At 63.0% G+C, this 56,606-nt stretch carries 53 protein-coding genes (2 of these 53 running past the window's edge); 25 read left to right on the top strand and 28 right to left on the bottom strand.

The window, feature by feature from the left end; genetic code table 11:
- From IC232_RS00585 to IC232_RS00560, 6 genes are all read left to right on the top strand, one after another.
- Positions 1–614: the 3' portion of an alginate lyase family protein gene (locus IC232_RS00585; RefSeq protein WP_190842853.1), read on the top strand. 226 nt of this gene lie to the left of the window's left edge; the window shows 614 of its 840 coding nt (coding positions 227–840); the start codon falls outside the window, past its left edge; the stop codon is at positions 612–614.
- Positions 614–3,544: an SEL1-like repeat protein gene (locus IC232_RS00580; RefSeq protein ID WP_190842851.1), complete on the top strand. Its 2,931-nt coding sequence runs from the start codon at positions 614–616 to the stop codon at positions 3,542–3,544. Before IC232_RS00585 ends, IC232_RS00580 begins: the two co-directional genes overlap by 1 nt.
- Positions 3,545–3,616: 72 nt before the next feature.
- Positions 3,617–6,469 (top strand): tetratricopeptide repeat protein, encoded by a 2,853-nt coding sequence (locus IC232_RS00575; protein WP_190842848.1) that lies wholly within the window; start codon positions 3,617–3,619, stop codon positions 6,467–6,469.
- Positions 6,470–6,685: 216 nt separating this feature from the next.
- Complete coding sequence (locus tag IC232_RS00570) at positions 6,686–7,867, top strand: tetratricopeptide repeat protein (protein WP_190842846.1); 1,182 nt, start codon at positions 6,686–6,688, stop codon at positions 7,865–7,867.
- A gap of 383 nt (positions 7,868–8,250) precedes the next feature.
- On the top strand, positions 8,251–9,018 hold the full coding sequence (locus IC232_RS00565; protein ID WP_190842844.1) for a LuxR C-terminal-related transcriptional regulator: 768 nt from the start codon (positions 8,251–8,253) through the stop codon (positions 9,016–9,018).
- A gap of 531 nt (positions 9,019–9,549) precedes the next feature.
- Entirely contained in the window at positions 9,550–10,374 is an 825-nt protein-coding gene (locus IC232_RS00560) for a response regulator transcription factor (protein WP_190842842.1), read from the top strand.
- 91 nt (positions 10,375–10,465) lie between these two features.
- Here IC232_RS00560 and IC232_RS00555 read toward each other — a convergent pair whose 3' ends face one another.
- From IC232_RS00555 to IC232_RS00530, 6 genes are all read right to left on the bottom strand, one after another.
- Positions 10,466–12,106, bottom strand: a complete 1,641-nt coding sequence (locus IC232_RS00555) for a GMC family oxidoreductase (RefSeq protein ID WP_190842839.1) — start codon at positions 12,104–12,106, stop codon at positions 10,466–10,468.
- A 69-nt stretch (positions 12,107–12,175) separates the two neighbouring features.
- A complete protein-coding gene (locus IC232_RS00550; protein ID WP_190842836.1) occupies positions 12,176–13,150 on the bottom strand; it encodes a branched-chain amino acid ABC transporter permease in 975 nt (324 codons plus the stop codon).
- 4 nt (positions 13,151–13,154) lie between these two features.
- Positions 13,155–14,042, bottom strand: a complete 888-nt coding sequence (locus tag IC232_RS00545; RefSeq protein WP_190842834.1) for a branched-chain amino acid ABC transporter permease — start codon at positions 14,040–14,042, stop codon at positions 13,155–13,157.
- A gap of 6 nt (positions 14,043–14,048) precedes the next feature.
- A complete protein-coding gene (locus IC232_RS00540) occupies positions 14,049–14,756 on the bottom strand; it encodes an ABC transporter ATP-binding protein (protein WP_190842832.1) in 708 nt (235 codons plus the stop codon).
- Entirely contained in the window at positions 14,749–15,507 is a 759-nt protein-coding gene (locus tag IC232_RS00535; RefSeq protein ID WP_190842830.1) for an ABC transporter ATP-binding protein, read from the bottom strand. The genes IC232_RS00540 and IC232_RS00535 overlap by 8 nt, the downstream gene beginning before the upstream one ends.
- A 129-nt stretch (positions 15,508–15,636) precedes the next feature.
- A complete protein-coding gene (locus tag IC232_RS00530) occupies positions 15,637–16,845 on the bottom strand; it encodes an ABC transporter substrate-binding protein (RefSeq protein WP_246811981.1) in 1,209 nt (402 codons plus the stop codon).
- Positions 16,846–17,151: 306 nt separating this feature from the next.
- On the opposite strand from IC232_RS00530, the gene IC232_RS00525 reads away from it, so the two are divergent.
- Positions 17,152–18,642, top strand: coding sequence for an NAD-dependent succinate-semialdehyde dehydrogenase (locus IC232_RS00525; RefSeq protein WP_190842828.1), 1,491 nt, complete (start codon positions 17,152–17,154; stop codon positions 18,640–18,642).
- A 44-nt stretch (positions 18,643–18,686) separates the two neighbouring features.
- Here IC232_RS00525 and IC232_RS00520 read toward each other — a convergent pair whose 3' ends face one another.
- Positions 18,687–19,487, bottom strand: a complete 801-nt coding sequence (locus IC232_RS00520) for an HAD-IIB family hydrolase (RefSeq protein WP_190842825.1) — start codon at positions 19,485–19,487, stop codon at positions 18,687–18,689.
- 190 nt (positions 19,488–19,677) lie between these two features.
- Here IC232_RS00520 and IC232_RS00515 point away from each other — a divergent pair, with 190 nt between their 5' ends.
- Entirely contained in the window at positions 19,678–20,931 is a 1,254-nt protein-coding gene (locus IC232_RS00515; protein WP_190842823.1) for a glycerate kinase, read from the top strand.
- Between the two features lie 15 nt (positions 20,932–20,946).
- Here IC232_RS00515 and IC232_RS00510 read toward each other — a convergent pair whose 3' ends face one another.
- On the bottom strand, positions 20,947–21,723 hold the full coding sequence (locus IC232_RS00510) for a sensor histidine kinase (RefSeq protein WP_190842821.1): 777 nt from the start codon (positions 21,721–21,723) through the stop codon (positions 20,947–20,949).
- Positions 21,724–22,075: 352 nt separating this feature from the next.
- Between IC232_RS00510 and IC232_RS00505 the strand changes: the two genes are divergently transcribed.
- Positions 22,076–22,252: a CsbD family protein gene (locus IC232_RS00505; RefSeq protein ID WP_190842819.1), complete on the top strand. Its 177-nt coding sequence runs from the start codon at positions 22,076–22,078 to the stop codon at positions 22,250–22,252.
- 45 nt (positions 22,253–22,297) lie between these two features.
- On the opposite strand, the gene IC232_RS00500 is transcribed toward IC232_RS00505, so the two are convergent.
- Genes IC232_RS00500 through IC232_RS00490 form a run of 3 tightly spaced genes read right to left on the bottom strand, consistent with a single transcriptional unit; the run spans position 22,298 to position 24,292 of the window.
- Positions 22,298–22,528 carry a sulfurtransferase TusA family protein gene (locus IC232_RS00500; protein ID WP_190842818.1) on the bottom strand — a complete coding sequence of 77 codons (231 nt, stop codon included), beginning with the start codon at positions 22,526–22,528 and terminating at the stop codon, positions 22,298–22,300.
- The gene (gene mobA, locus IC232_RS00495; RefSeq protein ID WP_312895085.1) at positions 22,515–23,168 is read right to left on the bottom strand and encodes a molybdenum cofactor guanylyltransferase MobA; all 654 of its coding nucleotides are present in this window, start codon (positions 23,166–23,168) and stop codon (positions 22,515–22,517) included. Before mobA ends, IC232_RS00500 begins: the two co-directional genes overlap by 14 nt.
- Entirely contained in the window at positions 23,165–24,292 is a 1,128-nt protein-coding gene (locus IC232_RS00490; RefSeq protein ID WP_190842817.1) for an Mrp/NBP35 family ATP-binding protein, read from the bottom strand. Before IC232_RS00490 ends, mobA begins: the two co-directional genes overlap by 4 nt.
- A gap of 218 nt (positions 24,293–24,510) precedes the next feature.
- On the opposite strand from IC232_RS00490, the gene IC232_RS00485 reads away from it, so the two are divergent.
- The 5 genes from IC232_RS00485 (at position 24,511) to IC232_RS00465 (ending at position 29,008) form a co-directional block, all read left to right on the top strand.
- A complete protein-coding gene (locus IC232_RS00485) occupies positions 24,511–25,014 on the top strand; it encodes a pyridoxamine 5'-phosphate oxidase family protein (RefSeq protein ID WP_190842815.1) in 504 nt (167 codons plus the stop codon).
- Positions 25,015–25,196: 182 nt separating this feature from the next.
- The gene (locus tag IC232_RS00480; protein WP_190842813.1) at positions 25,197–26,459 is read left to right on the top strand and encodes a PQQ-dependent sugar dehydrogenase; all 1,263 of its coding nucleotides are present in this window, start codon (positions 25,197–25,199) and stop codon (positions 26,457–26,459) included.
- Positions 26,460–26,511: 52 nt separating this feature from the next.
- Entirely contained in the window at positions 26,512–26,844 is a 333-nt protein-coding gene (locus IC232_RS00475; protein WP_190843414.1) for a c-type cytochrome, read from the top strand.
- A 95-nt stretch (positions 26,845–26,939) separates the two neighbouring features.
- Positions 26,940–28,232 (top strand): nicotinate phosphoribosyltransferase, encoded by a 1,293-nt coding sequence (pncB, locus tag IC232_RS00470; protein WP_190842811.1) that lies wholly within the window; start codon positions 26,940–26,942, stop codon positions 28,230–28,232.
- Positions 28,233–28,237: 5 nt separating this feature from the next.
- Positions 28,238–29,008 (top strand): LamB/YcsF family protein, encoded by a 771-nt coding sequence (locus tag IC232_RS00465; protein WP_190842808.1) that lies wholly within the window; start codon positions 28,238–28,240, stop codon positions 29,006–29,008.
- A 119-nt stretch (positions 29,009–29,127) separates the two neighbouring features.
- Here IC232_RS00465 and IC232_RS00460 read toward each other — a convergent pair whose 3' ends face one another.
- The gene (locus IC232_RS00460; protein ID WP_190842806.1) at positions 29,128–30,003 is read right to left on the bottom strand and encodes an alpha/beta fold hydrolase; all 876 of its coding nucleotides are present in this window, start codon (positions 30,001–30,003) and stop codon (positions 29,128–29,130) included.
- A gap of 112 nt (positions 30,004–30,115) precedes the next feature.
- Positions 30,116–30,658, bottom strand: a complete 543-nt coding sequence (locus tag IC232_RS00455; RefSeq protein ID WP_190842804.1) for a D-Ala-D-Ala carboxypeptidase family metallohydrolase — start codon at positions 30,656–30,658, stop codon at positions 30,116–30,118.
- Positions 30,659–30,995: 337 nt separating this feature from the next.
- Here IC232_RS00455 and IC232_RS00450 point away from each other — a divergent pair, with 337 nt between their 5' ends.
- The gene (locus tag IC232_RS00450) at positions 30,996–31,433 is read left to right on the top strand and encodes a DUF4112 domain-containing protein (protein WP_190842802.1); all 438 of its coding nucleotides are present in this window, start codon (positions 30,996–30,998) and stop codon (positions 31,431–31,433) included.
- Positions 31,434–31,820, top strand: coding sequence for a hypothetical protein (locus IC232_RS00445; protein WP_190842800.1), 387 nt, complete (start codon positions 31,434–31,436; stop codon positions 31,818–31,820).
- Between the two features lie 50 nt (positions 31,821–31,870).
- Here IC232_RS00445 and IC232_RS00440 read toward each other — a convergent pair whose 3' ends face one another.
- From IC232_RS00440 to mbfA, 9 genes are all read right to left on the bottom strand, one after another.
- Positions 31,871–32,680, bottom strand: a complete 810-nt coding sequence (locus IC232_RS00440; protein ID WP_190842797.1) for an ABC transporter ATP-binding protein — start codon at positions 32,678–32,680, stop codon at positions 31,871–31,873.
- A complete protein-coding gene (locus IC232_RS00435) occupies positions 32,673–33,398 on the bottom strand; it encodes an ABC transporter permease (protein ID WP_190842794.1) in 726 nt (241 codons plus the stop codon). Before IC232_RS00435 ends, IC232_RS00440 begins: the two co-directional genes overlap by 8 nt.
- Positions 33,398–34,120, bottom strand: a complete 723-nt coding sequence (locus IC232_RS00430; RefSeq protein ID WP_190842792.1) for an ABC transporter permease — start codon at positions 34,118–34,120, stop codon at positions 33,398–33,400. Before IC232_RS00430 ends, IC232_RS00435 begins: the two co-directional genes overlap by 1 nt.
- 139 nt (positions 34,121–34,259) lie before the next feature.
- A complete protein-coding gene (locus IC232_RS00425) occupies positions 34,260–35,105 on the bottom strand; it encodes a lysine/arginine/ornithine ABC transporter substrate-binding protein (RefSeq protein ID WP_190842789.1) in 846 nt (281 codons plus the stop codon).
- Positions 35,106–35,333: 228 nt separating this feature from the next.
- A complete protein-coding gene (locus tag IC232_RS00420) occupies positions 35,334–36,179 on the bottom strand; it encodes a lysine/arginine/ornithine ABC transporter substrate-binding protein (RefSeq protein ID WP_190842786.1) in 846 nt (281 codons plus the stop codon).
- A gap of 124 nt (positions 36,180–36,303) precedes the next feature.
- Entirely contained in the window at positions 36,304–37,002 is a 699-nt protein-coding gene (locus IC232_RS00415; protein ID WP_190842784.1) for a fumarylacetoacetate hydrolase family protein, read from the bottom strand.
- 161 nt (positions 37,003–37,163) lie between these two features.
- Positions 37,164–37,988 (bottom strand): DUF4142 domain-containing protein, encoded by an 825-nt coding sequence (locus IC232_RS00410; RefSeq protein ID WP_190842782.1) that lies wholly within the window; start codon positions 37,986–37,988, stop codon positions 37,164–37,166.
- A gap of 240 nt (positions 37,989–38,228) precedes the next feature.
- Positions 38,229–39,143: a metallophosphoesterase family protein gene (locus IC232_RS00405; protein ID WP_190843413.1), complete on the bottom strand. Its 915-nt coding sequence runs from the start codon at positions 39,141–39,143 to the stop codon at positions 38,229–38,231.
- Between the two features lie 54 nt (positions 39,144–39,197).
- The gene (gene mbfA, locus IC232_RS00400; RefSeq protein ID WP_190842779.1) at positions 39,198–40,169 is read right to left on the bottom strand and encodes an iron exporter MbfA; all 972 of its coding nucleotides are present in this window, start codon (positions 40,167–40,169) and stop codon (positions 39,198–39,200) included.
- A gap of 336 nt (positions 40,170–40,505) precedes the next feature.
- On the opposite strand from mbfA, the gene IC232_RS00395 reads away from it, so the two are divergent.
- Both IC232_RS00395 and IC232_RS00390 read left to right on the top strand, forming a co-directional pair.
- Positions 40,506–40,988 carry an NUDIX domain-containing protein gene (locus IC232_RS00395; protein ID WP_190842777.1) on the top strand — a complete coding sequence of 161 codons (483 nt, stop codon included), beginning with the start codon at positions 40,506–40,508 and terminating at the stop codon, positions 40,986–40,988.
- 150 nt (positions 40,989–41,138) lie between these two features.
- Positions 41,139–41,651: a GNAT family N-acetyltransferase gene (locus IC232_RS00390; RefSeq protein ID WP_190842774.1), complete on the top strand. Its 513-nt coding sequence runs from the start codon at positions 41,139–41,141 to the stop codon at positions 41,649–41,651.
- A 127-nt stretch (positions 41,652–41,778) separates the two neighbouring features.
- Here IC232_RS00390 and IC232_RS00385 read toward each other — a convergent pair whose 3' ends face one another.
- Genes IC232_RS00385 through IC232_RS00370 form a run of 4 tightly spaced genes read right to left on the bottom strand, consistent with a single transcriptional unit; the run spans position 41,779 to position 48,626 of the window.
- The gene (locus IC232_RS00385) at positions 41,779–43,851 is read right to left on the bottom strand and encodes a hypothetical protein (protein WP_190842772.1); all 2,073 of its coding nucleotides are present in this window, start codon (positions 43,849–43,851) and stop codon (positions 41,779–41,781) included.
- A 13-nt stretch (positions 43,852–43,864) separates the two neighbouring features.
- Entirely contained in the window at positions 43,865–46,669 is a 2,805-nt protein-coding gene (locus IC232_RS00380) for a DUF4159 domain-containing protein (protein WP_190842770.1), read from the bottom strand.
- Between the two features lie 3 nt (positions 46,670–46,672).
- The gene (locus IC232_RS00375) at positions 46,673–47,599 is read right to left on the bottom strand and encodes a DUF58 domain-containing protein (protein WP_190842767.1); all 927 of its coding nucleotides are present in this window, start codon (positions 47,597–47,599) and stop codon (positions 46,673–46,675) included.
- Between the two features lie 10 nt (positions 47,600–47,609).
- Complete coding sequence (locus tag IC232_RS00370; RefSeq protein ID WP_190842764.1) at positions 47,610–48,626, bottom strand: AAA family ATPase; 1,017 nt, start codon at positions 48,624–48,626, stop codon at positions 47,610–47,612.
- Between the two features lie 201 nt (positions 48,627–48,827).
- Here IC232_RS00370 and IC232_RS00365 point away from each other — a divergent pair, with 201 nt between their 5' ends.
- The 4 genes from IC232_RS00365 to IC232_RS00350 are packed head-to-tail and all read left to right on the top strand — an operon-like array spanning position 48,828 to position 51,563.
- On the top strand, positions 48,828–49,427 hold the full coding sequence (locus tag IC232_RS00365) for a DUF1285 domain-containing protein (protein ID WP_190842761.1): 600 nt from the start codon (positions 48,828–48,830) through the stop codon (positions 49,425–49,427).
- Positions 49,427–50,065, top strand: coding sequence for a CoA pyrophosphatase (locus IC232_RS00360; protein ID WP_190842758.1), 639 nt, complete (start codon positions 49,427–49,429; stop codon positions 50,063–50,065). The genes IC232_RS00365 and IC232_RS00360 overlap by 1 nt, the downstream gene beginning before the upstream one ends.
- Positions 50,062–50,319: a DUF6111 family protein gene (locus IC232_RS00355; protein WP_190842756.1), complete on the top strand. Its 258-nt coding sequence runs from the start codon at positions 50,062–50,064 to the stop codon at positions 50,317–50,319. The genes IC232_RS00360 and IC232_RS00355 overlap by 4 nt, the downstream gene beginning before the upstream one ends.
- On the top strand, positions 50,316–51,563 hold the full coding sequence (locus tag IC232_RS00350; protein ID WP_312895084.1) for a CCA tRNA nucleotidyltransferase: 1,248 nt from the start codon (positions 50,316–50,318) through the stop codon (positions 51,561–51,563). The genes IC232_RS00355 and IC232_RS00350 overlap by 4 nt, the downstream gene beginning before the upstream one ends.
- Positions 51,564–52,355: 792 nt before the next feature.
- On the opposite strand, the gene hemF is transcribed toward IC232_RS00350, so the two are convergent.
- Both hemF and IC232_RS00340 read right to left on the bottom strand, forming a co-directional pair.
- A complete protein-coding gene (gene hemF, locus IC232_RS00345) occupies positions 52,356–53,252 on the bottom strand; it encodes an oxygen-dependent coproporphyrinogen oxidase (RefSeq protein WP_190842754.1) in 897 nt (298 codons plus the stop codon).
- An 11-nt stretch (positions 53,253–53,263) separates the two neighbouring features.
- Positions 53,264–53,743, bottom strand: a complete 480-nt coding sequence (locus tag IC232_RS00340; RefSeq protein WP_190842751.1) for a tRNA (cytidine(34)-2'-O)-methyltransferase — start codon at positions 53,741–53,743, stop codon at positions 53,264–53,266.
- A gap of 271 nt (positions 53,744–54,014) precedes the next feature.
- On the opposite strand from IC232_RS00340, the gene petA reads away from it, so the two are divergent.
- The 3 genes in view from petA to IC232_RS00325 are tightly spaced (at most 25 nt apart) and all read left to right on the top strand, a layout consistent with a single transcriptional unit that may run on beyond the window.
- The gene (petA, locus tag IC232_RS00335) at positions 54,015–54,563 is read left to right on the top strand and encodes a ubiquinol-cytochrome c reductase iron-sulfur subunit (RefSeq protein WP_409564828.1); all 549 of its coding nucleotides are present in this window, start codon (positions 54,015–54,017) and stop codon (positions 54,561–54,563) included.
- A gap of 25 nt (positions 54,564–54,588) precedes the next feature.
- Positions 54,589–55,869 carry a cytochrome b gene (locus tag IC232_RS00330; RefSeq protein WP_190842746.1) on the top strand — a complete coding sequence of 427 codons (1,281 nt, stop codon included), beginning with the start codon at positions 54,589–54,591 and terminating at the stop codon, positions 55,867–55,869.
- Positions 55,870–55,892: 23 nt separating this feature from the next.
- On the top strand, positions 55,893–56,606 hold the 5' portion of the coding sequence (locus tag IC232_RS00325) for a cytochrome c1 (protein WP_190842744.1). Its footprint extends 171 nt past the window's final position; only the first 714 of its 885 coding nucleotides appear in the window; it begins with the start codon at positions 55,893–55,895; its stop codon lies beyond the right edge, outside the window.

Below are 56,606 nucleotides of genomic sequence, written 5' to 3'. Positions count from 1 at the left end.
CTCTGGTCCGCAAGGCCGATAGAGCCTTCGACGGCGCCGTCGATCGCAACAACCACCGTTATCTCGCAGACAGTCTGCTGATGACGTGGGGAGCTGTCATAAAAGATGAGGCTCTCTACGCAAAAGGGGACGAGCGCTATCGCGCGATCCTGGCAGAAGCGCGCACTGATGGAAGCCTCGCCTTGGAGACGAGGCGAGGGGCGAGGTCTCTCTGGTACATGCGCCAGTCTCTGGCGAGCCTCACCGTGATGGCAGAGGTGGCAGCCACGCACGGCACCAATCTCTACGACCTCCGGGTTGGAGAAGTGAATTTCGACCGGATCGCGTCCTACCTCCTGAATGGAATAGCGGAGCCCAACGTCGTCATGGCCTATGCGTCCGAGAACTACATTCCAGGCGGGGAGACGGACGCCCGCCGCCAGGATCTTGGTTTTATGACGAAGCGCAGCCATGGACGGCACTATATGGCTTGGATCGAGCCCCTGATCACACGGGATCGGGCAGGCCTCGCCACGAAAAGGCTGAAAGCATTGTTCGTGCGCAACATTCGTCAGGATCGACCGCTCATCGATGAATTCGTTGGTGGCAATGCCACATGCTTTTGGGGACGCTGATGGCTAAGATCAAACCACTCCTCGCCAGCACTGTCGCCATCTCCGTCATGCTGTTGTGCTCGGCAGTCCAGGCACAGGATACGGCGCCCACAGAACCTCAAGCCCGCTATCGTGCGGCAACGGCGAAGATGGCAGAGTTGAAGCAGCGGACCGATCCCAATTCCCTCCTTGAGCAAGGGCGACTGCTTCAGGACGGAGTTCCGGTCAGCGAAACCAATCCCCTCAAAGCCCGTCGCCTCGACGAGGCAGAGCGCCTTTACGACCAAGCGCTCGCAATGCCAGGAGCGCACTGGCCCTCTGCCGCCGTGCGGCGAGCCAAGCTGATCCTGTCGCGCGACAAAGATCAGCCTTCCATTCAGAAGGCGATGGAACTCTTGCGCCGGGCAGCAGCGCTGCAGAACCACGAAGCCGCCTTCCTTCTGGCCGGTTTGATGGAAGCGGGCGCCGGTGGAAGGCGGGATCTCGAAGCGGCAAAAAATCTGTACCAGATTGCTCTGCGGTCGGAGCATGGTCCATCGGGCCTTGCCCTGGCGCGGTTGGAGACGGATCCCGCAAAAGCAAACATATTTGCAACGCAGGGATTAAGGCTTCTCTTCCAGGAGGCCAGGCAGGGATCTGCTGAAGCAGCGAGAACACTGGCCGATCACTATCGGACAACGGGTGATGGGCCGGAGCGCCTGAGCGCCGCGATCGAGTGGTATCAGCGGGCTATCGAACTCGGTGATGCGGAAGCTGCCTTGCATTTGGGCCGTCTGCGCCTCGATCCGAAGTCGCCTCTGCGACAGCCGCAGGAAGCCCGGAATGCTTTTGTGAAGGCGGCTGAGCGTGGTTCCGTCGAGGCTGCCATGATCCTGGCGGAGGATCCTTACAATGGTGCCGCTCTCGGTGTGCAGAACAGTGTCGCGGAACTGTGGCTCAACCGTGCCATTGACACGAAAGCGCCTCGCGCGCTGGTCCTAGCGGCAGAAATCCGCAGCCAGTTTGGTGACGAAGGACGTGTAGCTGCCAAGGGCCTTCTGCATGAGGCGCTGCAGCGGGTGGATGACGATATAACGGCGCTCCTGGCTCTCGGGCGTCATGTTCGCGATGGCGTGCTGATCGAACGCGATGTTCCGCTTGCCCTGAAGCTCTTTGACAGAGCAGCGGCCGGCGACAACACGATGGCCTATTACGAGTTCGCCCGTACCGCGCTGAACCACCAGGATGCGCTAACAGGCGGAATGCTCCCGACGGCCATCGAACGCCTTAGAACGGCGGCGGAGCGCGGGCACGTCAAGGCAGCTGTCGTGATGGGAGACGCGCTGCTGCTCGGGCAGGGTGTTCCGGAATCGCAAGCCGCAGCCATGCAATGGTACCAGCGAGCGGCCGCAAGCGGATCACCTGTAGCTTACATCCGTCTCGGGGATGTCTATGCCGGGCGCTCTGCGGGGCTGGAGGCTCCACAGGCCCTGGACTGGTACCGCAAGGCGGCCGAAGCCAACAGTGCGATCGGGATGGTTCGCCTCGGCAAGATGTTCAATGAGGGCAGGGGAGTGCCCCAGGATCAGGCGCTTGCCGCAACATGGTTCAGCCGCGCGGCGGCTGCCGGCAGTGGCGCTGCCATGGTCGAGTTGAGCTCTCTCTATTCGCGCGCCGGCGGACCCGGACATTTTAATCTGGCTCGTGACTCGCTCGAGAAGGCCATCCGCGCCGGCGATGCTCGTGCGCCGATTGCCTTGGCAAAGCTTTATCTCGTTCGCGGGGAGCGCACGCTCGCCGAGATGACGCTCAAGAGATCCGCAGACAGCGGCAGCGCGGAAGCTGCACTGAACTTGGCGGAACTCTACCTGTCTGGTCAGGCGACTGCAGAACAGCAAGGCGCTGCGCGCAGGTGGCTCTCCGTTGCCGAGAAGGCCATGGCGAGGGATGACGATCAGGCCAGCAGGATTGCCTCGATGTATCTGCGGCTCCCGGATGCAGCATCCACTGAGCACGGTTCTTCCGCATTGGAAGCGTTGGTCAGGAAGAACAACTCGGAAGCCATGACGCTGATGGCAACCGCACTTCTACATGGAACGGGCATCCAGCGCGATCCGGCGCGAGCCGAAGCTTTGTTTCGCCGTGCCATTCAGCTTGGACATGATGGAGCGCGCTTCATTCTCGCTAAAGCATACCGGGACGGTGATGGGCTGCAGCGCGATCCCGCTCGGGCATTCGCACTCTACCGCGAGATCTACAGGGACGAACCAGGCGACACGAAAATCCAGATTGCCTTGGGCGATGCCTATGCCCGTGGTGACGGAGTTGCTCCGAACCGGCGTCTGGCGGCTGAATTCTACACTCAGGCAGCTCGTCAGGGAGATCCGGAGGGGCAGGTTCGCCTTGGGACTGCATATCTTTATGGCGCGGGAGTGGACCGCGACAGCCAGAAATCGGATCATTGGCTTTCCCGCGCGGGCGAAGCCGGCGTGATCGACGCGAAGGTTCAGCTCGGCAGCGCGAAACTGTCCGGCCTTGCGGCGACGGTCGATGCAGAAGGAGCTTTCGCTTCCTACCTTCGCGCTGCAGAGGCGGGCTCGCAAACCGCAATGATCGAAGTGGCGCGCGCTCTGATGAAGGGTTTCGGTACCCTCGCCGACCCGGCTTTGGCGAAGATGTGGCTGGAGCGGGCCGCGGCTCTTGGCTCGCCGGATGCGATGTTCGAACTCCATCGTCTGCATGATCTGGGGGCGAAGCCTAACGCTCGTGAGGCTGAGCGGTGGCTCAGGCAGGCTGCGCAGAGCGGCCATGCCGCTGCCATGTACCGTCTCGCAGTTCGCTATCAGCAAGGAGTGTCCGAGCAAGACAAGGCAATGGCTCGGGAGTGGCTCGAAAAGGCTGCAAAAGTTGGCCATTCGCAGGCTGCCAAAGCGCTTCAGAGGCTCACTGCGTCAGTGGCTGCGCCGGGATGAGAGGTTGACCACGTGGCAATCAGTGTGAGGCGGCGAGCCTCGGAGCAGGTTCAAGCAGAACGGAGCGTGGCAATGACGATCCTCATCCGCTCTCTCGGCATGAAAGTAGGAAACGTCATGGTGCAATCCTTAGCGACTCTCGCCGGCACGGCATTGACCGCGTTCATCGTCCTCGCCGGATCTGCCGAGGCTCAAGTCACGCCTCCTCAGTCGCTGGCACCCACGTCGGACTTCAGCAAGATCTGCACACCAGTTCCAAAGCCTTTTCTGACGCGCGATTGGAGTCAATGGGACAAGTCTCAGCCGGTTGTCGACCCTGAGGAAATGTATGATGCGGCGATTGCCTATGCTGAGGGAAGTGCCGCTCTCAAGCGCGAGCCCGTTGCCGCGAGGCGCCTGCTCGAAGACCTTTCGGACAGGGCATGGCCTGGACGAGGCCGGGCCCATTATCGACTTGGTAAGCTGCTTCTCGATCCGATTGCAGGGCCCGTCGATCCTGAGCGAGCCGCGATGCACCTTGCAACGGCCTCATCCATGCTGAACTTGGACGCGTCGGTTCTCCTGGCAGAGCTCCATGAGCAAGGCCGGATCAGCAGTGCCAGCTTGGCGGAGGCGGAGCGCCTCCTTCGTGCCGCGTCGACAGCCGGTCATGTTGACGGTCTGATCGGCTTGGCCCGACTTCAGCGCAGCGGACGTCTTGGCACGGTGCCTCAGGCTGGAACCAAGGATCTGATCAATCTTGCGCTGCAATCCCTTCACGGAGACCTGAGCAGAGGGCGATGCTCCGCGCTTTATCGCATCGGGTTGATCCTCAGCGACGAAAGCCTCGTTCCCGGCGGCATAGAGGAGGCGATCAAATGGTTTGAGGCTGGCGCGCGCCAGGGCGACACGAACGCCGATCTGGCCCTTGCCGAAATCTATCTGCAGGAGCGTGTCAAAGCCACTCCGGATCGTTTTATCCGCCACCTCGAACGGGCTGCGGAAGGCGGCAGGCCGCGTGCCATGACACTGCTCGGCGAACGCCTCATGCTCGGAGATAAAGCGCCCAAGGACGTCCCGAAGGGCATCACATGGCTGGAGCGAGCCGGCCTCAATGCGGATTCTGAAGCATACAAGCTTCTCTCTCGCCATTATCGCGGGGAGTTCGGGGCTGCTCCCGATTTGTCGAAGGCCGCGGACGCCCTCCTCAAGGCAAGTCGGCTGCCAAGCCACAGCACGAGCATTCTTGTCGGCCTCGCGCGGCTCTATGCCATCGGGGTGAATGGGCAACCCGACGTCAAGGCAGCGCTGACCTATTATCGACAAGCCGCGGACAGGGGCGATGTGGGAGCTCTGACCGACATGGCAAAACTCCTGTTGAGCCATCCCCAGGAAGGATCCCCGGAGGCCCCCTTGCGTCTGCTCAAGGAAGCCGCTGCCCGCAACCATCCTGAGGCCATGGGCGTTCTTGCGGAGCTTTATGCCTGCAGCGCGATTGTTGCGCCCGATGCCAATCAGGCAAGGGCTTGGTTGGACCGTGCAGCGGAGACGGGGCATGTCCGCAGCATTCTGACGGGCGCATCACGAAATGCATCCGATCAAGGATCAGCTCAGAAGAGCGCAGCGGCTCTCCTTCGCGCCGCAGAGCGTGACGACCGGGAAAGCATGGTTCTGCTCGCCCATGCTTTTCGGTCAGGTCTGGGTGTGAAGCAGGATGTTCAGGCAGCCGATCGGTGGCGGAGTGCTGCGCTTGCACCGGGAGAAGGACGATCCCGTGCCCTGCTCCTCCTGGCCCGCAGAATCCTGAGCGGTGAGGAAGGGAATCGGGATGACGCTGCAGCAAGAACGCTTCTCGAGCAAGCCGCGCAGGAAGGGGAGCCGGGCGCCCAATTCGAGCTCGGACGCCTTCTGATCGGGCAACGGGGAGACAAGGCAAATATGCTGCAGGGCCTGCAGCTTCTCCAGGCGTCCGCAGCCTCCGGAAATGCGGCAGCCATGCTGGCACTGTCCGAGGCCCCAAGTGATCTGCTGTCTTCGACTGGGAAGACTGCACAGGACTGGAAACGAGTGGCAGCGGACGCGGGCCATGTCCGCGCTGCCATTGCGCTTGCGTCAGGTGCGAAGGAGGCAACGGAGGCTGCACGCTGGCTTTCGCGCGCTGAGGCGCTTCCGGTCTGCGTAGCACGGGACATGGTCGAACTTGCCCAAGCCTATCATAAAGCGCCCGGAGCTCAGCATCTGGATCGTGCGCGGTACTGGATGGAAAAGGCCCTCGGCAATCTTCAGGCTGGCCCAAAAGACCCTGCCGCTTTGTTCGCGGTGGGGAGGGCGATGATCGATGGCGTTGGCGCAGTGGCCGATAAAGAGGCGGCCATCACCCACATCAAGCTTGCTGCCGATGCCGGACGGGCCGATGCCATGCGGTATCTGGGACGTGGTTATGCGTCGGGCCAGTTTGGTGAGCAGAACATGCAGATGGCTGTCGAATGGCTATCGAAGGCTCTGCGCAGCGGCGACGGCAGCGTAGCCTCCGATCTGTCCCGCCTTGCCGCTACCCCCGGCAGCGAGGGAGCTGCGGCGATCGCCGTCCTGAGGGAGAGCGCAGAAAGCGGCCTGGCGCCTGCCATGCGAGAATACGGCCGCAGCTTGCAACTTGGATTGGGGATGACACCACAACCGGATATCGGCGCCTCCTGGCTGCGGAAAGCCGCAGAGGCTGGCGATGTTGCTGCGATGAAGGAGCTTTCACGCGCCTATGCGTCCGGTTATGGCGTAGAGCTTTCAGCTGGCGCCAGCACTGAATGGCTGCAACGGGCCGCAAAGGCCGGCGATGCAGAGGCCATGCAAGGCTTGAGCCTCGCTATGACTCTTGGCTTCGGAACGGATGTTGATCCCATCGCAGCACAGGAATGGTTGAAGACGGCTGAAGGGGCAACCCGGAAGTAAACGAGCGGTTGGAACGTAGAGCGCATGTGGCCGTCTACCTTTGGCGGTTAGGAGAGACAAATGAAGAGAACAACCCAAATTGTACTCCTGAGCTCTCTTGTGATGAGCATTGCACCGGCCGCAATGGCAGCCTCCAATACGGTCACCAGAACACAGCCGCGATCATCTCAGGTTGCCGTTCCAGCCGCGCCTCCGACTCAGGCGCAGCTCCGAGCCATGTCCACCTTGCGTCTTCTCAAGCTCGGACAGAAGGCGTTGACCGTGGAGATGGACACGCAGGACTTTGTGACCGGCCTCGATGCCGTCAAGATTGCGTCCGCACGTGGAGACCGTGAGGCGACACGTCTCATGGCCAAGATCATGGCACGCAACCAGATCATTCTTGGAGCGGACGATCGTGCAAAGCTTGAACGGCGTTTCCGCTTCGAGGCCCTCCGCGGGGCGTCGAGTTCGGTTCTCGCCATCGCCAGCATGTATGACCGCGGCGACGGTGTTCCGGTCGATGTGAAGAAAGCGGCAGAATGGTATCTGTGGGCTGCACGGGTCGGGCACGAGCGTGCCATGGCTCATGCGGCCTATGCCTATGGTACCGGGCGCGGATTGGAACGCAACGAGGGCACTGCCCTGAAATGGCTCGACGGCGTGAACGAGGGGCGCCAGCGGAGCACCCTTCTTGAGATCGGATGGGCTCTCGTCTTGGGCACGGAAGGGCCAAAAGACATGCCGGCCGCTCTCCGGTTCTTCGAACGCGCAGCCCAGATCAAGGCCAGCGCGGTCTATCAGGTTGCTCTCGATCTCGAGAGGGGGACACGGGGTGTCCAGGACCGCGACGCTGCAGGGCACCTGATCCGGGTCGCCGCCGAACGCGGTGATAGCGGCGCGGCCACTCATCTGGCCAATGCACTCTCAGGCAGCAGCGATGTCGAGGATCAGCGGCGAGCGGTGCAGTGGTACGGCCTCGCCGCTCAGGACAAGGCCAATATCGCGGCGGGGCAAAGCCTCTCGCGCCTGCTGGCCCTGCGGCCGCCAGGAGGGCTTGTCTCTGACATTGTCGCAGCCCTCGAAAAGGCCAAGGCAGCAGGCAACACCGAAGCGCTTATTGGCCTCGCCCATGCTTACTCTGAAGGGATCGGAGTCGATGCCTCGCCAGAGAAGGCAGCCACCCTGCTGCAGGAAGCTTCAGACGCAGGACACCCAGAAGCCAAGTATAAGCTAGGGCTCATGTATAAGTCGGGTGTAGGCGTCACGGCCGATCTCAACAAGGCGGTTGAACTTATTACCAGCGCTCGGGACAGCGGCTATCCCCTCGCTGCCGTGGCGCTGAGCTCGATGAGGGACCCAGTCACGACAAACTCGGTCGGCGAGCCTGCTCAAGCAAGCGAAGCCGCCATACAGTGATATAGTGTCAAATCCGAACCCTGAATATCAACTCTCTAGGACATGTGGCGCAGCGCATATGCCGTGCTCATTTTCCCGTAGAGGACAGCCTTTTGCTTTCTTCGGCAAGGACAGTTGCTCGGTTCAAGCGAATGTTGACGTACTGATATAAACTTTGCGCCTCTTGTCATATAAGTAAATATTCCGACGTGGCGCACCTCCATATTACTTGATTAAGGAACGAGATTAGCATTGAGACTAGTTCAATTGAAGCTCTTGCGAACAATATTCGCATAATTTCAGCTTCTACCACCTAAGCATAGTTTTTTAACTCTTTATTAGGGATGTTCGGCAGCCCGCTAAATTGTACAATTGGAGGTAATCTCTGCGGAAAGGCGCATCGCATGTCGAACCTGTTGCCGGTCACTACTGTCTTGAGCTGCAAGAATTCGATGCTCCGCGAAGGCTTGAAGCACATCCTCTCAAGTACTCGCTTCAAGCTGCATTCCGAAGGGATGACTCGCGACGAGATCCTTCTGGATCAAGGTGCGCCAGGTTCGGCCTTCCTTGTCATTCTTGATGCCAATTCTTTTCCATCAAAGCTGGCGCATGGGATATCGTCCATCAAGGATCAATATCCTCAGGCGCGCGTCGTCATCCTCTCTGACAGCTTCCATCTCGATGACATGAAGTCAGCGTTCCAGTCAGGCGCGGATGGCTATTGCCTTGCGACGACAGGGTGTGAAGCTCTGATCAAATATCTCGATCTTGTTATGCTGGGTGAGGTGGTTTTTCCGTCAGCGGCCTTCCTCAGCGCGATCTCGGAAGCCCAGCGCGAGGTAGACACTCAGGAGCCGTTGGCAATCACGGTCATTCCTACTCACATGCCTTTGAACCCCGAGCTTCAGGACTCGCCCATACGGACGCTATCAAGCAGGGAGTCCGAAATCCTTCAGTGCCTCATGCAGGGGGCGCCAAACAAGGTGATTGCGCGAAAGCTCGATGTCGCAGAGGCGACAGTCAAAGTGCACATCAAAGCTATTCTTCGCAAGATACGGGTCGCCAATCGAACACAGGCTGCCATGTGGGCTGTTAATCATCTATCTGCCGGTCGGGACGAAGATTTCTCGCTCCCGCCTGGCGAAAGGCTGACCTTGCAGAGTTTGCGCTGAACCGCTCCCTGGGTGTAGCGGAGCACAAATGGCTTGCGCCAAGCGTCGTTGAACAAGGTCTCACTCGGAGAAGCATTCGAGCCTTCGGAGATGGTTACCTTATCCGAGTGGGTGATGCAGACTGAATGGGATCGCGGAACCGGCGATGCGTCGCAGGGCAGATCGTGCGCTTTCAAGCCGAAGGATCATCAAGAGACTTCGTCCCGCCTTACGTCGGGATGGCGAATTTTCCAGGATGTTCGCGCGGACTCTCGCTGGCCATGATGGGGTCCTGCCGCACTGACGGTTGCAAGCACCCTGCCTGTTGATCTAATATTTCATGCACTTCAGCTGCCCTCTCAAGTAGAGAACAAGCATGAACTTGGTTGTCTATCGAACAGAGTAACTTTATATCTCGTTTATACCTTTTGATTAACAATCTTTAAAATGTTTTGAATGGGTATTGATTGCCTCCCATAAGATTTTAAGCTAGATACCTTAAGGGAAATTTTACTTTTGTCTCGCCGAATCAAGACGAGAAAGGCATCTGCAATGCGGAACACCTACGATCTTGATAGTCTTCCTCATCCAGGTGCCTCATCGGCTAAGGATGTCGCTTATTCCAGATATATGGAATTGGCGCGCTCGGTTGAGCCTTCGTCGACAGATCATGCGACTGTCAGACCCATCAGGACATTTCTGGTCGAGCCAAATGCGCTTTTGAGGGAAGGCCTGAGGCGAATCCTATCGGAAACCGTCTATGCTCCATCACTTGCAGCTGGAAGCCTCGCAGAGGTCAGTTCCCAGTGCGGTCCCGACAGCGGTACTGTTGTTCTCATCGCGGATGCAAGCCGCGATCATGAGGAATTCTGCCGTCAGACGAAGCTGCTGAAAGAGCAGAAGCCTAACACGAAAGTGGTCATGCTGGTCGAGCAATACGATCTGAACCACGTGCTCACCGCGTTCCGTTCCGGTGCGGATGCTTACCTCAAGAAATCGATCTCCTACGAAGTTCTCGTCAAGTCGCTGGACCTTGTTCTCCTGGGAGAAGCCATCTTCCCTGGTGCAATCCTCGATCTGCTGCGCGATCAAGAAACCCGTATCGAACAGAGCAAGCAGGCATCGTCGGCACCGGAGGGACCACAAGAGCTAAGCCCTCCTGCGAAAGGCTTGTCCGTTCGCGAAACAGTCATTCTGCGCTGCTTGATGGACGGAGACTCGAACAAGATCATCGCGCGCAAGTTCGACATTACGGAAGCGACCGTGAAGGTTCACGTGAAAGCCATTCTGCGTAAGATCCAGGCCAAGAACCGAACTCAGGCGGCGATCTGGGCAGCAAGCCACTTGTCTGCGAGCCGGGGGGCCACCGTCAGCTGATTGGATCTTGTTTGCTCAGAAGTGCCGTTCAAGGGAGCCGTTGGCTCCCTTTCTTTTTGGGCCAAGCGGGATAAGGAGCTTCTCGGAGGGCTTACGCCGAGCGGAGAACCTCCACGCGGTTCTCCGCCTGATCCTCAAGGATCATCGCGGCTCCCTTATCAGCGATCATGAGCGTTGGTGAATTGGTGTTGCCGCTCGTGATTGTCGGCATGACCGATGCATCGATGACACGAAGGCTCTCGATACCACGGACCCTTAGGCGTGCGTCTGTCACGGCCATCGGATCACTGTCGATGCCCATCTTGGCGGTACCCACGGGGTGGAAAATTGTCGTGCCGATATCCCGTGCACCTTTCAGGAGTTCCTCGTCGGTCATGAGCGTTGCGCCCGGCTTGTACTCTTCCGGGCGGTATTTCTGGAGCGCCGGCATCGCAACGATCTGCCTCACGAGACGCAGGGCATCCACGGCCACCCGCTGGTCCTCTTCCGTCGAAAGATAGTTCGGGCGAATGGACGGAGCCTCGCCGGACTTGCCATCGCGGATCCTGACTGTCCCGCGGCTGGTGGGCCGCAGGTTGCATACGCTCGCGGTGAAGGCCGGGAAGGGGTGAGGATCTTCGCCGAACTTGTCGAGCGAGAGAGGCTGGATGTGGAACTGGAGGTTCGGAGTGGCGTAGTCCGGCGAAGAGCGCGTAAAAGCTCCGAGCTGTGAGGGCGCCATGGTGAGCGGCCCTTTGCGGAACAGCGCATACTCAAGTGCCATCTGGCCCTTCTTGAAGAGCGAGCGGTACTCCTCGTTGAGGGTTCGCACGCCGCTCACCTTGTAGATCGGCCGAAGCTGGAGATGATCCTGCAGGTTCTCGCCGACGCCCGGCAGGTGATGGACGACGTCGATCCCGCGTTCCTGCAGGAAGGCGCCGTTGCCGATCCCGGATAATTGCAGCAGCTGCGGCGACGCGATGGCGCCCGCAGACAGAATGACCTCCTTGCGAGCCATAACCCGCCGCAGGTTGCCGTGCTGCCGGATCTCCACGCCGATGGCGCGCTTCCCCTCAAAGAGGATGCGCGTGGCATGGGCGTGAGTTTCCACCTTCAGATTGGAGCGTGACAGGGCCGGCTTGAGGAAGCCGCGGGCGGCCGACCAGCGGCGCCCGTTCTTCTGGTTCACGTGGAAATACGAGATACCCTCGTTGCTGCCCGTATTGAAATCGCTCACCCGGGGAATGCTGGCCTCGACGGCAGCCTCGATGAAGGAATCCAGGATCTGCCACCGCATGCGAGGCTCTTCGACGCGCCATTCGCCCCCCGCGCCGTGGTGCTCGCCCGCGCCGAGATAATGGTCGACGTGCTGCCGGAAGATCGGTCGCACGTCATCCCAGCCCCAGCCTTCGAGGCCCATCTGGCGCCAGTTGTCGTAATCCTCGCGCTGGCCGCGCATATAGATCATGGCGTTGATGGCGGAGGATCCGCCCAGGACCTTACCGCGGGGATAGTTGAGGATGCGGCCGTTCAGGCCTGCCTCCGCCTCGGTCTTGAACATCCAGTCGGCGCGCGGGTTGCCGATGGCGAAAAGATAGCCGACTGGAATATGAAACCAGATCCAGTTGTCCTTGCCGCCAGCCTCAAGCAGGCAGACCGCGTTGCGCGAATCCTTGGACAGGCGGTTGGCGAGAACACAGCCGGCCGAACCGGCACCGACAATGACGTAATCGAATGTTTCGCTGTCTGGCATGGTCCAGCTCAATCAATGAGCCGGCGCTCGCAGTGAGGAGCGCCGGCAGGGTTCCCGATGCCCCTTAAGCTACGCAGCGCCTTTCGACCTGCGTTTCGTGAATTCCAGAATCTCACCAACGATCCCGCGGCGGAACAGCAGCACACAGATCACGAAGATGATGCCGATCAGCACCAGAACGGGGAAGTCCGAGGCTGCGAGATAGTTCTGCAGGGCGATCACGAGGCTGGCGCCGACGATCGGGCCGATCAGTGTGCCGATGCCGCCGAGCAGGGTCATAAGGATCACTTCGCCCGACATCTGCCACTGCACGTCGGTGAGGGTCGCGAACTGGAACACGATGGCCTTGGTGCTGCCCGCCATTCCCGCCAGCGCCGCCGACATGACGAAGGCCCCGAGCTTATAGCGATCGACCCGGTAACCGAGCGAGACCGCTCTCCGCTCGTTCTCGCGGATCGCTTTGAGGATGTTGCCGAAGGGCGAGTGGACGATGCGCCAGATGGCGAAGAAGCCGAACAGGAAAATCGCCAGCGTGAGATAGTACATCGCCAGCGGCTGGTTCAGATCGATGAGGCCGAGAAGGTGGCCCCGTGGCACGCCTTGGATGCCATCCTCGCCGTGGGTGAAGGGCACCTGCAGGCAGATGAAGGCGAACATCTGCGACAGGGCGAGAGTGATCATCGCGAAGTAGATGCCCTGACGCCGGATGGCCAGGAAACCCATCACGAGGCCCATGACGGCAGCGCCGGCCACACCAAGCAGGATGGCGGCCAGGGGCTCCCAGCCCCATACCTTGGCGGCATGGGCGGTGAAATAGGCGGCACCACCGAAGAAGGCCGCATGGCCGAAGGAGAGCAGGCCCACATAGCCGATGAGCAGGTTGAACGCGCAGGCAAACAGCGCGAAGCAGAGAATGCTCATCAGGAGGACGGGGTAGAAGAAGAACGGAGCTGCCAGCAGGGCCGCGATGGCGATCGCGCCCAGCACAATGGCGGAGGTGCGCAGCTTCGGCTGCTCCGCGAGATATTCGGTTCCGACAGCCATGATGTTACTCCTCCCGCCCGAAGAGACCTGCCGGCCTGACGAGCAGAACGATGGCCATGATCACAAAGATAACGATGCTTGAGGCTTCCGGATAGAAAACCTTGGTGAGGCCTTCGAGAACGCCGAGCACATAGCCCGTCACGATAGCGCCCAGGATCGAGCCCATGCCGCCGACCACCACCACGGCGAACACGATGATGATGAGGTTCGAGCCCATGAGTGGGCTCACCTGATAGATCGGCGCGGCCAGCACGCCGGCGAGAGCCGCCAGTGCGGCTCCCAGGCCGTAGGTGAGGGTCAGAAGCAGCGGAACGTTCACGCCGAATGCTTGGACGAGCGTGGCATTCTCGGTTGCCGCACGGAGATAGGCGCCGAGCCGGGTTTTCTCGATGAGAAGCCAGGTGCCGATGCAGATGACCAGGGAGGCGATGACCACCCAGCCGCGGTAGATCGGCATGAACATGAAGCCCAGATTGACGGCGCCGGTCAGTTGCGATGGAGCGGCATAAGGCTGGCCGGCGGCTCCAAACCAGTAGCGGAACGCGCCTTCGAGAATGAGAGCGAGGCCAAAGGTCAGGAGAAGGCCATACAGAGGGTCGACACCATAGAGCCTGCTCAACATGGTGCGCTCGATGACGACGGCTATCACGCCGACGACCAAGGGCGCCAGGACAAGGGCTACCCAGTAGTTTACTCCGAGCCAGTTCAGGAGCAGGTAGGCCGCGAAGGCGCCCAGCATGTACTGCGCGCCATGGGCGAAGTTGATGACCCTCAACAGACCGAAGATCACTGCCAGGCCGAGGCTCAGCATGGCATAAAAGGAGCCGTTGATCAGGCCGATGAGAATCTGGCCGTAGAGGGCCGGGGTGGGAATGCCGAAGATGGTATTCATGATGCTCTACACCCCAAGAACTTCGTGAAGTTCGTCCATGCGCGCATCGAGCTCGTGCCCGGGGAACGAGTTCACCATACGCCCATCCTCCATGAGGTAGAAGCGGTCTGCCACCTTCTTGGCGAAGCGAAAGTTCTGCTCGACCAGAAGGATCGTCATGCCGCGCTTCTTGAGGGCCACCAGCACGTCGCCGATGCGCTGAATGATCACGGGGGCCAAGCCCTCCGTCGGCTCGTCGAGGAGAATGACCTTCGCGCCTGTGCGCAGAACACGGGCGATGGCGAGCATCTGCTGCTCGCCGCCCGAGAGCTTCGTGCCCTGGCTTGAGCGCCGTTCATGGAGATTGGGAAAGAGCGTGTAGATCTCCTCCACGCTCATGCCGCCCTCCGACACGGTCGGCGGGAGAGTCAGGTTTTCGGAAACGTTGAGGCTTGCGAATATGCCGCGTTCCTCGGGCACGTAGCCGATGCCCGCCTGCGCGACCTTGTGCAGGGGCAGGCTCAGGAGATCCTTGCCGCGCAGTCGGATCACGCCCTCGCGGCGCCGCAGAATGCCCATGATCGCACGCAGGGTCGTGGTCTTGCCGGCGCCGTTGCGGCCGAGCAACGTGACGGTCTCGCCCTCGCGGATGTCGAGATCGACTCCGTGCAGGACATGGCTTTCGCCATACCAGGCATTGAGCCCACGGACTTCGAGGAGAGGAGCGCTACTCATGCTCGGTTCCCATATAAGCTTCGCGCACCCGCGGATCCTGGCTGACTTTGTCGTAGGACCCGTCGGAGAGGATCTCGCCGCGGGCCAGAACGGTAACGCGGTCGCAGAGATCGGCCACGACGTTCAGGTTGTGCTCGACCATGAGCACGGTGCGGTTCTTGGCGATGCGCCGGATCAGATCGGAAATGCGGCCGATATCCTCGTGGCCCATGCCGGCCATGGGCTCGTCGAGCAGCAGCATGGCAGGGTCGAGCGCCAGTGTCGTCGCAATCTCAAGGGCTCGTTTGCGGCCATAGGACAGCTCGGCGGCCGTCAGGTCCCTGTACGACGAGAGATTGACCGCATCGATGAGCTCCATGGCCCGCTCATCAAGGGCGGAGAGGGCATTGGATGAGCGCCAGAACTGCGTTGCAAGACCTGACGGACGCTGCAACGCCACGCGCACATTGTCGAGCACCGTCAGATGGGGAAACACCGCCGAAATCTGGAAGGAGCGCACAAGCCCCAGGCGGGCGACCTCGGCCGCCTTCAGCCGGGTGATGTCCGCGCCCTTGAAGGTGATCTGCCCGCGGGTGGGCGTGAGAAACTTGGTGAGAAGGTTGAAAACCGTTGTCTTGCCCGCGCCGTTGGGACCGATCAGGGCATGGATCGTGCCTTCATTGACGGACAGGGTCACGTCCTTCACGGCCACGAAGCCACGAAACTCCATGGTGAGTCCGGTGGCGCTGAGAATGGGTTGCGTACTGACCATAGGGTTCGGCCGAGACTCTCTGGATAGGGCGATGGTTGGGTCAGGCATCATGCCCGATGACACACGTTACCGCCGGACAGCAGTAGAGGTGGGGCAGCGTTGCATGCTGCCCCACCTCGTTCAAGGCGCTTACTGCGTAACCTGACAGCCGCTGTCGGCAGCCTTCATGTAGGCGCTGTCGCCAGGAATCTTGGCGAGCTGCTTGTACATGTCCCATTCGCTCTTGCTTTCTTCCGGCTTCTTCACCTGGAAGAGATACATGTCGTAGACCATGCGGCCGTTCGGCAGCACCTTGCCGTTCTTGGCGAAGACGTCCTGAACGGGCATCTCGTGCAGGAGCTTGGCGACCGGCTCCGTCGCATCCGAGCCGGCCTTCTCCACCGCCTTGAGATACTGCGTCACGGCCGAGTAGGTGCCCATGTGGATCATGTTCGGCATGCGGCCGGTCTTATCCATGAACTTCTTGGCGAAGGCACGGTTCTCGTCGCTCTGATCCCAGTACCAGCCTTCCGTGAGGGTCAGGCCCTGAGCGGCCTTGAGCCCTAAGCCCTTCACCTCGGCCAGCGTGAAGAGAAGCGCCGCGAGGCGCGTGCCGCCCTGGGTGATGCCGAACTCGGCTGCCTGCTTGATGGCATTGGCGGTGTCGAGGCCCGCATTGGCCATGCCGATCACGTTCGCGCCGGAGCTCTGCGCCTGGAGCAGGAAGGACGAGTAGTCGGTGGCTGCCAGCGGATGACGCACGGCGCCGACCACCTGGCCGCCCTTCGATTTCACGAATTTCGAGGTCTGGTCCTCGAGGGAGTAGCCGAAGGCATAGTCGGCGGTGAGGAAGAACCACTTGTTGCCACCGTTCTCCACCAGCGCGCCGCCGGTGCCGACCGCAAGGGCGTGAGTGTCATACGCCCAGTGGAACCCGTAAGGGGAGCACTGCTTGCCGGTGAGGTCGGTCGTGGCCGCACCGGTCGTCATGGTGATTTTCTTCTTGTCCTTGGACAGGCCCTGAACAGCAAGCGCCACCGAGGAGGTCGTCAGCTCCATGATGGCGTCGACCTTTTCCGTGTCGTACCACTGGCGCGCGACGCTGGCAGCCACATCAGGCTTGTTCTGGTGGTCGGCGCTCACGATCTCCACCGCTACGCCGAGCACCTTGCCGCCGTAATCCTGCACCGCCATGCGGGCAGCTTCCACAGAGGACTTGCCGCCGAAATCGGCATAGACGCCAGACTGGTCGTTCAGGATGCCGATCTTGACCACGCCGTCGGATGCCTGCTGAGCATAGGCCGAGGAGGCCAGGGCGGTGCAGCTGAGGGCAAACAGAAGCTTATTGAGGATGCGCATCGATTTCCTTCCCTTTATTCCCAAGGCAGATTGGTCCTGCCTTGCTGAAGCCGCAGCGTAAGGCGTGCGGACGATGGCGAGAAAGGTACAGACACTTCGTCCCCGATCAATGACAGGGGCGGTCATCCTTAAGTCGCAGAGGTCTTTGATTATTTATCTTAATTTTGGCTTCGAGCATCGCCGCCTCGGAAACGTGACTGTTGATGAGGCAATCCAGTCCTGCATCCCCGGCGGTTCACAAGCTTGCAGGCACCCCTTATATCACCATCAGCTTTTCGTCCCCGTTTCCCTCGATGGAGGCCTTTCATGACCGCTCATGCCAAACCTGTTGATCGTCGTGTTCTGGATCTGAAAGATGCTTCTCTGCTGGTGGACCGGGCCTATGTGGCGGGCGAGTGGGTGGGAGCCTCGGATGGGCGCACCTTTGCCGTCACCGATCCTTTCGATGGGGCCGTTATCCTGGAACTGCCGGACCTCGACGTCGAGGCCGCCCGCCAAGCCATCGACGCGGCGCATGCGGTGCAGAAGGAATGGGCGAAGCGCACTGCCAAGGAGCGCAGCCAGATCCTCCGTCGCTGGTACGATCTCATCATCGCCAATGCCGATGACTTGGCGCTGATCCTCACGACCGAGCAGGGCAAGCCTCTGGCAGAGGCCAAGGGCGAGGTGATCTCGAACGCCGCCTACATCGAGTGGTTTGCCGAGGAGGCCAAGCGCATCGACGGCGACATCATTCCTGGCGCGCACCCCAGCCAGCGCATCCTGGTGCTCAAGCAGCCGGTGGGGGTGTGTGCGGCCATCACCCCGTGGAATTTTCCCAATGGCATGATCACCCGCAAGGTGGGCCCGGCGCTGGCCGCCGGCTGCACCATGGTGCTCAAGCCCGCAGCCCAGACCCCGCTCTCGGCGCTGGCGCTCGCTGTCCTGGCCGAACGGGCCGGGGTGCCGAAGGGCGCCTTCTCGGTGATCACCACCACGGATGCCAAGCCTGTCGGCGAAGAGTTCTGCCACAATCCGAAGGTGGCCAAGATCACGTTCACCGGTTCCACCAATGTGGGCCGCTGGCTCATGCGGGAGGCAGGCAACAGCATCAAGCGCCTGTCGCTGGAGCTCGGGGGCAACGCGCCGTTCATCGTATTCGACGATGCGGACCTGGATGCGGCCGTGGAAGGCGCTCTGGCGTCCAAGTTCCGCAATGCGGGCCAGACCTGCGTGTGCGCCAACCGGATCTATGTGCAGGAGAGCGTAGCACAAGCCTTTGCCGCGAAGCTGGCGGAGAAGGCCGGCGGCCTGAAGCTCGGGCGCGGCACGGACGAGGGCGTGGCCATGGGGCCGCTGATCGATGACCGCGCCGTGGCCAAGATGGAGGAGCATGTAGCCGACGCATTGGCCAAGGGCGGTCAGGTGCTGGTGGGCGGCAAGCGCTCGGACCTGGGCAGCACGTTCTTCGAGCCGACCGTGATGACGGGCATCACGCAGGCGATGAAGGTGACGAAGGAGGAGACGTTTGCGCCGCTGGCGCCCATCATCACGTTCAAGGATGAGGCGGAGGTGATCGGGATGGCCAATGCCACCGAGTTCGGGCTGGCGTCATACTTCTACGCCAAGGACATGGCCCGCGTCTGGCGCGTGGCGGAGGCCCTGGAGAGCGGCATGGTGGGGGTGAACACGCCGGCGCTCGCCAACGAAATGGCGCCGTTCGGCGGGGTGAAGCAGTCGGGGCTCGGACGCGAGGGCTCCAAGTACGGCATCGAGGGCTTCCTCGAGATCAAATACATCAACCTCGCAGGACTGTAACAACCATAAAAGCCCGGCTCGGCCGGGCTTTTTCTTTTGCGTCCTTAAGCGCTTTTCGTCTTGAGCAGCAGGTCGGCGAGTTCCGCGAAGCCGTCTCCCGAGTGTCCCTCGGTGATGTAGGCAGGCTTATGCCTCAGCCGGTGCGCGAAGGCCTGGATGTTGGCGACACCGACGCTCAACGGAAAAGCCTCGAACATGGGTTCGTCGTTGGGCGAGTCGCCCGCATAGACCACGGTGTTCTTCGCGTCCTCCCAATCCAGGCCGAACACATCCGCCATCAGGGTTTTCGCCATACTGAGCTTGTTGTACTCGCCGAACCAGCCGTTCACGTGAATCGAGCTGACCTTCGCCTGTGCGCCGGCCTTCTCGAAGATGGACACGATCCGGTCCACCTCTGTCTCGGACAGAGCCGGAACGTCCTCGCAAAAATCGACGGCGAGATCCGCCAGGCGGTAAGCCTGATCGCTGGCGAGCGCGCAGCCCGGCACCGTGGCCAGCACCTCCTTCTCGATGGCATCGAGCCTGATCCGGTTTTGCCTCAACTCCTCGGGGCTGGCCCAGAAGTGCTGCTGCATCGTTTTCCGCTCGCGGTCATAGCGGAAATAGAACGCACCGTTCTCGCCCACGACGGCATCCACCGGCCACATGCGGGCGATGTGATCGCACCAGCCGGCGGGCCGCCCGGTGACCGGGATGACGATGAAGCCGGCAAGATGCAGCGCTTCTAGCGCGCCATAGGCTTTTGCCGTCAGCAAGCCCTCCGTCGTCACCGTGTCGTCGATGTCGGTCAGCACCACGCGAATGGAGCGCGCCGCCGCCAGCGGAAGCTGCGAGAGAGGCTTCATATCCGGAACTCCGGGATAAAGGGGCAGGGGAGCGGCATGAGCGGAGGTATCCCTGTTCAAGACACAGCCGTCCGGAATGGTGAGACGGCTAACGACGGGTCTTTAAGCATGAGCCGGATTGGTCTCCAAGACCTTTGATTGCTGTTCTCGACAGGCTTCACGGGCGCGATTTCTCACGTAAAGTGAACTCATGACAAGCGACCGTGACATCCTCCATACCCTGTTCGAGGCAGCCCTGCATGCGGCGCTTCCCGATGGAAAATTCGACGGCCGTCTGCCGGAAAGACCGAAGGGGCGTACCATCGTCCTCGGCGCCGGCAAGGCCTCGGCGCGAATGGCGGCCACCTTCGAGGACGCGTGGGCCCGCTCTGGCGGAACCTGCGAGGGGCTTGTGGTCACGCGCTACGGACATGCGGTTCCGACGCGGTCGGTCGAGATCGTGGAGGCGGCCCACCCTGTTCCCGATGAGGCCGGCTTGCAGGCGGCCAGACGAATCCTCGCGCTTGCACAGGAGGCCGGGCCTGACGACCTCGTTGTCTGCCTCATGTCGGGTGGAGCATCGGCGCTCCTGTCGCTCCCGGCGGAGGGCGTGACGCTGGCCGACAAGCAGGCCCTGAATCGCGCCCTGCTCAAATCCGGTGCGCCCATCGGCGAGATGAACCTCGTGCGCAAGTCGCTCTCGGCCATCAAAGGAGGGAGGCTCGCAGCGGCCGCAGGACGGGCGCAGCTCGTCACCTACCTGATCTCCGATGTGCCGGGGGACGACCCCGCGAGCATCGGATCGGGCCCGACGATCCCGGAGAAGATCGATCCGGAGGCTGCCCTCGCGATCCTGCGCCGGTACGGCATCGATGTGCCAAGCCATGTCTTGCAGGCCATCCGGGCGAGTGCCGTCGCGGAGCCTGTGGCGGGTGGCGCTGTTCATATGCTGGCAACCCCCAAGATGGCCCTCGATGCGGCAGCCGCCAAGGCGCGTGAGTTAGGCCTGAATGCTCTCGTCCTCGGCGATGCTTTGGAGGGGGAGGCGCGCGAGGTCGGGCGCGTCATGGCCGGCATCGCCCACTCGGCGCTCATGCATGGAGAGCCCGTCGGGGCGCCTTGCGTGCTTCTGTCCGGCGGCGAGACCACAGTGACGGTGCGTGGCCAAGGGCGTGGCGGACGCAATGCCGAGTTCCTGTTGTCGCTGGCTCTTTCCCTGAAGGGGGAGAGCCGGATTTCCGCTATCGCCTGCGACACCGATGGCATCGACGGGTCGGAGGACAATGCCGGCGTCTGGTGCGATGGCAGCTTGCTTGAACGCGCCCGTGCAAACGGCATCGACCTTGCCGCTCACCTTGAGAGGAACGACGCCTATACGGCGTTTGCGCAGCTCGACAGGCTCGTCGTCACGGGGCCGACCCTGACCAACGTGAACGATTTCCGCTGTATTCTCATCCGTCCGTGATCGATCGGGATTTGTTTAGATGGAGTAGCTGAGTCCGGTCGTGTTCGTCTCCGGCACGATGAGGCTCACCTTGGTGCCGCGCTTTTCGCGGCTTTCCACCTCAAGGTTTCCGCCATGGAGTTTGAGGATGTACCATGCAAGGCTCAGGCCCAGGCCGGTGCCGGGCAGCTTCTTGGCATTCCGGCCGCGGAAAAAGGGCTGCAGGACGAACGGCAGATCGCGCTCCGGGATGCCAATGCCGCGATCCTTGACGGTGATCCTGATCATGCTGTCTTCCCCGCGCGCCGTGATATCAACCGGCTGATCGGGCCGGGAATATTTCATGGCATTCGACACGACGATAACGAGCGCCTGCTCCAGCAGCACCGGATCGCCGACGATCATCTCCGGCAGGTCCTTGATGTCGATATGAAAGGGGCGGCCGGGTTCCTGGCCCCCCTGCTCACGACAGACCCGCTTGACGAGTTCGGACGGATGGAACTCGCTCGGGTTGAGCATGATGCTGCCGGCACTGGCACGGCTGTAGGAGAGGATTGTTTCGATCAGTTCATCGAGCCGCAGGCTTGCCCGCCAGATTTTCTCTGCCTTGACCTGGATGTCATGGGTGCTCAGCCGGTCGGCTCTGCGGATCAGGCCCTGAGCCAGGGCGTTGATCGTTGACAAGGGCGTCCTGAGCTGGTGCGCCAGCAGGGCCATCGGGTCCAAAGGAAGCGCGGCCCCGCGGGACGCGGTGCGCGAGGTGGAGTGGCGGGGCGCCTTGGATGAAGGCCGGGGCAGACGGGCGGCGGACACAGTGAAAGTCTATAACTTTATAACATTTATATTGAGCTCGGTCCGAAGTAGCGCAGGAGCAGCCTTTGTCCATGCCCTGTTGGAGGAATGGCCAAGATAAGCCCGTTGAATGCGACGAAGCAGATTAAATAGCTTGACTTAGGAATTTTGAAATTACTTATGAGCGACCGCGCGATCATCGTTAGATAAAATGGAATTAGTTTCCTGTTGTTACACGAATCTCCACCATCGATGACAGTCGATTAGCTTTGGACGAGTGCGCAATCTACTTGGAAGCAACTTTCACTATCAAACGAAACCGATCTCTCGCTCAGGCGTTTTCATCTCAGATAGCTTTATAGGAGAGAGACACATGGATCGCGATCGTAGCGAAGGCAGCATGAAGAATGTCAAGGGTCGGATGAAGGAGGGGCTCGGCAAGGCTCTGGGCGACTCGAAGCTGGAAACCGAGGGCAAGATGGATAAGACCGAAGGTAAGATCCAGAACACCATCGGTGGCATCAAGGACTCGCTCCGCAAGGACACCTGATCGTCAGAAAACGATAGGAAGGGGCCCGGTTCATCCGGGCCTTTTTCATGCAAGCGGGTTGGCCTTGCGGATGAGGAAACTGATGGTGCTGTTCTCCTGCTGCTGATCCTCCAGGATGTCGCCGGTTTCGCGGATCAGGTTCGGAACATCGATTCCGGCCAGGGGGTCCGTGCAGACGACCCTCAGCAGGTCGCCGGGCTGCAAGGCACGGAGAACTTTGCGGGTTCGCAGAACCGGCAAGGGGCATTTCAGGCCGGACAGATCAAGCTCTGTCATTCAATCCTCTCCTGCCGGCCAGAATCTCCGCATGCCTCAGATCCTCGGGCGTGTTGATGTTGAAGAAGGGGTCGGCGGGCTCGACCGGCCAGGAGGCCTCTGCATGCCCATGACGGCGGAGCCAATCCCGGATGCTGCGCGTACCTTGGCTCACGAGAGCCTGCCGTAGATCGTGCCGCAGCGGGACAGGCCAGAGGCCCACGGCGAAATGCACCTGTGAGCCCGATGCGCCGCAGGCGATGGGCTTACCGGTCTCGTTGCATGCCTCGTGCAGCCGCAGCACCAAATCCCGCGGTATAAAGGGTGTGTCGGCCGCTACGCTCACAACCCAAGCGATATTCGGTCGATTAACCGCACTCCACTCAAGGGCAGTTAGGATGCCGGCGAGCGGCCCTGGATGGTCCGGAACAGAATCCGGAACGACCGCAAACGGCAGCCCCTTGAACCGGGAAGGGTCTCCATTGGCATTGAGAATGACGCTCTCGCATTGCGGCACAAGGCGCTCAGCCACGTGCTCCACCAAAGGCCGCCCTGCGAGGGGCAGAAGAGCCTTATCGTCGCCGCCCATACGCCGGGAGAGCCCGCCCGCCAGAATGACGCCGAGAGTCGGAGGGCGCAGGCTTATGCCGTGTGCGCTCACTCGATGACGATGCGCGGAGCAGGACGTGCGGCAGCCCCGCCCGAGAGCCCAGTCCAGACCTCCTGCGCCATATCTTTGTAGATGCGGGCATGCGGTCCTTCCGGCTCGGCAACGACGACGGGCCGGCCGGCATCGGACAACTCGCGGATCGTCATGTTGAGCGGAACCTCGCCGAGGAACGGCACGCCGAGACGTGCCGCCTCGTCCCGTGCCCCGCCATGGCCGAAGATGTGCGAGCTCTGTCCGCAATGGGGGCAGACGAAGGTCGCCATGTTCTCGACAATGCCGAGGATCGGGATCTCCACCCGCTTGAACATGGACACTCCACGTCGCGCATCGATGAGGGCGAGGTCTTGAGGCGTGGACACGATCACCGCACCGGCCAGAGGCGTCGCCTGAGCCATGGTGAGCTGGGCATCGCCTGTACCAGGCGGCATGTCGACCACGAGCACGTCGAGGTCGCCCCAGGCGACCTCCCGCAGCATCTGGGTGATGGCCGACATCACCATCGGACCGCGCCAAATCATGGCGGCTTCTTCCTCCACCAGGAAGCCGATGGACATGACCTTGATCCCGTAGGCCTCCATAGGCTCCAGGATGCGGTTCTCCAGCAGGCGCGGCTTGCCCTGGATGCCGAGGAGCTTCGGCATGGACGGGCCGTAGATGTCGGCGTCGAGCAGGCCAACCTTCAATCCAAGGGCTTTCAGGCCGAGAGCAAGGTTGCAGGCGGTGGTGGACTTGCCCACGCCGCCTTTGCCCGACGCCACGGCGATCACGTGCTGCACGCCTGGGATGCGCTGGTTCTTGGGCTGTGCTGCCGAGCGGGGGCGCTGGGGCGCATCGGAGGCGGACGCTGAGCCGCCCGAACCGGTCGGCCGGTCGGCCGTCAGGCTGGCAAAGACGCCTTTGACCGCCGGCAAGCCTTGCACGGCCGTCACCGCAGCCTGACGCACGCGCTCCATGTTTGCCGCTTCGGACGGATCGATGGTGATCGAGAACATGACCCGGCCGGCATCGTCCACGACCACATCGGACAGGCGTCCCGACGCCACAAGGTTGGTTCCGTTCGCGTCGACCGGTACGGTCGACAGAGCCTGCAGCACATGCTCACGGGTGATCGCCACTTTGTTATCTCCTGGGCCATTCGAGGCGTGGTCTTCGGTGACATCTATAGGCTGCCGGGCGGTTCGTTAAGCCATTCCCGCTGAGAAGAGGCGGTATTCCGAACCAAAGCTCACCTTGTCCGTTGTTCACCCGATCCCTCGGGAGCCGGCTCGACCGGCCGAGTGGCTGCCTTCGCTGATCACATCCCGGGCGTACGACATCAATCGAGGAGACGAGAATGCACCAGCACGGCCATAACGACCCGAATGCTGCGAAGCTTTACGATCTGATCAAGGACGTGAAGATCGCCATGATGACCACCGTCGACACTGACGGTACCCTGCACAGCCGGCCCATGCACAGCCAGGAGGCGGACGAGCATGGTGATCTATGGTTCTTCACTCAGATCCAGTCTCCCAAGATGACTGAGATTTCCCGCGACAGCGAGGTCAACCTCGCCTACGGCGATCCGAGCAGCCAGACCTATGTGTCGGTGTCCGGCAAGGCCGAGATCGTGCGCGACAAGGCGAAGATCGAGGAGAAATGGTCCGAGCCCATGCGCGCCTGGTTCCCGAAAGGCGCGGACGATCCGCAGATCGCTCTGATCCGTGTTCATCCCATAAAGGGTGAATACTGGGACAGCCCGTCCTCGACCCTGGTGCATCTCTACGGCTACGCGAAGGCCGTCGTGACGGGCGAGTCGCCAAAGCCCGGCGATCAGGCAAAAGTCAACTTAAGTTGATCATGCTCGCAACGCAGAGCGTAGTCGGGGTCGCTTCGCGGCCCCTTTTCTTTATATTTACTTCGTCTACCTCTACGTCATAAGCTTATGTGTATTGAAGACTCGGCCATTGCCCAAGACGGAGATAATCCGCGCAACGACTATAACAAAGAACTGCAAGGGGGCGCTCTTGGGAGGAAACGATGAAGTCCATCCTGCTTGCTGCTGGTTCCATTGTTGCTCTTGCGTCCGCCAGTCTTGCCCAGCCCTCCACTCAGCCTTCGAGCAATCTCGAGAAGCTGACGTCTTTTCAAAGTACCGGAACTGAAGAACCAAGGCCCGTTGCTCAGGAGGGCCGCCGCGCGGATGCGCTGCGGCGCAATCTCGAAAAGATCAAGCTTCCAGCCGGCTTCAAGATCGAACTCTACGCCGTTGTGCCGGATGCCCGCCATATGGCGGTCGGCCCTAATGCCGGTGTGGTCTTCGTCGGCACGAGGAAGAACAATGTCTATGTGGTGACGGACCGCGACAAGGATCGTGTTGCGGACGAGGTGAAGCAGTTCGCTCCGTCGATTGCGATGAAGATCCCGAACGGCGTCTGCTTCTCGCGTGACGGTATGCTCTACGTGGTGGAGCAGAACCGTGTTCTGCAGTTTCCGGCTGCGGAGTTTTTCTATGAGGGTCCGGACGTCGCCGCCTTTGTCGTCGCAAAGCAAGGGGATCTGATCCCGCCCTCTGAGGAAAGCTTCAACCATACGGCGCGCGTCTGCCGGATCGGGCCTGACAACAAGCTCTATGTTGCCCTGGGTCAGCCCTTCAACGTGCCGGCGAAGGAGAAGCTGGATCTCTACAAGCGCACGGGGATCGGCGGCGTCATCCGCATGGATCAGGACGGCAAGAACCGCGAAGTCTACGCAACGGGCATCCGCAACTCCGTCGGCATGGATTTCAACCCGGCTGACAAGTCCCTGTGGTTCACCGATAACCAGGTCGACGGCATGGGTGACGATCAGCCTCCCGGCGAGATCAACCGGATCGCCAACATGGGGCAGAACTTCGGCTTCCCTTATTATGGTGGCGGCACGGTTCGCACGGTCGAATACAAGGACGATCAGGTGCCGGCAGGCGTTGTCGGGCCGCAAGCGGAGACGGATCCTCATGCGGCCGATCTTGGCATGATGTTCTACACGGGTCGGATGTTTCCCCAGACCTATCAGGGGGGCATCTTCTCGGCCCAGCACGGCTCCTGGAACCGCACCAAGCCGATCGGCGCGCGGGTGATGTTCACCCCGGTCAAGCCGGACGGCACGGCGGACAAGCCGCAGGTCTTCGCGGAGGGGTGGCTCACGGAAAACGGCGAGTATCTCGGCCGGCCCGTGGATGTGGCCATGCTGCCTGACGGGTCTCTGCTCGTCTCCGACGACACCGCCGGTGCCGTCTACCGCATTTCCCATGAAGGCCGGTAAAGCCCCTTTAGACAGGCGCGTCAGGGACGCGCCTGTTCTTTCCGGAGAGATCATCATGAGGTTTTTGATCGTCCTTGCGGCGTCTGGAGCGTTTCTGACAGCATTCGGGCTTGCAGGCGCAGAGGCTGGCGACGCGAGGGCAGGGCGCCAGAAACTCACCACCTGTCAGGGCTGCCATGGGCTCGATGGCCTCTCGAAAAACCCTGAATCGCCCAACCTCGCAGGTCAGCTCGAAAGCTACCTCGTCAGAAGCCTCGCGGCCTACAAATCGGGCGAGCGCAAGAACGAGTCGATGAACATTGTAGCAAAGGAACTGTCCGACGAGGACATTGCCGATGTGGCGGCCTATTACGCCTCGATCCAGGTCGACGTCCTGCCGCCTTAAGCTGTGTCTGCCCCCGCCCTTGTAGCCGGGCACCCTTTCATCATGAGCAGGCCTTCGCTATTGTCCTGCTCCCCGTGAGTGGCAAGGAGCAGGCGATGGCGGACATCGCGACCCGCGTCTACAACCATACCTGGAAGATCGACCCGATCGTCCGGTCGGTTCTGGATACGGATTTCTACAAGTTGCTGATGGCGCAAACGATCTTTCGACGCCATCGCGACGTGCAGGTGACGTTCGGCATTCACAACCGGACCACGCGCATTCGCCTGGCCGACATCATCGATGCCGGCGAGTTGCGCGAGCAACTCGATCATGTGCGCAGTTTGCGATTGACCCGGGGCGAGTCCACCTGGCTGCGGGGCAACACCTTCTACGGCAAGCGGCAGATGTTCTCGCCGGAGTTCATGGACTGGCTCGAGACCTTCCGCTTTCCGGAATATCTGCTGGAGAAGGAGGATGGGCAGTACGTCCTGACCTTCCACGGCCCCTGGATCGAGACCACCATGTGGGAGATCCCGGCGCTCGCGATTCTCAACGAGCTGCGCTCGCGTGGTGTCCTCAGAGGAATGGGCAAGTTCGAGCTGCAGGTGCTCTATGCCCGCGCCATGACCCGGGTCTGGGAGAAGATCGAGCGCCTTAAAAGCCTGCCGGACCTTTCCATCGCCGATTTTGGCACCCGTCGCCGCCATGGTTTTCTCTGGCAGGACTGGTGCGTGCAGGCCATGATGGAAGGGCTTGGATCGTCCTTCCTCGGAACGTCCAATTGCCTGATCGCCCTGCGCCAGGAGGTGGAGGCCGTGGGCACGAATGCCCATGAGCTTCCCATGGTTTATGCGGCCTTGGCCGAATCCGACGAGGAACTCGCCCGATCCCCTTACGACGTGCTGTCGGATTGGCAGGAGGATTACGAGGGCAACCTGCTCGTCATCCTGCCCGATACCTACGGCACCACGAACTTCCTGCAGAACGCGCCCGATTGGGTACCTGCCTGGACCGGCATCCGTGTCGATTCCAAGGATCCGATCGAGGGCGGCGAGGAGGCCATCGAATGGTGGCGCCAGCGCGGGCAGAACCCGCGCGAGAAACTCGCGATCTTCTCCGACGGCCTCGACGTGGACGTGATCGAGCGCATTCACCGGCATTTCCGCGGGCGCATGCGCATCGGCTATGGCTGGGGCACGCTGCTCACGAATGATTTTCGTGGGCTGGCTCCTGAGGGAAAACTCGATCCCATCTCCATCGTCTGCAAGGTCATCTCGGCTGATGGCAACGCGACGGTGAAGCTCTCCGATAATCCCACGAAGGCCATGGGGCCGAAAGCGGAAGTCGAGCGTTACAAGCGCATCTTCCACGTGGGCGAACAAGCGGCGAAACCGGTTCTGGTGTGACGAGCATGATCATCGATCTCAACTGCGATATGGGTGAAGGCTTCGGCCCCTGGCCGATGGGAGACGACGAGGCGATGCTCGACATCGTATCGTCCGCCAACATCGCCTGCGGGTTTCATGCGGGCGATCCGTCCATCATGTTCCGTACGGCGGAGATCGCGAAGCGCAAGGGCGTGGCCATCGGGGCGCATCCGGGCTTCAACGATCTGCACGGCTTCGGCCGCCGTATGATACGGGGCGACTCTCCCGCCGAGATCGAGCGCATGATCGCCTATCAGATCGGCGCCATGCAGGCCGTGGCCTCGCTTGCGGGCCACAAGGTCACCTATGTGAAGGTGCACGGGGCGCTCAACAACATGGCCAATGAGGACGAGGATCTCGCTCTCGCGATCGCCCGCGCGATCAAGGGGGTTGATGCGAGCCTCATCAACATGTGCATGCCGGGCCTTCTGATGGAGAAGGCGTCCCATAGTATCGGCATTCCGGTCGTTCGCGAGATTTTTGCCGACCGCACATATGAGGACAACGGCACGCTCACCAGCAGGAAGAAGCCCGGCTCCGTGCTGCACGATGCCGAGTTTGCCGCGGAGCGCATTCTGCGTGCCGTCCAGGACAGGGCGATCACGACGGTGTCCGGCAAAAGGATCCCGGTCGAGATCGACACCATCTGCGTGCACGGTGACGAGCCGAGCGCGGTCGCCATGGCACGGACGGTCCGCACGAAGCTGGAGGCGAACGGCGTCAGGATAGCCCCGTTCTCGAAGGCTCGTTCGTAAAACACTTGCCTCATCCTGAGGAGCCTGCAAAGCAGGCGTCTCGAAGGAGGATCCAGTGCTCTCTTGAAGCTCCTTCGAGACGCCGCTTGCAGCGGCTCCTCAGGATGAGGGCTCAAATCTTATTCGCGTGCAAAAGCCTTGGCCAGGAATGGCTGCAGGGCCGCCAGCGTGTCCGCGGGCGCTTCCTCGGCAAGATAGTGGCCGCAATCGATGGCGTGGCCATCCACGTGATCGGCCCAGTCACGCCAGACGTCCGGAACGTCATACCATTGATCGAGCCCGTTCCTGCGGCCCCAGAGGGCCTGCACCGGGCATAGGATCCGCCGGCCGGCTCTCTGATCTTCCTCGTCGAGGCGCATGTCGATGGTTGCGCCTGCGCGATAATCCTCGCACATGGCGTGGATCGTGTCCGGATCGGTGAAGCAGCGGCGGTATTCGGCAAGGGCTTCTTCATCGAACATCGAGCGCCCGCGGCGAAGATAGATGGCATCCGGATCCGACGCGATCAGGCGTTCCGGGAGAGGGTGAGGCTGCGCGAGGAAGAACCAGTGCCAGTAGCCCATGGCGAAGGCCATGTCCGTGCGCTGGAAGTGCTCTGCCGTCGGGATGATGTCTAGAACCGACAGCGCCACGATCCGATCCGGATGATCGAGGGCCATGCGGTAGGCACAGCGTCCGCCACGGTCATGACCGACGACTGCAAAGTGCTCGAAGCCGAGGGCCTGCATCACCTCCACCTGATCACGCGCCATGGCACGCTTGGAGTAGGGTTCATGCTCCTCGTTCGTCGGAGGCTTGGAGCTGTCGCCATAGCCGCGCAGGTCGGCGCACACGATCGTGTAGCTCTCCGCGAGTTGCGGCGCCACCTTGTGCCACATGACATGTGTCTGCGGATGTCCATGCAGCAAAAGCACGGGAGGACCGCTGCCGCCGACCCGCAGGTTGATGATCGCCTCAGACGTTTCGATTCGTCGATGGGTAAAGGTCTCGAACATCCCATGAGTGTCTTACAGTTTTCACCTCCGATCCAGTAGCAGCTAAAGCTGAGGGCTGCGCGCAGAGACGAGCAGCCCTCAGCTTTAGGATAGAAGTGAAACCGGCTAGGCCTCACCAGGAGCGGCGTTCTCCGTTGTCGATGTGAATGATCCCATTCCGGTACATCTTCAGGCCCCCGACCTGCGGGTGAGTTCGCAGATAAGCCATCACGCCGCGCACGCGCGTGCGAACCCTGAAGTCAATCGCCCGGCAGGAGAGGTGGAGAGATTGGCGCGCGCCGCCGGCGCGCCAGTTGCGGGAGCGGTTGCGATGGGTGGATTCGACACTGACAGGGCCGAATTTCGCCGCGACGGAGGCGACGACTTCGCGCAGATTGCCCGGTACGCAATTGGTCGGAGCACTCGCTCGCAGCGTGATCGTGCCGTGCGAGACCAGCGAGGCGAAACCGGAAAGGGTTCGCGCACTCGGCAGGCTCCCTGTCGTCTTGGGATCGTTCATTTCGTCCTGGGAGGGGAGGCTGACATATTGGGCCGGCGGAACAAGCCCTTCGTTACCGTCTCCAGCTTTGAGCGCAGCCGGTGACAGCCCAAATAGAAACGCGCTGGTCACAAGATAGAATCTGGACGCGTGGCGAACTCGGCGGGTGATGCTCATCGGGTTCTCCCGTTCTGAGCCCCTACAAAATTTCGTGCCGCCGAAATGGTCCTCCCAACGGCATTATCTTATTGGTCAGGTAACTGACGGTTGCGTGAAGAACGCTACGGAAGGCAACCTAAAAGAAGCTTGGCACTAGGCAAGTCTATGCAGGTGGGAATGAAGGGGAGATATGACGTGCATGGTTGGCAAAGCTTTAACCTGCAAGGAATTCAGGTGCGTGAGAAATTTAGTGTTAGTTTTGAAATAACAGAGCTTTAACTCTTGTAGTCCGTGGGCCCGATACACACATTTCGCCCATTGGACCGATCAAGCTTTTGGTCTGCTGGAGACTGGAATGAACGCTGCCCGTAGTGCTGTTTTCGATGCGATCAAGACTGCCGGCCCAGGCCGGGAGGATGCGATGGCGCGCATCACGCTGGTTGCAAACCTGATGGACAGCGCCTTCCTGATTCCGGGCCTGAACCGGCGTGTGGGACTTGACGCGGTGCTGGGCCTCGTGCCGGGTATCGGCGATGCGCTCTCCGCTGCGATCTCGAGCTATATCATCTGGGAAGCCCGCCAGCTCGGTCTACCGCGCTGGAAGATCGCGCGCATGATCGGCAACGTCGCTGTCGATACCGCCATCGGTGCAATCCCGTTCGCGGGCGACGTGTTCGACGTGGTCTTCAAGTCCAATCAGCGGAACCTGCGGATCATCCATGAGCATCTCGGCACGCCCAAGCGCGGACCGAAGGAGATCGACGGGACCGCGGTCAGGATCGAGGAGAGCTGAATGAGGCGGCTGTTGTGGATCATCGCCTGGTTTGCCGTGGCGATATGGTCTCTGTTCGCCTGGGGTGCCTACGGCCTTCTGGACTTCTTCGGCGGCGTTGCTGCCCGCAATGCCGACATCGTCACGGGCCATCCTGAAACGGTGGAGTGGCTCTCCTGGGCTCTGATGGCCTTAAGGGGGTTGGGCCTTGGCGCCGTCGTGGTCGTCTGGGCGCTCGTGTCGCTGCTCATTCTTACCGTTCCGGCTGTGCTGGGCCTGTTTCTCGGCAGCGCGAGACGTGAGCAGTATGTCGAAGACTGGCGTGGGCCTCGGGGCGATTCTCGCAACTCGGGCCCATTCACATCGTCATCTGGACCGCCTCCGATCCGGCGGATCGAAAGACGCTAACAAAAAGGGCGAAGCGGATGTCGCTTCGCCCTTTTTGTTTTTTCCAAGCCTCAGCGATGGCTTGAGATGAACTGCTTGAAGCGCTCGGATTTCGGGGCGCCGAACACCTCCGCCGGAGCACCTTCCTCCTCGACCACGCCCTTGTGCAGGAACACGACCCGGTTCGACACGTCGCGGGCAAAGCCCATTTCGTGCGTCACCACCAGCATGGTGCGGCCCTCCTCGGCAAGCGAGCGCATCACGCGCAGCACCTCGCCGACGAGCTCCGGATCGAGCGCCGAGGTGGGCTCGTCGAACAGCATCACCTTCGGGTGCATGGCGAGCGCTCGCGCGATGGCGGCGCGCTGCTGCTGGCCGCCGGACAGGTGCGACGGATATTGATTGCGCTTGTCGACGATGCCGACCCTCGCCAGCAACTCCTCGGCTTCGGCGATGCACTCGGCCTTCGGGCGCTTCTGCACATGCACGGGCGCTTCGATCACGTTCTCCAGAATCGTCATGTGTGACCAGAGATTGAAGCTCTGGAACACCATGGCGACGCGGGAGCGGATGCGGTCCACCTGGCTTTGATCGGCCGGCTCCATGCCCTTGCGGGTCTTCTTCAACCCGATGGTCTCTCCACCGATACGGATCTCGCCGGAATCGGGGACCTCCAGCATGTTGATGCAGCGGAGCATGGTCGACTTGCCGGAGCCGGAGGCGCCGAGGATCGAAATCACGTCGCCTTCACGGGCGCTCAGCGACACGCCTTTGAGGACTTCGAGCGATCCGAAGCTCTTGCGGAGATTCTGCACGGAGACGGCCGAAGCCGCCTCGGACGGCGCAAGTTGGGACGACAAGGATGCAACTCCGTTAGACATGGGCAGCCTCCAGACGCGGCTCCACAGCCGGTGGGCGGCGCAGGTGAGGCGAAAGCCACCATTCGATGGCCATGATGATGCGCGTGATGATGAAGTTGAGGATCAGGTAGATCAGGCCGGCCACGATGAACACTTCGACTGCGCGGAAGGTCTGGGAGATCAGTTTGGCAGCCAATCCTGTCACTTCCATCATGGTGATGATCGACGCGAGTGATGTCGCCTTCACCATCAGGATGATCTCGCTGCCATAGGCTGGAAGCGCCTGGCGGACGGCGATGGGGAATATGACGCGGCGGAAGAGCAGAATGCCCGACATGCCGCAGGCGCGCGCCGCCTCGACCTGGTTGTAGGGAACCGATTGCAGCCCGCCACGGATGATCTCGCTGGCGTAAGCCGCCGTGTTGAGCGTCAATGCGAAGACCGCGCACCAGTAGGGCTCGCGGAAGAAGACCCACAGGCCCCATTCCTGCAACGTGGGACGGAACTGCCCCAGGCCGTAATAGATCAGGAAGATCTGCACGAGCAGCGGCGTGCCGCGAAACACGAAGACATAGGCCTGTGCCGGCCAGTCGAGCACCTTGAGGCCCGACATGCGCATGAGCGCCAGGAGCATGGCGAGAATGGCTCCGAGGCCCACGGCCATGAAGGCCAGGTTCAGGGTCAGCGGCACGCCGCCGATGAGGGTCAGGAAGGCATCCCGCATAAACGCGAAATCCATCAGGAGGCCCTCCGCATGCCGCGCATCGAGTGGGTCTCCGCGCGCTGGAACAGATAGGTCGAAACCCAGGTGATGAGCAGGTAGAGCACGGCGGCCGTGAGATAGAAATCAAACGGGCGGCGCGTGGAGCCGGCCGCGATGTGCGATTGGCGCAGAAGCTCGACGAGGCCGGTCACGGAGATGAGCGCCGATTCCTTGAGCACCAGCTGCCATGTGTTGCCGAGGCCCGGAATCGCATAGCGCAGCACCTGCGGGGCGATGATGCGGCGGAACATGAGCCAGCGGTGCATGCCCACCGAGCGCGCCGCCTCGATCTCGCCGCGGCTGACCACCTGATAGGCGCCGCGAAACACCTCGGCCTGGTAGGCTCCCGAGATGATGCCGATGGCGAGAGCGCCGGTGACGAAGGCCGGCACGCCGATGAACCCGTCGGCGCCGAAGAGGCTGCCGATGGCGCCGAGCGCCGCGCTGCCGCCGAAATAGAACAGGTAGATGACGAGAAGATCGGGGATGCCGCGCAGGACGGTGGTGTAGCCGTCGGCGAGGCTGCGGATCACGAGATTGCCGCCGATCTTGCCCCAGGCCACCAGGGTGCCGACGACGGAGCCCGCGAGAAAGCCGCAGATGGCGACCGCAATCGTCATTCCCGCTGCGGTGAGGAGAGCCCATCCCCATCCATTGGGACCAAACCCGACGAGCTCGAAATAGCTCAATTGCTGCACGCGTCGAAACTTTCCTGAATATGTCTGCCCGCTGTGGAAGGCAGCGGGCGAGACAGCACCTGTAACATCCGGCCTTCGACCGGATTAGATCCCGGGTCCGCGGAGCAGGACCCGGGACTGCATGTCCGGCACGCCGTTGTCAGACTTGCGGGGTCGCGTCAATCTTGAACCACTTCTCGGACAGCCGCTTGATCGTACCGTCCTTGATCGCAGCCTGGATCGCCTCGTCGAAGCCCTTCTTCAGCTCCGCGTCGTCCTTGCGCATGCCGACCGCAACGCCGCGGCCCAGCAGGCCGCCGCGCATGCCCGTGCCAGCCACGACCATGTCCTTGAACTCGGGCTTCTCCTGGGTGGCCTTCAGGGCGCCATGGCCGGCAAAGATCGCATCGATGCGCCCGGCTGTCAGGTCGAGGTCATGCTGCTCCGTCGTCTTGTACTCGCGGATCTCGATGGTGTCCTTCAGGTAGGTTTCCAGGAACTGCGAGTTCACGGTCGAGCCCTGCACGCCGACGGTCTTGCCCTTCAGCAGCGGCTTCCACGCCTCGATCGCCTTTTTCGCGCCTTCGGAGTCCTTCTCGAAGCTCACGGTCGTGCCGGTCCCGGCCAGCTTGGCGAGCGGGGAGTCCTTCATCACGCCGAACCCGTGCGGCGTGGCAGCATAGGGGAGGGAGAAGTTGATCACCTCCAGGCGCTTGTCGGTGATGTTCATGCCGGCCATGATGGCGTCGTACTTCTTGGCGTTCAGCGCCGGGATGATGCCATCCCAGTCCTGAGCCACGATCTCGCACTTCACCTTCATGCGGCCGCACAGGTCGTTGGCGAGGTCGATCTCGAAGCCTTCGAGCTTGCCGCCCGCGCCCGTGAAGTTCCAGGGGGCGTAGGCGCCCTCGGTGGCGATCTTTACCGTCTTCTCCTGAGCGGCTGCTCCGCCGATTGTGAGAGCGGAGGCCAGAAGCCCGAGGCCCAAAGTCTTGAACAGTTTCATTGTCATCCCTCTGGTCAGTTTCGACTGATCCGTTTGTCGGGTGACAGGCAACTCCGCGGAGCTGACCCCTTCACCCTGCTTGTCAAAGCTAACATTCAAAAGCCAAGCCGGTGCAAGCCCTAAACATGTTGAATAAGCCGGCCAAGGTGGCAATTTCGGTGGCAGATGGCGCGTATCCATACAAAAAAGCGCGGCCGGAGCCGCGCTTTTGAAGGATGTCGCAACTGATCAGGAGCGCGGCGTGGTGTCGATCTTGAACCACTTCTCGGACAGCTTCTTGATCGTGCCGTCCTTGATGGCCGCCTGGATCGCATCGTCGAAGCTCTTCTTGAGCTCGGTCTCACCCTTGCGCAGGCCGACGCCGACGCCGGCACCGAGGAGGCCACCGGTGATGGACGGGCCGACCATGACGTAGTCCTTGAACTCAGGCTTCTCGAGGGTGCCGATGATGTTGGTCGAGTCGGCCAGAACCGCATCGATGCGACCGGCGGCAAGGTCGAGATCGTGAGCCTCGGTGGTCTTGTACTCGCGGATCTCGGCTGTGCCCTTCAGGTACTTGTCGGCGAAGTTGGAGTGGATCGTCGAGGTCTGCACGCCGACGGTCTTGCCCTTCAACATGGGCTTGTAGGCCTCGATCGCCTTCTCCGCCGCAGCCTGCTGGCTGCCGAGGTTGAAGGCTTGGCCCGTGCCGGGGATCTTGGCGAGGTCCGAGCTCTTCGCCACCAGCAAGCCGTTCGGCGAGTTGGCGTACGGACCAGCGAAGTCGATGGTCTTCTTGCGCTCGTCCGTGATGCTCATGCCGGCCATGATGGCGTCGTACTTCTTGGAGGTCAGCGCCGGGATGATGCCGTCCCAGTCCTGAGCCACGATCTCGCACTTCACCTTCATGCGGCCGCATAGGTCGTTGGCGAGGTCGATCTCGAAGCCTTCGAGCTTGCCGCCCGCGCCCGTGAAGTTCCAGGGGGCATAAGCGCCCTCGGTGGCGATCTTTACCGTCTTCTCCTGAGCGGCTGCTCCACCCATGGCGAGAGCGGAACCGAGAAGAGCCAAGCCGACGGTCTTAACGAATTTCATTGTCGTTCCCTTAGTTTTATGGGTCCGGTCTGGGCCGGAGCCTAACTTACCGCGATCCAGAGGGTCGCGCCGTGACGCAGTAACGGCCAATCCGGCAAAAAAGGCAAGGGGATGGGGCTAAGCCTTACACAACCCGTAGCCGGATCTCGCCCAAGCCCTCAATCGCGCCAGCCATGGTCTCACCTTTTGTCACCGCGCCCACCCCGTCAGGGGTGCCGGAGAAGATCACGTCCCCGGGGGCAATCTCGAAATAGGTGGACAGATAGGCAATCTGCTCGGCCACCGACCAGATCATGTCCGACAGGTCGGCCTTCTGCTTGCTGGCGTCGTCTACCGTCAGCGAAATGGTGCCGTTCGCCGGGTGGCCGACAGCGGAGACCGGATGGATTGGTCCAACGGGCCCGGAAAGATCCGCTGACTTCCCCAACTCCCAAGGGCGCCGGAGCTGCTTGGCCTCGTCCTGCAGATCGCGGCGGGTCATGTCGAGCCCGACCGCGTAGCCGAAAACATGGTCGAGAGCTTGGCTGACGGGGATGTCCCGACCGCCCTTGGCCAGCGCCACCACCATCTCGATCTCGAAGTGATAATTTCCCGTCTTTGGGGGGTAGGGGTGATCGACGGTTGCGCCCTCCGCGATCGGCTGCAGGGCATCTGCGGGTTTCATGAAGAAGAACGGGGGCTCGCGGGTCGGGTCGTCGCCCATCTCCCGTGCATGGGCCGCATAGTTGCGGCCGACGCAATAGACGCGACGGACCGGAAACAGGTCGTGGGTGCCGGCAACCGGGAGAGCGGGGAGGGAAGGCGCGGGAATGACGTATGCCATGGGAGCTCGCGAGAAGAGAGGTCGGATGTGCTCCCTTCCTACACCCTGCGGCACGCATCACAACCCGGGAAAATGGTGCAACTTTTCTCCTAGGCTTTCCTGCATAAGGATACGGCGGGTCCAATGGACCCGCCGCACCATAAGGTCAGGCTGGAGGCCGATTAACGGCGACGCGCAGTCGCGCCGGGAAGGCGACGCGAATCCGCAAGGTGATGTTCGATGTGCGGAACCACCGAGGCCGCGAACTGGCGCAGGGACGGGTCGTTGCCGGCCTGGGCATAGCTCGTGTGCAGGGCGAGGGCTTCCTGGTGACCCATGCGCTGTGCCTGTCCATAGAGGCGGTCGAACTGCGGGCCGGAGGTGGAGGCCATCTGGTTCAGCATGGCCATCTTCTCGGGAGGCAGCGCCATGCCGAGCTGGATCGGGGTCACGGAGCCCGTAGCCTGCACGTCGGCCGCACCGCCGGCTGCCGCACCGGTCGTCGCGCCGACGCCAGCGCCAACGGCCGCGCCGACAGGGCCGCCTACCAGGGCACCCACGCCAGCGCCGGCCAGAGCGCCGGTCGCCGTTCCACCAGCCGTACCAGGGGAGCCGCTCGATGCAGCACCAGCCGTCGCGCCGGCCGTTGCACCGATGCCTGCGCCAACGGCTGCACCCACGGGGCCGCCGACCAGGGCGCCGATGCCGGCTCCGGCCAGCGTGCCGCTCAGGGAGCCGCCGATGAACTGACCGTTGGCGCTATAGACTGCGCGTCCGCCGTTCAGGGCCTGGCTCGTCATGGAGTGATCCTGGATCATCTGCTGGGCATAGCGACGAACGACAGGATTGCGGGAACGCTCAAGGGCGAGCTGGCTCGTGGCAATCTCGAAAGCATCCGATTGAGCCGCCATCATGCGATAGCTCTGGCTGTCCATAACCATCTGAGCGGAAGCCGGGGCGGCCGAAACGGATGCGAACAATGCCGCGAGGGCAAGATATTTCTTCATGAGATGAACTCCTGTTTTCTCGGGTCGCAGAACACCGTGCGCAGCCCGACAGGCTTGCGAAGTTCATGGGTGGCTGCTGCACCCCTTCAACGGAGAGCGATCTAAGCGGTTCCAGGAAAGTGACGCGATTGTGCGAAGAAAATATGTTTTGAATACTGAAGCTTAGCTCTGACTATGCTCTCCCGTGCCCATGGCTTAACTTGTGTTAGCCGGAGCCGGCCTGAGATCGAGGTTTCTCTGCTAGCTCTGCTCATGCGGTTGGCGGATACGGGCGAGCGAAAGCATCCCTAAGCCCCCGACCGTTCCATCGGGCTTCAACCCTCGTCGTTCTGCCATCAGGAGAAAGCCGGTTTCATCCCGACCGATCGTGAAGAGATGATAGCCGGCCGTATGGGTGAGCGTTCCGCCGCGAGCCGAGGCCGAGGGGGCGCCGATCACCGGGATCGGGCCGCGCGGGCCGTCGAGATGGGCGAGCGACCCCACGTGATTATGGCCGTGAAGCACGAGTTCCGCGCCCGCCCGGCAGAGCATCTTCTCGAAGCGCTTGGCATCGGTCAGGTTGCGGCCCGGATCCGCCCCGCCCACGTGCGGTGGGTGATGGATGAGCACGATCCGGAAGCAGGCCGGATCCTGACCCAGTTCCTTGAGCATCTCCTCGGTGGCTTTCATCTGCCGGGAGCCGATCCTGCCCGATGCCACGAAGGGCAGGGTCGGGATGGCCGATGACAACCCGATGATCGCGATGGAGCCGTAGCGGCGCAGGTAAGGAAAGCTCCCCTCGCGCCCGTCATCGCCCCGCGTCCATGGGGCAATCTCCTTCATGAGTCCTTCCAGGGAGCCACGGACATAGGCGTCGTGGTTGCCCGGCACGAAGGTGACGCGGGACGGATCGCCGAGTTCTTCGAGAAACACCCGGGAGGTCTTCCACTCTTCCGGCAGGCCGATGTTGCAGGTGTCCCCCGTGCAGGTGATGTGGTCGGGCTTCTGGGCATGAATGTCGGCCACCAGCGCAGCCAGGAGTTCCATGTCGTGCATGTCGTGCCGGCTGCGGTGCCAGTTGTACCAGCCGGTCAGGCGCTTGCTCAGAAGCTGCTTCAGGCGCGGCCGGGGCAGCGGGCCCACATGGGGGTCGGTCAGATGGACGATGCGAAACATGGCGGCCGGGTTCATGCGAGTGGACACGAGAACTCGCGCGGGCGCCCCCGCCCGTCAAGCGCTGCCGATGAAGATACCGGCGAGAAGCACCAGCACGCCGCCGACGATCACCTGGTAGGCGGCGCTCCAGAACGGCGTCTCCATGTACTTCGTCCGGATCCAGGAAATCGCCACGAGTTCCACCGCCACCACGAGAGCCGCGATGCTGGTGGCCAGGAGGAAGGCGTTGGGCCAGGAATCCGGCACCAGATAGGGCAGGGTGTGGCCGATGCCGCCCGCCGCCGTCATCAGGCCGCAGACGAGGCCGCGCAGCCAGGGCGAGCCGCGCCCGGTGATCTCGCCGTCGTCCGACAGGGCCTCGGTCAGGCCCATGCTGATGCCGGCCCCCACGGAGGCCGCGAGCCCCACCAGAAACGTCTCCCAGTTGTTCTGGGTGGCAAAGGCCGCGGCGAAGAGAGGAGCCAGCGTCGAGACGGAGCCGTCGATGAGGCCCGCGAGCCCCGGCTGCACATACTGCAGCACGAAGAGGCGGTGGCGGGCATGCTCCTCGGCAGCTTGCGCATTCTCGGTCAGATGAGCGGCATGAAGTTCGCCGGCCTTACGCTCGTGCCCGCGCTCGATGTCCGCTAGGTTGGTGAAGAGTTCCCTTAAGGAGACGTCTAGGGTCTGCCGGGCGGCCTTCTCGTAGAAGCTGGCGGCCTGCAGCTCCATGACCTCCGCCTCGCGGCGCATCCGGTTGAGATCGAGGTGAGGGCTCCACCAGACGGCGCGGCGCTTCAGGAAGCCGCGTACGTCCTCCCGGCGGATGGGAGGCAGGTGCTCCCCAAAGCGGGAGCGGTAGAAGCCGTAGAGGGAGTTGCGATGCTCACGCTCTTCCTCGGCCATCCCATCGAAGATCTCGGCCGAAGCGCCAAAGTCGGGTCGAAGGCGATCTGCAAAATGCTGGTAGATCCGCGAGTCTTCCTCTTCGCTCGCGATGGCGAGGGCAACGACTTCGCGTTCAGAGAGTTCGGACAGGGACTTCATGGCGGCTCCGATTTAGAATTATTCTAAATTAGAGCCGCTTTATATCAAGCCCTCTGTCTTTTCAGATAGAGGCTCGGCCGAACTCAGTACTGAGCGCCGGGGATCAGGGTCGAGTAGACCGTGCGGTCATCGAAATTGAGGGCAGGCGACCACGAGAAACGGGCGGAGCGGTTCAGGCGGGACAGGATGAAAGCGAGAAACATTGGAACACCTTTGGTTGCCGTTGTCTTAGACCTTCGTATGATGCGGGTCACGCGCCAAATTGAGGCCTCAGCTATGCATTTGATGAATGACTACATTCATCCTCCGGTAATCTTGATGTGATGGCATGAACCGATGTCCGACTCCCCGCCGTCACGGAAAGCCTCACGCCTCCTGTCCCTGGGGCTGCACACCTATTGGCGCTTCTCACGAGGTATGACCCTGGGGGTGCGGGGTGTGGTCCTTGACCAACAGAACCGGGTTTTTCTCATCCGCCACACCTATGTGCCAGGCTGGCACCTTCCGGGCGGGGGCGTCGAGACCGGCGAGACAGCCCTGGAGGCGCTCGGTCGCGAGCTGCGCGAGGAAGCCTGCATCGCCATGGACGAGCCTCCCAGTCTGTTCGGCGTGTTCTTCAACAACCGGATATCCCGGCGCGATCACGTTCTGGTTTACGTGATCCGTCGTTTTACGGTGCTGCAGGCGAAGCAACCCGACCGGGAAATCGCGGAAGCCGGGTTCTTCCCCCTCGACAACCTGCCCGAGGAGACCACCTCGGCCACCCGGAACCGCCTGGCGGAAATCCTCGAAGGCCAGCCCCCCTCTCCGCATTGGTGAAGAGCGTTTGCGCCGGGTTCGCGACGCTGCTATGGCCTAGTCAAAGAGGAAACGCTGAGCATCATGATCAACACCCGGATTCTGCGACGACGACACGGCTGACACCATCCAGCCACTCAAATTTTTTCGTCTTTCGCCCAGAGTCCGTTCATGACCGAGCTCTCGCTCCAGATCCGCACCGAGCAACCCATCGATTCCGAAGCCATCGAGCGCCTGCACGAGCGCGCCTTCGGCCCGGGCCGCTTTGCCCGCACCGCCTCGCGCCTGCGTGAGGGAGCACCCCACCTGCTTGACCTGTCGTTTACCGCCATGGTCGGCACGCTGCTGGTCGGCTCCGTGCGCCTGACGCCTGTCATGGCAGGCGCCGAGCCGGCGCTGATGCTCGGACCGCTGACGGTGGAGCCGGCCTTCGAGGGCCGGGGCATCGGCGCGGCCCTCATGCGCCGGTCCCTGGATGCCGCCAAGGCCAAGGGGCACACCCTTGTGCTGCTGGTGGGCGATGAGCCCTATTACAGCCGCTTCGGCTTCAAGCGCATTCCGGCGCCGCACCTGCAGCTTCCAGGCCCAGTCAATCCAGGACGCTTCCTGGCTTTGGAACTGGTCGAGGGGGCGCTGGCCCGCGCAAAAGGGATTGTGAGTACGATTCCCGACACTGGCCAGTAGAGCGCCACCTCTCCACGTCATGGCCGGGCTTGTACCGGCCATCCCGATCTGAAGAGCGCAGCACCTCATTCAATCGAGATCACCGGCACAAGGCCGGTGATGACGTGCTGGTGGTTTGTGGCCCGTCTTAAGCCCTACGCCGTCCCTCGATCAGCCAGGCGGCCAGTGTCGAGCCGATCAGCAGCACCAATCCGATGAAGCCGAGAGCCATCGGGAAGACCGATACGCCACGCACGATGGCGCTGTCGCTCGGCTTGATGCCGATCCAGTCGCCGCCGGCAAAGCGCGAGCCCGAGTGCACCGGGATGATGCGCGGCAGGGTGATGCCCTGATCGCCCACTATCGCCACGCGCCGGACCGACCCGCCCGTCGCCTGTGCGATGGGCGCGAGAGCCTCGGTGTTGCTGAACACGTCCATCAGTTCGCGCGGATTGGCCGGTCCGATGCTGACGAAGGCGATGAGGTCGCCTGAGCGCACCGTGTGCAGCCCGAGTTCGCGGCTCGCTGCCTGCGCGGTGAACAGGCCGGGGCGCGACTCGGTCAGGGCCACGCTGCTCTCCTGGCCGCTGGGCGCGATCACCGTCACCGGAGCGGCTGTCTCGGTCATGGTCTGCCGCTCAATGCGGATATCACGCCCTTGCGCACTCGCCCGCAGAGCCTCCTCCTCCAGGGCCGGCTCCTTCATGAGCCAATGGGCGAGGCGGCGCAGGAGGTCGAGATGCGGTCCGCCCTCCTGATAGCCGCGGGCCCAAAGCCAGGCGTGATCCGAGAGCAGAAGCGCCACGCGGCCCTTATCCTCCCGGCGCAGCACGAGAAGCGGCAGGTCGTTGGCGCCCGACATCAAGGTCGAGCCCGATTGCACCTGCGAGCCGATGATGCGCAGCCACTCGCCCCAGGCGGGTGGCGACTGCTCCGAACCCGGCAGGTCGCGGGTCACCGGATGGCGGTCGCCCGTATCGGTGATCTCGGCCTTGTAGGGCTGCTCGACGATGGTGCCGTTGGGCTGGCCCGGGATGATCGGCGACAACCGGGTCTGCGCGAGGCTGCCATAGCTCGCGAATTCAGGTCCCGCCGCCACGAGGATCGCGCCGCCCTCGCGCACATAGCGCACGATGTTCTCGAAATAGCTCGAGGGCAGGATGCTCTGGTTCGCGTAGCGGTCGAAGATGATCAGGTCGAATTCCTTGATCTTCTGCTGGAACAGCTCGCGGGTCGGAAAGGCGATCAGCGACAGCTCATTGATGGGCGTGCCGTCCTGCTTCTCCGGCGGGCGCAGAATCGTGAAGTGGACGAGGTCCACATTGGCATCCGACTTCAGCAGGTTGCGCCAGGTCCGCTCGCCCGCATGGGGCTCACCGGAGACAAGCAGCACGCGCAGCTTCTCGCGGATGCCCTCGATGGGGATCACTGCGCGGTTGTTCGCTTGGGTCAGCTCGTTGGCTAAGCCTTCCACTTCGAGCTCGACCACATTGGTGCCGCCATGCTCGATGCGCACGTCGAGGGAAAAGGGCATGTCGGCCCGCACCTGCTGGCGGGTGAGCACCTGACCGTCCCGGCGCACGGTCACCTGGGCAGAACCCGTGCCTCCGCGCTCCATCACCTGGGCGCGGATGGTCTGGTCCTTGCCAACGATGCCGAAGCGCGGGGCTTCCAGGAGCTTGATCTGCCGGTCGCGCTCGTCGGGCCGGCCGGTAATGAGCGCGTGGAGAGGCGCCCGGAACCCGAGACCTTCCACGGAAGGCGGGATGTCGTGAACAACGCCATCGGTGACGAAGATGACGCCGGCAAGCCGATCCGGCGGCACGTCGGCAAGACCGTTGGAGAGCGCCGAGAACAGGCGTGTGCCGTCGTCGCCGCTGCCGTCATCGGCCTCGATGAAGCGCGGATCGACGTCGGCCAGCGAGCCGAAGCGGCGCTCCAGCTCGGCCCGCACCTGATCGGTCATGGGAGAGCGGTCGCCCAGGGTCTGCGAGGTGGAGCGGTCGATGACCACCGCCACGATATCCTTCACCTTCTCCCGGTCCTCCTGCACCAGCGCCGGGTTGGCGAGCGCCAGGAGAACGAGGCCGAGGGCAACCGCACGCAGGATCGCCACGGGACCGCGCGTGACGAGCGCAAGGATCGCCAGAAGGACGACAACCGCGCCGAGAGCCCAGAGGGCGTAATCGGGAATGAGTGGAGAGAGGCTGACCGAAAGCAAAGGCAATCTCCCCTTACTGCCCGAGGCGTTCGAGCAGGGCCGGCACGTGCACCTGATCGGCCTTGTAGTTGCCGGTCAGCGCATACATGACGATGTTGACGCCGCTGCGATACGAGAACTCCCGCTGGCGCTGGTCGCTGCCGACGATAGGATAGAGCCACTCGCCGCGCGCTCCCACGGCCCAGGCGGCCGCGAGATCGTTCGACGTGATGATGATCGGTGAGACGCCGTCACCCGAGCGGGCCGGGCGGCTGGCCTCACCCTCCGTTTGCGGCGGCAGGACCTCGACCCAGGTCTGCCCGGTGGAATAGCGGCCGGGAAAGCTGTCGAGGATGTAGAAGGTCTTGGTGAGCACGTGATCGGCCGGCACGGGCTCGATCTCGGGAATGTCGAGGCCCGCGAGCAGCCGGCGCAGATACTGCCCCTCGGCCGTGGGCGCGCCGTCGAGGCGATTGCCGAAGGCATCGCGCGTGTCGAAAATCACGGTGCCGCCGCCCTTCATGAAGGCATCGAGGCGCCGGATCGCAGCCTCGGACGGGATGGGCCTGCTCGCCACGATGGGCCAGTAGATCAGCGGATAGAACGCCACCTCGTCCCGGGACAGGTCGATGCCGATGGGCTCGCCAGGCGACAGGGCGGTGCGCTGGCTCAGCACCTGCGTGAGCCCGGCGAGGCCTGCCTTGCTGGTCTCGTCCACCTGCGTATCGCCCGTGATCACGTAGGCAAGCCGCGTCACGAGGGCGGGGCTTGAGCTTTCCATCGTCATGGACGAGCGCCGGTCCTGTGCGCTCGCATCCGACACGGGGTTGAGCAGCAATGCTGAGCCCAGGATGATTGCCGCAGCAGCGCCCGCCTTCCGCAGACGACCGGAGAGGTTCGAGAGGTGGCCGCCGAGCCAGAGCGACGCGATGGTGTCGGCGACGAGCAGAAGCAGGGCCAGCATGAACAGCGGCATGCGCAGATCGACAGTCTGGGCTCCGGCCAGCGGAGCGATCCGGGCGTTGAGGGGAGCGAAGTTCAGGGGCGCAAGCCGGTCGCCCGGCAGCAGCGCATTCACCGCGAGGCTCGAATCCACCGGACCGTAGAAGCCCGGCGGATGTTCGCCCCGCGCGCGCTCGGAGTAGTTGCGGGTCACGGCACGGGCATTGGCCGGCGGCGAGATGTAGATGCCATAGCCATCGAGGGTCAGACGGGGCGCCACGGTCTCGTTCTCCGCGTTGCGGGACTCCGCATTCACATCGTTCGTTGCGCCGGCGAGAGCCGTGGTCCGGCGCAGCATGTCGACGAACAGGCCCGACAGGGGCAGGTTCGACCAGGTGGTATCGGCTGTCACGTGAAAGAGCACGATCATCCCGTCGCCGCGCTTGTCGGCCGTCACGATGGGCGTGCCGTCGGCGAGCGATGCCCAGGTCTTGGCCGGCAGGTCGCCATCGGGCTCCGCGAGGATCTGGCGGCGAATGCCGATCTCCTCCGGCACAGTGAGGCCGAAGAACGGGCTCTCGCGGGTGAAAGGTGCGAAGGTTTTCGGCGTATCCCAGGACAGGGTGCCGCCGAGGCTGCGCCCGCCGCGGCGCAGGCGCACCGGAACCAGCTCGTCGTTGCCGGCGGACAGCCGCGAGCCTGCAAAGCGCAGCAGCATGCCGCCCTGTTCGACGAAGGCCGTGACCTTGCCGAGCGTCTCCCGGTCGAGCCCGCCCACATCGGCCAGCACCAGCACGGAGACCTGCTCGTCGATGAGCTGGTTCACCGAATCCGCCACGCCGCCGCGTCCCGTGCGGATTTCCGAGTAAGGCGCGAGCGCCCGCTCGATGTAGTAGAGCGGCGAGAGGAGGGGCTGCGCCTGTTCCGAGGTGCCGCCGAACACAAGGCCAACGCGGCGGCGCTTGCCGCGTTCGTCGAGCAGGTGCACGGCGCCGGCCGACCCTTCGCCGAGGATCTCGATGCGCGCAATGGCGTTGCGGATCTCGGTGGGCAGGTTGAATGCCACATTGGTCTCGGTGGCGTTGGCCTCGAAGGAGAATCGCGTGTCAGCGAGCGGCAGGCTCTTGAGGTCCAGAACCCGCACAGTGCCGGAATCGCGCCCATTCGGCTCGGGCCGTACCAGCCTGACATTCAGCTGACCGCTGGCATTCTCCACGCCGGCAACCGCAAGGGCCGGAGCACGCTCCGCTTTGAGCACGGTGATGCGCTGAGAGCTGGCCATAGGCGCCAAACCGTCGATGAAGCCTTGGCCATCAACGCCCGCGACCCCGTCGCTGATCCAGACGATGTTGGCGTCCGGCGTCGCTTCCAGAAAGCGCCTGATGGACTCGAGATGCACCTGACGGTCCTGCAGATGCGGCAGAGGTTTTAAGGATCGCAGGCGCTCGAGCGCCGCGGCGGGGCTTGCAGGCTCGATGGCGGCCGGGATCTCGGCTGTCGCAACAAGAGCCACGGTGCGCCCGTCGCGTCCTGCGGCCTCGATGTGCTCGGAGGCCAGGTTCATGCGCTCGCGCCAGTCGTGAGCGGCGGCGAAACCATTATCGAGCACGATCAGAAGCGGCGAGCGGCTGTTGTCCTCGGCCAGGGGATTCCAGATCGGACCGGAGGCCGCGAGGATGAGGAAGGCGGCGAGCAGGAGCCGCAGGAGCAGGAGCCACCAGGGCGTGCGGGCGGGCATTTCCTGCTCGGGGCGCAGGTCCGCCATGATCCTGAGCGGCGGGAAATCCACGCGCTTCGGCTGCGGCGGCGTGATCCGCAGGAGCAGCCAGATCGCCGGGAGCGCGGCGAGCGCCGTGAGGACGAGCGGGACGGTGAAGGTGAGAGGCAGGCCCAGCATCGCTCAGCGCCCTCCCACACCGGCACCACGGGAGGTCGCGACCAGCGTCATGAGGCGAAGCGCTGCTTCGCTCGCCGGTCGGTCGGTCCGGTGGATGGTCAAAGTCCAGCCGCGGCGGCGCGCCAGTTCCTGCAGTTCCGCCCGATGCTGCTCGATCCTCGAGCGATAGGCCTTTCCCCAGGAGGTGGCATCACCGATCCGAAGCGACAGGCCGTCTTCGAGATCGTGCAGAACCGCCTGCCCCTGGAACGGGAAGGTCTCTTCCACAGGATCGACGATCATCACCAGATGCCCACGGGCACCGCGGGACGAGATGCCCTCGACCATGGTGGCGATGTCGCGCGCGGGCGACAGGAAATCGCTGATCAGGATCGCTTCGTGCTGCGGCGCAACGGCGGCCTGCGGCGGCAGGTCCTCCTCCAGGGAGGCGCGGTCCGCCACCAGGGTCTGGGCCATGGTTTCCGCAATGCGCCGGGTTGCGCGCGGCGACATCAGCCCCAGCATGCCCACGCGCTCGCCGCCCTCGACGAAGCAATTGGCCAGAGCCATCCCCAGCACGATGGCACGTTCTATCTTGGGCGCCTGGGCGAGGTCGGAGGCATAGCCCATGGAGGCGGAGCGGTCGATCCAGAACCAGACGGTCTGGGCTGTTTCCCACTCGCGCTCCCGAACATAGAGGCGATCGTCGCGGCCCGAGCGGCGCCAATCGATTCGCTGCGCGGCCTCGCCGGCCACGAAGGGGCGGAACTGCCAGAAGGTCTCGCCGGTGCCGGAGCGGCGGCGGCCGTGAATGCCGTGGGCGAGGTTGGCCGCGACGCGCCGGGCTTCCAGCACGAGGCGCGGCATCCGGTGAGCGAGGGAAAGCGCGCTCTCCGTCTCTTGGCGGCCCGGCGAGCGAGCGCTTTCGGGGAGGACCCGGACACGGGCCATGGCGATGATCCTAGCCTGCCAGGCGCGCGGTGAGCCGGCCGATGACGCTGCCGATGGTGTCGCCATCCGCACGGGCCGAGAAGGTGAGCGCCATGCGGTGCTTGAGAACCGGCTCGGCCAGCGCCACCACGTCGGCCAGCGAGGGAGCCACCCGGCCCTCGATGAGCGCGCGGGCGCGCACGGCCAGCATCAGGGCCTGGCTGGCGCGGGGGCCAGGGCCCCACAGGATCTTGTCGCTGACGCCCTCGATCCGGTCTGCTTCCGGACGGGCCGAGCGCACGAGATCGAGGATCGCCTCGACGACGCTCTCGCCCACGGGAAGGCGTCGGACAAGGCGCTGGGCGTTCATCAGCGTCTCGGCATTCATGACCGTGGTCGGCTTGCGGTCCTCCGCGCCCGTCGTCTCGATCAGGATGCGACGCTCGGCCTCGCGGCTCGGATAGCCGACGTCGATCTCCAGCAGGAAGCGGTCGAGCTGGGCTTCGGGGAGGGGATACGTTCCCTCCTGCTCGATGGGGTTCTGGGTGGCCAGCACGTGGAAAGGCTGCGGCAGGTCGTGCCGCTCACCGCCCACGGAAACGTGATGCTCCTGCATGGCCTGCAGCAGGGCGGATTGGGTGCGGGGGCTCGCGCGGTTGATCTCGTCGGCCATGAGCAGCTGGGCGAAGACCGGACCCTTCACGAACCGGAAGGAGCGACGACGGTCGGCGCCCTCGTCGAGAATTTCGGAGCCCAGGATATCGGAGGGCATCAGGTCCGGGGTGAACTGGATGCGGCGGGCGTCGAGCCCGAGCACGGTGCCCAGGGTGTCCACAAGCTTTGTTTTCGCAAGGCCTGGAACGCCGACCAGAAGGCCGTGACCGCCGGCCAGAAGGGTGATGAGGGTCAGGTCGACGACGTCTTCCTGGCCGAAAATGACGGTGTGAATGGCCTCCCGGGCCCGGCCGACTGTCTCAAGGGTCGCCTCCGCGTTGCGGATGATCGCGTCGTCCAGGGCGGTGGGCGCTTGAGCAATGCTGGCCGTCATGAGGTCATTCTCCCTCTCATACGCATGTGCCCCCGTTAGCTAGTCTGCCTTTGATCCCGGTCGATAAGCAAGGGTCGATGCGCCGCAGCGCTGAACCCGGGTGGAGTGGACGAGACAGCCGAGGACTCTATGCTCTAGGAAGTAACCATCGGCCGCCGTTCGTCGATCCCGAAAAGTGAAAAACATGTTCACGCTTGCGTCATGACCGATCCTTCGCCTCTCCCTCCCGGAAGCGCCCTGACCCGCCTGACAGAGGCGCTCGGGTCCGATTCAAAGCGCAAAGGCCCGCCGCCGGTCGAGCGCTGGAACCCGGCCTATTGCGGCGAGATCGACATGCGCATCGCGGCCGACGGCACGTGGCATTACATGGGCTCGCCCATCAACCGGCCCGCCCTTGTGAAGCTGTTTTCGACGGTTCTGCGCAAGGATCCGGAGCGTTATGTGCTCGTCACGCCGGTCGAGCGGGTCGGGATTACGGTGGAAGACGCGCCCTTCCTGGCCGTCGAGATGGCCGTGGAAGGCGAAGGCGAGGGCCGGCAGATCGCGTTCCGCACCAATGTGGACGATCTCGTGCAGGTCGGGCCGGATCATCCCCTGCGCTTCGAGCAGGACGCGAATGGCGGCATCAAGCCTTACGTGAAAGTTCGAGGGGAACTGTGGGCCCTTGTGACGCGAAGCCTGACCCTCGATCTGGTTGCCATGGGCGAGGAAAGGACCGTCGATAAGGCGGCGACCTTCGGCCTCGCCGCGGGCGGTGCCTTCTTTCCCATCGCTCCGGCGTCCGAACTGGGCATCGCTTGATGCGCCTTGCTCCCCACGACGAACCGGACTTCCTGACGCTGGCGGCCGAGCGGCTGCGGCCGGAGCCGCCGCACGCCGAGGAAGCCTTGGCGGATCCGCGCGGCGATCACAGCCTCGACGACGTGCCGCTGGTCTATCCGCTGACGCCGAAGCCTGCCGCGGTGCTGGTGCCCGTGGTCATGCGCGACGAGCCGATGCTGCTCCTGACCGAGCGCGCCGCGCATCTGCGCCAGCATTCCGGACAGATCGCCTTTCCGGGCGGCCGGGTCGACCCGACCGATGCCTCCATCCTGGAGGCCGCCTGCCGCGAGGCCATGGAGGAGATCGGCCTCGACAGCCGCTTCATCAGCCCGCTCGGCTACCTCGATCCTTACCTGTCCACCACGAATTACCTGGTGATGCCGGTGGTGGCCCGGGTGTCGCCCTCCTACACGCTTGCCGTCAATCACGGGGAGGTGGCCGATGCCTTCGAGGTGCCGCTGAACTTCCTCATGGATCCCGCGCGCCACGAGCTCCATTCCCGCGAGTTCAAGGGGCGGCTGCGGCGCTACTATGCAATGCCCTATGAGGGACGCTACATCTGGGGCGTGACGGCGGGCATCATCCGCAATCTTTATGAGAGGCTCTACGGTTCATGACACGGGCGGTCGTTCAGGGTTTGGTGCTGTTCCTGCTGCCTTTCGTCTTGTTCGGCATCTATCTCGTGATCCGTCGGCGCAATCCTCTGCTCTGGTCCCACTGGAGCAGCCAGTCCGTGTGGCTCACGATTGCAGGCTTGAGCTTCGTGGTCATTTCGCTCGTCGCAGCAGGGCTCCTCGAAGAGCGGCAGACCGGCGCCTATGTGCCGACGCGCATCGAGAACGGTCGCGTCGTTCCGGGACATTTTCAGTGACCGAAGCCCTGAGCCGACAGGCGCTGACGACCCTTCTTCAGCGCCCTGAACTGCGCCGTCTCCTTGAGGTCTTCAACGATGGGGCCGAGGAGACGCGCATCGTGGGCGGCGCCGTGCGCAATGCCCTGCTCGGACGCCCGGTGACCGAGGTGGACTGCACCACGACCGTGTTGCCCGAGGCCATCATGGAGCGGGCGAAGCGGGCTGGGTTCAAAGCAGTGCCCACAGGCATCGAGCACGGCACGATCACGGTGATCGTCGGCGGCGAGCCTTTCGAGATCACGACCCTGCGCGAGGATGTGGAAACCGACGGGCGCCATGCGGTGGTGCATTTCGGGCGCGATTTCGTCCGCGATGCCAGGCGGCGGGACTTCACCATCAACGCCCTGTCCCTGGGGCTCGACGGGCAGCTCTACGACTACACCGGCGGCGAGGCGGATCTTGCCGCCCGGCGGGTGCGCTTCATCGGCGAGCCGCGCATCCGGATCCGCGAGGATTACCTGCGCATCATGAGGTTCTTCCGCTTCCATGCGGAATATGCGCAAGGCGAACCTGACGCCGAGGGCCTTGCTGCCTCGGGCGCCGAGCGCCAGGGATTGGCCATCCTCTCGAAGGAGCGGATCCGGCACGAGCTCCTCAAGCTTCTCGTCGCGCGGCGGGCGGAGGAGACGATCCGCATTCTCGCCGATCACGGCTTCCTTACTGGACTGCTCGGCGGCGTCGCCGAGTTGGGGCGCTTCAGACGCGTGGTGGCCTATGACAAGGACGACCCTGCTGCGATCTGGCGTCTGGCGGCTCTCGCCGTTCTGGTGGAGCAAGATGTGGAACGCCTGCGCGAGCAGCTTCGGCTGTCCAACGATGAGCAAAGGAAGCTCATCGCCTATGCCGGGCTTCTCAGCCTTCTCAAGACCTGGGCCCTGCCGCTCGATGCCGCAACCATCCGCCGCTTGGTGGCGGATCACGAGCCAGAGGCTCTCGGTATTGCTCTGGCGGCAACAGCCGGAGAGCCGTTTCCCGTGGTCCACGACGATGCTCACGGGGCGCTCGCTCGTTACCGCAACGGCGCCGAGCCTGTGCCGGTTTTTCCCCTGCGCGGGGCCCATCTCGTTGAGGGCGGCGTTCCGAAGGGGCCGAAGATCGGCCAAATGCTTGCCCAGGCCCGGCAGGCTTGGCTGGCGGAGGGCTGCCGAACCGACGCGAGCTATGCCCAAGAACTGCTCAAACGGATGCTGCAGCGGGCCTAGGTTGCCGTCGTCCTTAGTTTCACCCCAAACGGCGAAGTCGGTCCCGGATCGCGGGCAGGGTGAGGCGCGTGAACCCTCCCCCCTGTGCGGGGGAGGGTGGCGAACGGAGTGAGCCGGGAGAGGGGGAGTCCGGTTGAGCACTGCCCCTCTCCCGGCCTGCTGCGCAGGCCACCCTCTCCCGCAAAGGGGAGAGGGCAGGCGCTGTGCATGTTCCCATTTTGTTCTTGACAATTCTCCTAAGCTCGGCTATAGGTATGGACATCCTCGCCCGATGAGGGGCGCGCTCGCGAGGCGTCGCAAGAGTGGGGCGAGGAGCGGTCCTGCCGCAGGCCTCGCAAGCCTGTGATCGCAGGTGGCCGATCTGGCATGCCTCCAGGTCCGCTGAAACAAACCGCGCGTGATGAGCAGTCTGGCTCTCACCTTCCACACACCACATCGAGCCGGGCTGCCCAACGCGCCACCCTCGATTGACTTGACGGCCTGAGGCTTCCCAGCCTCGGGCCCGAAGGCGCTGGCTCTTTGACAAGCTGACCAACAGCGTCATCCCGGACGGCAAAGCCGATCCGGGATCGCGTAAACCAATCCAACATTGTCATCCCGGGGCTGCGCAGCAGAGCTCAAGATCCATAACCGCCGACGAGGCATAACGAAGCGCGACGTTGCTCGCTCTCTTCTGAAACGTTAGCGGTTATGGATCCCCGCCTGCGCGGGGATGACAGCGTTGAGTTTAAGGCGCTACCTCCTGCACACGATCCCGGATCGGCTACGCCGTCCGGGATGACGGGATTTCACTCAGGGCCACCTTACCATGGGCGGCATGGAGGACAGGATCGACGCGATGTTGCCGCCGGTCTTCAGGCCGAAGATCGTGCCCCGGTCGTAGAGCAGGTTGAACTCCACATAGCGTCCGCGCCGCACCTGCTGCTCGATACGGTCCTCCTCGGACCAGGGCTTGCTGACATTGCGGCGGACGATTTCGGGATAGACCTTGAGGAAGGCCTCGCCCACGTTGCGGGTGAAGGCGAAATCCTCGTCCGGGTTCCCGGTCCAGTGATAGTCGTAGAAGATGCCGCCGATGCCGCGCGGCTCGTTGCGGTGCTTCAGGAAGAAGTACTCGTCGCACCATGACTTGTACTTTTCATAGGATCCCTCCGGCGCGTGGGCGCTGCAGGCCCGTTCCAGGGCCTCGTGGAACAGGACCGTGTCCGGGTCTTCTTGGGTGCGCCGCCTTTCGAGCACGGGGGTGAGGTCCGCCCCGCCGCCGAACCAGGGCTTCGTGGTCACCACAAAGCGGGTGTTCATGTGAACGGTCGGCACGTTCGGGTTCCAGGGATGGGCGATGAGCGAGATGCCGCCGGCCCAGAAGCGCGGGTCCTGGTCCGATCCGGGGATCTGGCCGCGGAACTCGGGCGCGAACTCCCCATGGACGGTCGAGACGTGCACGCCCACCTTCTCGAACACCCGGCCCTTCATCATGGACATGACGCCCCCGCCGCCGGCCGCGCCGCTGTGGTCCTTGCGCTCCCAGGGGGTGCGCTCGAAGCGGCCGGGCTCGGACGCTTCCGGGGGGAGGGGGCCTGTCACCTCGTCCTCCAGGGCCTCGAAAGCAGCGCAGATCCGGTCGCGCAGCAGCGCGAACCAGACGGGGGCTTCGGTCTGCAGGCGCGCCACGGCGGCTTGGTCGGTCATCAGGTCTTGCCTCACATCTCGGAAGGGGCGGGAACGGGAAACGAACGGGTCTGCCTTAGGGACTCGCCCAGGATCATGGCAGCGGTCACGGCCACGTTGAGGGAGCGCATCCCGGGCTGCATGGGAATGAGGATCCGCGCATCGGCTGCCGCATGGACCTCCTCCGGCACGCCGGCGGATTCCCGCCCGACCAGGATGATGTCGTCAAGCCGGTACGCAAAATCCGCATAGGGGATCGCCCCCTTGGTGGTGGCGAGGACGAGGCGGCCCCCGGTCTCCTGCCGCCAGGCCTCGAAGGCCCGCCAGGAGATGTGACGGGTGATCGCCGCATGGTTGAGATAATCCATGCCGGAGCGGCGCAGGTTGCGGTCGGAGACGTCGAATGCCGCAGGTTCGATGATCTCGACCGGCACGCCGAGGCAGGCCGACAGGCGCAGCATGGTGCCGGTGTTCTGCGGGATGTCCGGCTGGTAGATGGCAAGACGGGGCATGGGTTCGTCATCGTGGCAACGCGCCTCGCCGTCAAGGGAGCGACGTGTTGGCTGCCGGGTCGGCGGCATTTTGAGGCACAGGCTGGAACAACTCCAATCCGGCTATGGACAGGCGGGCTTGACCGTGCCAAAGAGCCACCGCGCGGCGACTCCCAGTCGCATTGCGCGCGCGTTGTCGCATTCCATATCGGAGTGCGTGAGCCGAATGCCCGGGTTACCAAGGCATTGCCGATGCGCGGTTCTCGTTTTTTGACCAATGCTGGAGAGCCAAGTGGCCGAGACCACCACTCATGTCGCTGAGCCGACACGGCGCGATTTTCTGTACATCGCCACGGGCGCCGCCGCCGCGATCGGCGGAGCCACCCTGGTATGGCCCTTCGTCCAGTCCCTGGCGCCCGATGCGGCGACGGTGGCGGCCGGCGCCCCCGTCGAAGTCGACCTGGCTCCGATCGCCGAAGGCCAGATCGTGAAGGTGTTCTGGCGCGGCAAGCTGATCTTCATCCGCCACCGCACCCCGGACGAGATCAAGGCTGCAGCGGACGTGAACGTTGCCTCCCTGCGCGACCCGCAGCCCGACGCGGCCCGCGTGAAGGACGGCAAGGCGCAGTGGCTCGTCGTCTATGGCAACTGCACCCATCTCGGCTGCGTGCCGCTGGGCAACTCCGGCGAGTACAACGGCTGGTTCTGCCCCTGCCACGGCTCGGTGTTCGATACCTCCGGCCGCGTCCGCGGCGGCCCGGCGCCGATCAATCTTCCGATCCCGCCTTATGCCTTCGCGTCCGACACGAAGGTCATCATCGGCCAAGAAGCCACGGCGTAACCTAAGCGACGATCAGGCGATACACATGAGCCAGCATCCCACAACTTACGTTCCCAAGAGCGCCTTCGGTCGGTGGTTCGAGAGCCGCCTGCCGATCGCGGGCCTCGTCCACTCCTCGTTCGTCGCGTTCCCGGTTCCGCGGAACCTGACCTATTTCTGGACCTTCGGCGCCATCCTGTCCTTCATGCTCGTCGCGCAGATCGTGACGGGCGTGTTCCTGGCGATGTACTACACCCCGAACGCCGGGATGGCCTTCCAATCCGTCGAGCATATCATGCGCGACGTGAACTATGGCTGGCTGATCCGCTATCTGCACGCCAACGGCGCGTCGATGTTCTTCATCGCCGTCTATCTCCACATTTTCCGGAACTTCTACTACGGCTCCTACAAGGCACCCCGCGAGGTTCTGTACATCCTCGGCGTGATCATCTTCATCCTCATGATGGCCACCGCCTTCATGGGCTACGTGCTTCCCTGGGGCCAGATGAGCTTCTGGGGCGCCACCGTGATCACCAACCTCTTCTCGGCGATCCCCCTCGTCGGCGAGACCATCGTCAGCTACCTCTGGGGCGGCTATTCCGTGGGCAACCCGACGCTCAACCGCTTCTTCTCCCTGCACTACCTGCTGCCCTTCATGATCGCGGGCGTCGTCGCCCTGCACATCTGGGCGCTGCACGTGCCGGGCCAGAACAACCCGACCGGCATTCCGATCAAGTCGGGCAAGGACGCGGTTCCGTTCACGCCTTATGCCACGATCAAGGACATCTTCGCCGTCGTCGTGTTCCTGATCTTCTTCGCCTATTGGGTGTTCTACATGCCGAACTATCTCGGCCATGCGGACAACTACATCCCGGCGAACCCGGCCGTGACGCCCGCGCACATCGTGCCGGAATGGTACTTCCTGCCGTTCTACGCGATCCTGCGCGCCATTCCCGACAAGCTCGGTGGCGTCCTCGCCATGGGCGCGGCCATCGTGATCTGGGTGTTCATGCCCTGGCTCGATACCTCCAAGGTGCGCTCCACCGCCTACCGTCCGCTCTACAAGCAGTTCTTCTGGGTCTTCGTGGCTGTGTGCCTCGTGCTCGGCTGGCTGGGTTCCCGCCCGGCGGAGGGCTGGTACGTGATCGCGTCCCAGATCTGCACGGTCTACTATTTCGCCCACTTCCTGATCGTCCTTCCGGTGCTCGGCTTCGTCGAGCGTCCGCTGCCGCTGCCGAATTCGATCCTCGAATCCGTCATGGGCGTGCAGAAGGGCGGGGCTGGCATGCCGGCCGGCGCCAATGCCGAACCGCAGTCCAAGGGCTGAACGGAAGCGTTGAGGAAAACATCATGATGAAGCGTATCCTTCTCATCGCTGCGGCCGTTCTCGGCCTCTCCGCTCCGGCCTTCGCTGCCGGCGAGACCCCGGTCCCGCCGCAGCTCAAGTGGAGCTTCCAGGGACCGTTCGGCACCTTCGACCGGGCCCAGCTCCAGCGCGGCTTCAAGGTCTATCGGGAGGTCTGCGCCTCCTGCCATGGCCTGAGCTATGTCGCGTTCCGCAACCTGTCGGCACCCGGCGGTCCGGAGTTCTCCGAAGCCCAGGTTCGTGCTCTGGCAGCCGAGTACAAGATCCAGGACGGCCCGAACGATGCGGGTGACATGTTCGAGCGCCCCGGCCGTGCGGCCGACCGCTTCCCGTCGCCGTTCCCGAACGAGAATGCGGCGGCCGCGGCCAACGGCGGCAAGGCTCCGCCGGACCTGTCCCTGATGGCCAAGGCCCGCACCTATGAGCGCGGTTTTCCCTGGTGGATCACGGATATCTTCCGTCAGTATTCCGAGAACGGTGCGGATTATCTCACAGCGCTCCTCAACGGCTATCATGAGGCTCCGCAGGGCTTCAAAGTGCCGGAGGGTGGTCACTACAACGAGTATTATCCGGGCCACGTGATCGCGATGCCGAAGCCGCTCAGCGACGGGCAGGTCGAGTATCCGAAGAATGAGGCCGGACAGCCTCAGGTGCCGGAGACGGTCGACCAGTATGCCCGCGACGTAACGGCTTTCCTC

The sequence above is a fragment of the Microvirga sp. genome (assembly GCF_014699075.1).
Lineage (GTDB): Bacteria > Pseudomonadota > Alphaproteobacteria > Rhizobiales > Beijerinckiaceae > Microvirga.
Note: the sequence above shows the minus strand (reverse complement) of the source record. Positions and strands in the feature narration are given on the sequence as shown.

What these genes read in the sequence shown, in the direction of transcription:
- IC232_RS00580 (WP_190842851.1), top strand. Translation starts at nt 614, where the DNA reads ATGGCTAAGATCAAACCACTCCTCGCCAGCACTGTCGCCATCTCCGTC.
- IC232_RS00575 (WP_190842848.1), top strand. Translation starts at nt 3,617, where the DNA reads ATGACGATCCTCATCCGCTCTCTCGGCATGAAAGTAGGAAACGTCATG.
- IC232_RS00570 (WP_190842846.1), top strand. Translation starts at nt 6,686, where the DNA reads ATGTCCACCTTGCGTCTTCTCAAGCTCGGACAGAAGGCGTTGACCGTG.
- IC232_RS00565 (WP_190842844.1), top strand. Translation starts at nt 8,251, where the DNA reads ATGTCGAACCTGTTGCCGGTCACTACTGTCTTGAGCTGCAAGAATTCG.
- IC232_RS00560 (WP_190842842.1), top strand. Translation starts at nt 9,550, where the DNA reads ATGCGGAACACCTACGATCTTGATAGTCTTCCTCATCCAGGTGCCTCA.
- IC232_RS00555 (WP_190842839.1), bottom strand. Translation starts at nt 12,106, where the DNA reads ATGCCAGACAGCGAAACATTCGATTACGTCATTGTCGGTGCCGGTTCG.
- IC232_RS00550 (WP_190842836.1), bottom strand. Translation starts at nt 13,150, where the DNA reads ATGGCTGTCGGAACCGAATATCTCGCGGAGCAGCCGAAGCTGCGCACC.
- IC232_RS00545 (WP_190842834.1), bottom strand. Translation starts at nt 14,042, where the DNA reads ATGAATACCATCTTCGGCATTCCCACCCCGGCCCTCTACGGCCAGATT.
- IC232_RS00540 (WP_190842832.1), bottom strand. Translation starts at nt 14,756, where the DNA reads ATGAGTAGCGCTCCTCTCCTCGAAGTCCGTGGGCTCAATGCCTGGTAT.
- IC232_RS00535 (WP_190842830.1), bottom strand. Translation starts at nt 15,507, where the DNA reads ATGGTCAGTACGCAACCCATTCTCAGCGCCACCGGACTCACCATGGAG.
- IC232_RS00530 (WP_246811981.1), bottom strand. Translation starts at nt 16,845, where the DNA reads ATGCGCATCCTCAATAAGCTTCTGTTTGCCCTCAGCTGCACCGCCCTG.
- IC232_RS00525 (WP_190842828.1), top strand. Translation starts at nt 17,152, where the DNA reads ATGACCGCTCATGCCAAACCTGTTGATCGTCGTGTTCTGGATCTGAAA.
- IC232_RS00520 (WP_190842825.1), bottom strand. Translation starts at nt 19,487, where the DNA reads ATGAAGCCTCTCTCGCAGCTTCCGCTGGCGGCGGCGCGCTCCATTCGC.
- IC232_RS00515 (WP_190842823.1), top strand. Translation starts at nt 19,678, where the DNA reads ATGACAAGCGACCGTGACATCCTCCATACCCTGTTCGAGGCAGCCCTG.
- IC232_RS00505 (WP_190842819.1), top strand. Translation starts at nt 22,076, where the DNA reads ATGGATCGCGATCGTAGCGAAGGCAGCATGAAGAATGTCAAGGGTCGG.
- IC232_RS00500 (WP_190842818.1), bottom strand. Translation starts at nt 22,528, where the DNA reads ATGACAGAGCTTGATCTGTCCGGCCTGAAATGCCCCTTGCCGGTTCTG.
- IC232_RS00485 (WP_190842815.1), top strand. Translation starts at nt 24,511, where the DNA reads ATGCACCAGCACGGCCATAACGACCCGAATGCTGCGAAGCTTTACGAT.
- IC232_RS00480 (WP_190842813.1), top strand. Translation starts at nt 25,197, where the DNA reads ATGAAGTCCATCCTGCTTGCTGCTGGTTCCATTGTTGCTCTTGCGTCC.
- pncB (WP_190842811.1), top strand. Translation starts at nt 26,940, where the DNA reads ATGGCGGACATCGCGACCCGCGTCTACAACCATACCTGGAAGATCGAC.
- IC232_RS00465 (WP_190842808.1), top strand. Translation starts at nt 28,238, where the DNA reads ATGATCATCGATCTCAACTGCGATATGGGTGAAGGCTTCGGCCCCTGG.
- IC232_RS00460 (WP_190842806.1), bottom strand. Translation starts at nt 30,003, where the DNA reads ATGTTCGAGACCTTTACCCATCGACGAATCGAAACGTCTGAGGCGATC.
- IC232_RS00455 (WP_190842804.1), bottom strand. Translation starts at nt 30,658, where the DNA reads ATGAGCATCACCCGCCGAGTTCGCCACGCGTCCAGATTCTATCTTGTG.
- IC232_RS00450 (WP_190842802.1), top strand. Translation starts at nt 30,996, where the DNA reads ATGAACGCTGCCCGTAGTGCTGTTTTCGATGCGATCAAGACTGCCGGC.
- IC232_RS00445 (WP_190842800.1), top strand. Translation starts at nt 31,434, where the DNA reads ATGAGGCGGCTGTTGTGGATCATCGCCTGGTTTGCCGTGGCGATATGG.
- IC232_RS00440 (WP_190842797.1), bottom strand. Translation starts at nt 32,680, where the DNA reads ATGTCTAACGGAGTTGCATCCTTGTCGTCCCAACTTGCGCCGTCCGAG.
- IC232_RS00435 (WP_190842794.1), bottom strand. Translation starts at nt 33,398, where the DNA reads ATGGATTTCGCGTTTATGCGGGATGCCTTCCTGACCCTCATCGGCGGC.
- IC232_RS00425 (WP_190842789.1), bottom strand. Translation starts at nt 35,105, where the DNA reads ATGAAACTGTTCAAGACTTTGGGCCTCGGGCTTCTGGCCTCCGCTCTC.
- IC232_RS00420 (WP_190842786.1), bottom strand. Translation starts at nt 36,179, where the DNA reads ATGAAATTCGTTAAGACCGTCGGCTTGGCTCTTCTCGGTTCCGCTCTC.
- IC232_RS00415 (WP_190842784.1), bottom strand. Translation starts at nt 37,002, where the DNA reads ATGGCATACGTCATTCCCGCGCCTTCCCTCCCCGCTCTCCCGGTTGCC.
- IC232_RS00410 (WP_190842782.1), bottom strand. Translation starts at nt 37,988, where the DNA reads ATGAAGAAATATCTTGCCCTCGCGGCATTGTTCGCATCCGTTTCGGCC.
- IC232_RS00405 (WP_190843413.1), bottom strand. Translation starts at nt 39,143, where the DNA reads ATGTTTCGCATCGTCCATCTGACCGACCCCCATGTGGGCCCGCTGCCC.
- mbfA (WP_190842779.1), bottom strand. Translation starts at nt 40,169, where the DNA reads ATGAAGTCCCTGTCCGAACTCTCTGAACGCGAAGTCGTTGCCCTCGCC.
- IC232_RS00395 (WP_190842777.1), top strand. Translation starts at nt 40,506, where the DNA reads ATGTCCGACTCCCCGCCGTCACGGAAAGCCTCACGCCTCCTGTCCCTG.
- IC232_RS00390 (WP_190842774.1), top strand. Translation starts at nt 41,139, where the DNA reads ATGACCGAGCTCTCGCTCCAGATCCGCACCGAGCAACCCATCGATTCC.
- IC232_RS00380 (WP_190842770.1), bottom strand. Translation starts at nt 46,669, where the DNA reads ATGCTGGGCCTGCCTCTCACCTTCACCGTCCCGCTCGTCCTCACGGCG.
- IC232_RS00375 (WP_190842767.1), bottom strand. Translation starts at nt 47,599, where the DNA reads ATGGCCCGTGTCCGGGTCCTCCCCGAAAGCGCTCGCTCGCCGGGCCGC.
- IC232_RS00370 (WP_190842764.1), bottom strand. Translation starts at nt 48,626, where the DNA reads ATGACGGCCAGCATTGCTCAAGCGCCCACCGCCCTGGACGACGCGATC.
- IC232_RS00365 (WP_190842761.1), top strand. Translation starts at nt 48,828, where the DNA reads ATGACCGATCCTTCGCCTCTCCCTCCCGGAAGCGCCCTGACCCGCCTG.
- IC232_RS00360 (WP_190842758.1), top strand. Translation starts at nt 49,427, where the DNA reads ATGCGCCTTGCTCCCCACGACGAACCGGACTTCCTGACGCTGGCGGCC.
- IC232_RS00355 (WP_190842756.1), top strand. Translation starts at nt 50,062, where the DNA reads ATGACACGGGCGGTCGTTCAGGGTTTGGTGCTGTTCCTGCTGCCTTTC.
- hemF (WP_190842754.1), bottom strand. Translation starts at nt 53,252, where the DNA reads ATGACCGACCAAGCCGCCGTGGCGCGCCTGCAGACCGAAGCCCCCGTC.
- IC232_RS00340 (WP_190842751.1), bottom strand. Translation starts at nt 53,743, where the DNA reads ATGCCCCGTCTTGCCATCTACCAGCCGGACATCCCGCAGAACACCGGC.
- IC232_RS00330 (WP_190842746.1), top strand. Translation starts at nt 54,589, where the DNA reads ATGAGCCAGCATCCCACAACTTACGTTCCCAAGAGCGCCTTCGGTCGG.